General features: G+C 42.4%; 84 protein-coding genes and 1 tRNA gene (1 of these 85 cut by a window edge). 17 read left to right on the plus strand and 68 right to left on the minus strand.

The features are described from left to right. Positions 1-53 precede the first annotated feature (53 nt). From AC6CHU_RS04445 to AC6CHU_RS04505, 13 genes are all read left to right on the plus strand, one after another. On the plus strand, positions 54-1,103 hold the full coding sequence (locus tag AC6CHU_RS04445; protein WP_498120241.1) for an N-acetylmuramoyl-L-alanine amidase: 1,050 nt from the start codon (positions 54-56) through the stop codon (positions 1,101-1,103). A gap of 123 nt (positions 1,104-1,226) precedes the next feature. Beyond that, entirely contained in the window at positions 1,227-2,477 is a 1,251-nt protein-coding gene (locus AC6CHU_RS04450; protein ID WP_498120242.1) for a hypothetical protein, read from the plus strand. A 13-nt stretch (positions 2,478-2,490) separates the two neighbouring features. Beyond that, positions 2,491-2,724 carry a hypothetical protein gene (locus AC6CHU_RS04455; RefSeq protein WP_498120244.1) on the plus strand — a complete coding sequence of 78 codons (234 nt, stop codon included), beginning with the start codon at positions 2,491-2,493 and terminating at the stop codon, positions 2,722-2,724. Beyond that, on the plus strand, positions 2,688-2,933 hold the full coding sequence (locus AC6CHU_RS04460) for a hypothetical protein (RefSeq protein ID WP_498120246.1): 246 nt from the start codon (positions 2,688-2,690) through the stop codon (positions 2,931-2,933). The genes AC6CHU_RS04455 and AC6CHU_RS04460 overlap by 37 nt, the downstream gene beginning before the upstream one ends. Further along, positions 2,930-3,379, plus strand: a complete 450-nt coding sequence (locus AC6CHU_RS04465) for a hypothetical protein (protein ID WP_498120248.1) — start codon at positions 2,930-2,932, stop codon at positions 3,377-3,379. Before AC6CHU_RS04460 ends, AC6CHU_RS04465 begins: the two co-directional genes overlap by 4 nt. Further along, entirely contained in the window at positions 3,348-3,935 is a 588-nt protein-coding gene (locus tag AC6CHU_RS04470; protein WP_498120250.1) for a guanylate kinase, read from the plus strand. The genes AC6CHU_RS04465 and AC6CHU_RS04470 overlap by 32 nt, the downstream gene beginning before the upstream one ends. Beyond that, positions 3,936-4,109 (plus strand): hypothetical protein, encoded by a 174-nt coding sequence (locus AC6CHU_RS04475; protein ID WP_498120252.1) that lies wholly within the window; start codon positions 3,936-3,938, stop codon positions 4,107-4,109. Continuing rightward, the gene (locus AC6CHU_RS04480; protein WP_498120254.1) at positions 4,096-4,332 is read left to right on the plus strand and encodes a hypothetical protein; all 237 of its coding nucleotides are present in this window, start codon (positions 4,096-4,098) and stop codon (positions 4,330-4,332) included. The genes AC6CHU_RS04475 and AC6CHU_RS04480 overlap by 14 nt, the downstream gene beginning before the upstream one ends. Before the next feature lie 447 nt (positions 4,333-4,779). Beyond that, entirely contained in the window at positions 4,780-5,334 is a 555-nt protein-coding gene (locus AC6CHU_RS04485; protein ID WP_498120257.1) for a helix-turn-helix domain-containing protein, read from the plus strand. Positions 5,335-5,897: 563 nt separating this feature from the next. Next, complete coding sequence (locus tag AC6CHU_RS04490; protein WP_498120655.1) at positions 5,898-6,278, plus strand: replication termination protein; 381 nt, start codon at positions 5,898-5,900, stop codon at positions 6,276-6,278. Between the two features lie 404 nt (positions 6,279-6,682). Then, positions 6,683-7,042: a hypothetical protein gene (locus tag AC6CHU_RS04495; RefSeq protein ID WP_498120259.1), complete on the plus strand. Its 360-nt coding sequence runs from the start codon at positions 6,683-6,685 to the stop codon at positions 7,040-7,042. Positions 7,043-7,162: 120 nt separating this feature from the next. Further along, positions 7,163-7,618, plus strand: a complete 456-nt coding sequence (locus AC6CHU_RS04500) for a hypothetical protein (RefSeq protein WP_498120261.1) — start codon at positions 7,163-7,165, stop codon at positions 7,616-7,618. Continuing rightward, the gene (locus tag AC6CHU_RS04505) at positions 7,615-8,340 is read left to right on the plus strand and encodes a hypothetical protein (RefSeq protein ID WP_498120263.1); all 726 of its coding nucleotides are present in this window, start codon (positions 7,615-7,617) and stop codon (positions 8,338-8,340) included. Before AC6CHU_RS04500 ends, AC6CHU_RS04505 begins: the two co-directional genes overlap by 4 nt. A 56-nt stretch (positions 8,341-8,396) precedes the next feature. Here AC6CHU_RS04505 and AC6CHU_RS04510 read toward each other — a convergent pair whose 3' ends face one another. Further along, entirely contained in the window at positions 8,397-8,522 is a 126-nt protein-coding gene (locus AC6CHU_RS04510) for a hypothetical protein (protein WP_498120265.1), read from the minus strand. A gap of 353 nt (positions 8,523-8,875) precedes the next feature. Here AC6CHU_RS04510 and AC6CHU_RS04515 point away from each other — a divergent pair, with 353 nt between their 5' ends. The 4 genes from AC6CHU_RS04515 to AC6CHU_RS04530 all read left to right on the plus strand — a co-directional run bounded on the left by AC6CHU_RS04515 (position 8,876) and on the right by AC6CHU_RS04530 (position 10,888). Further along, entirely contained in the window at positions 8,876-9,070 is a 195-nt protein-coding gene (locus AC6CHU_RS04515; RefSeq protein WP_498120267.1) for a carbon storage regulator, read from the plus strand. 17 nt (positions 9,071-9,087) lie between these two features. After that, entirely contained in the window at positions 9,088-9,912 is an 825-nt protein-coding gene (locus tag AC6CHU_RS04520) for a flagellin N-terminal helical domain-containing protein (RefSeq protein ID WP_498120269.1), read from the plus strand. Between the two features lie 175 nt (positions 9,913-10,087). After that, the gene (locus AC6CHU_RS04525; protein WP_498120271.1) at positions 10,088-10,408 is read left to right on the plus strand and encodes a hypothetical protein; all 321 of its coding nucleotides are present in this window, start codon (positions 10,088-10,090) and stop codon (positions 10,406-10,408) included. A gap of 108 nt (positions 10,409-10,516) precedes the next feature. Further along, a complete protein-coding gene (locus AC6CHU_RS04530; protein WP_498120273.1) occupies positions 10,517-10,888 on the plus strand; it encodes an rRNA methyltransferase in 372 nt (123 codons plus the stop codon). Positions 10,889-11,019: 131 nt separating this feature from the next. On the opposite strand, the gene AC6CHU_RS04535 is transcribed toward AC6CHU_RS04530, so the two are convergent. The 67 genes from AC6CHU_RS04535 to AC6CHU_RS04865 form a co-directional block, all read right to left on the minus strand. Further along, on the minus strand, positions 11,020-11,238 hold the full coding sequence (locus AC6CHU_RS04535; RefSeq protein WP_498120275.1) for a helix-turn-helix domain-containing protein: 219 nt from the start codon (positions 11,236-11,238) through the stop codon (positions 11,020-11,022). 11 nt (positions 11,239-11,249) lie between these two features. Further along, positions 11,250-11,477 (minus strand): AbrB/MazE/SpoVT family DNA-binding domain-containing protein, encoded by a 228-nt coding sequence (locus AC6CHU_RS04540; RefSeq protein WP_498120277.1) that lies wholly within the window; start codon positions 11,475-11,477, stop codon positions 11,250-11,252. 72 nt (positions 11,478-11,549) lie between these two features. Continuing rightward, entirely contained in the window at positions 11,550-12,131 is a 582-nt protein-coding gene (locus AC6CHU_RS04545) for a hypothetical protein (RefSeq protein WP_498120279.1), read from the minus strand. A gap of 23 nt (positions 12,132-12,154) precedes the next feature. Further along, positions 12,155-12,760, minus strand: a complete 606-nt coding sequence (locus tag AC6CHU_RS04550) for a SipW-dependent-type signal peptide-containing protein (protein ID WP_498120282.1) — start codon at positions 12,758-12,760, stop codon at positions 12,155-12,157. Between the two features lie 62 nt (positions 12,761-12,822). Further along, on the minus strand, positions 12,823-13,356 hold the full coding sequence (locus AC6CHU_RS04555) for a TasA family protein (protein ID WP_498120284.1): 534 nt from the start codon (positions 13,354-13,356) through the stop codon (positions 12,823-12,825). Positions 13,357-13,470: 114 nt separating this feature from the next. Next, complete coding sequence (locus AC6CHU_RS04560) at positions 13,471-14,007, minus strand: signal peptidase I (RefSeq protein WP_498120286.1); 537 nt, start codon at positions 14,005-14,007, stop codon at positions 13,471-13,473. Positions 14,008-14,184: 177 nt separating this feature from the next. After that, on the minus strand, positions 14,185-14,565 hold the full coding sequence (locus AC6CHU_RS04565; protein WP_498120288.1) for a L5-gp82 domain-containing phage-derived protein: 381 nt from the start codon (positions 14,563-14,565) through the stop codon (positions 14,185-14,187). 54 nt (positions 14,566-14,619) lie between these two features. Further along, positions 14,620-15,498, minus strand: a complete 879-nt coding sequence (locus tag AC6CHU_RS04570) for a hypothetical protein (protein WP_498120290.1) — start codon at positions 15,496-15,498, stop codon at positions 14,620-14,622. Positions 15,499-15,584: 86 nt separating this feature from the next. Further along, a complete protein-coding gene (locus AC6CHU_RS04575) occupies positions 15,585-16,715 on the minus strand; it encodes a DNA sulfur modification protein DndB (RefSeq protein WP_498120292.1) in 1,131 nt (376 codons plus the stop codon). Between the two features lie 58 nt (positions 16,716-16,773). After that, positions 16,774-17,031: an AbrB/MazE/SpoVT family DNA-binding domain-containing protein gene (locus AC6CHU_RS04580; protein WP_498120294.1), complete on the minus strand. Its 258-nt coding sequence runs from the start codon at positions 17,029-17,031 to the stop codon at positions 16,774-16,776. A gap of 119 nt (positions 17,032-17,150) precedes the next feature. Beyond that, positions 17,151-17,939, minus strand: a complete 789-nt coding sequence (locus tag AC6CHU_RS04585) for an STAS domain-containing protein (RefSeq protein ID WP_498120296.1) — start codon at positions 17,937-17,939, stop codon at positions 17,151-17,153. Positions 17,940-18,086: 147 nt separating this feature from the next. Further along, positions 18,087-18,506, minus strand: coding sequence for a hypothetical protein (locus AC6CHU_RS04590; RefSeq protein WP_498120298.1), 420 nt, complete (start codon positions 18,504-18,506; stop codon positions 18,087-18,089). Between the two features lie 199 nt (positions 18,507-18,705). Beyond that, on the minus strand, positions 18,706-18,804 hold the full coding sequence (locus AC6CHU_RS04595; protein WP_498120300.1) for a putative holin-like toxin: 99 nt from the start codon (positions 18,802-18,804) through the stop codon (positions 18,706-18,708). Between the two features lie 95 nt (positions 18,805-18,899). Then, positions 18,900-19,181, minus strand: a complete 282-nt coding sequence (locus AC6CHU_RS04600; protein WP_498120302.1) for a hypothetical protein — start codon at positions 19,179-19,181, stop codon at positions 18,900-18,902. Beyond that, positions 19,181-19,327, minus strand: a complete 147-nt coding sequence (locus AC6CHU_RS04605; protein WP_498120304.1) for a hypothetical protein — start codon at positions 19,325-19,327, stop codon at positions 19,181-19,183. The genes AC6CHU_RS04600 and AC6CHU_RS04605 overlap by 1 nt, the downstream gene beginning before the upstream one ends. 13 nt (positions 19,328-19,340) lie before the next feature. Next, entirely contained in the window at positions 19,341-19,568 is a 228-nt protein-coding gene (locus AC6CHU_RS04610; RefSeq protein WP_498120306.1) for a hypothetical protein, read from the minus strand. 21 nt (positions 19,569-19,589) lie between these two features. Then, positions 19,590-19,850 carry a hypothetical protein gene (locus AC6CHU_RS04615; RefSeq protein WP_498120308.1) on the minus strand — a complete coding sequence of 87 codons (261 nt, stop codon included), beginning with the start codon at positions 19,848-19,850 and terminating at the stop codon, positions 19,590-19,592. Between the two features lie 25 nt (positions 19,851-19,875). Beyond that, positions 19,876-20,073 (minus strand): hypothetical protein, encoded by a 198-nt coding sequence (locus tag AC6CHU_RS04620; RefSeq protein WP_498120310.1) that lies wholly within the window; start codon positions 20,071-20,073, stop codon positions 19,876-19,878. A gap of 39 nt (positions 20,074-20,112) precedes the next feature. Continuing rightward, positions 20,113-20,382 carry a DUF1653 domain-containing protein gene (locus tag AC6CHU_RS04625; protein ID WP_498120312.1) on the minus strand — a complete coding sequence of 90 codons (270 nt, stop codon included), beginning with the start codon at positions 20,380-20,382 and terminating at the stop codon, positions 20,113-20,115. Positions 20,383-20,421: 39 nt separating this feature from the next. Further along, complete coding sequence (locus AC6CHU_RS04630) at positions 20,422-20,556, minus strand: hypothetical protein (protein WP_498120314.1); 135 nt, start codon at positions 20,554-20,556, stop codon at positions 20,422-20,424. Positions 20,557-20,603: 47 nt separating this feature from the next. Beyond that, positions 20,604-20,969, minus strand: coding sequence for a hypothetical protein (locus AC6CHU_RS04635; RefSeq protein WP_498120316.1), 366 nt, complete (start codon positions 20,967-20,969; stop codon positions 20,604-20,606). A 31-nt stretch (positions 20,970-21,000) separates the two neighbouring features. After that, the gene (locus AC6CHU_RS04640; RefSeq protein WP_498120318.1) at positions 21,001-21,321 is read right to left on the minus strand and encodes a hypothetical protein; all 321 of its coding nucleotides are present in this window, start codon (positions 21,319-21,321) and stop codon (positions 21,001-21,003) included. Further along, a complete protein-coding gene (locus tag AC6CHU_RS04645) occupies positions 21,318-21,563 on the minus strand; it encodes a hypothetical protein (protein ID WP_498120320.1) in 246 nt (81 codons plus the stop codon). The genes AC6CHU_RS04640 and AC6CHU_RS04645 overlap by 4 nt, the downstream gene beginning before the upstream one ends. Next, positions 21,560-21,835 (minus strand): hypothetical protein, encoded by a 276-nt coding sequence (locus AC6CHU_RS04650; protein ID WP_498120322.1) that lies wholly within the window; start codon positions 21,833-21,835, stop codon positions 21,560-21,562. The genes AC6CHU_RS04645 and AC6CHU_RS04650 overlap by 4 nt, the downstream gene beginning before the upstream one ends. Before the next feature lie 41 nt (positions 21,836-21,876). After that, complete coding sequence (locus tag AC6CHU_RS04655; RefSeq protein WP_498120324.1) at positions 21,877-22,119, minus strand: hypothetical protein; 243 nt, start codon at positions 22,117-22,119, stop codon at positions 21,877-21,879. 131 nt (positions 22,120-22,250) lie between these two features. Beyond that, positions 22,251-22,481, minus strand: coding sequence for a hypothetical protein (locus AC6CHU_RS04660; protein ID WP_498120326.1), 231 nt, complete (start codon positions 22,479-22,481; stop codon positions 22,251-22,253). Beyond that, a complete protein-coding gene (locus AC6CHU_RS04665) occupies positions 22,478-22,909 on the minus strand; it encodes a hypothetical protein (RefSeq protein ID WP_498120328.1) in 432 nt (143 codons plus the stop codon). Before AC6CHU_RS04665 ends, AC6CHU_RS04660 begins: the two co-directional genes overlap by 4 nt. Positions 22,910-22,931: 22 nt before the next feature. Then, the gene (dnaN, locus tag AC6CHU_RS04670; protein ID WP_498120330.1) at positions 22,932-24,269 is read right to left on the minus strand and encodes a DNA polymerase III subunit beta; all 1,338 of its coding nucleotides are present in this window, start codon (positions 24,267-24,269) and stop codon (positions 22,932-22,934) included. Positions 24,270-24,375: 106 nt separating this feature from the next. Next, positions 24,376-24,624, minus strand: coding sequence for a hypothetical protein (locus AC6CHU_RS04675; protein ID WP_498120332.1), 249 nt, complete (start codon positions 24,622-24,624; stop codon positions 24,376-24,378). Further along, entirely contained in the window at positions 24,621-24,986 is a 366-nt protein-coding gene (locus AC6CHU_RS04680) for a hypothetical protein (RefSeq protein ID WP_498120334.1), read from the minus strand. The genes AC6CHU_RS04675 and AC6CHU_RS04680 overlap by 4 nt, the downstream gene beginning before the upstream one ends. 28 nt (positions 24,987-25,014) lie before the next feature. Continuing rightward, on the minus strand, positions 25,015-25,194 hold the full coding sequence (locus AC6CHU_RS04685) for a hypothetical protein (RefSeq protein WP_498120336.1): 180 nt from the start codon (positions 25,192-25,194) through the stop codon (positions 25,015-25,017). Positions 25,195-25,222: 28 nt separating this feature from the next. After that, positions 25,223-28,768 (minus strand): DEAD/DEAH box helicase, encoded by a 3,546-nt coding sequence (locus tag AC6CHU_RS04690; protein ID WP_498120338.1) that lies wholly within the window; start codon positions 28,766-28,768, stop codon positions 25,223-25,225. Between the two features lie 32 nt (positions 28,769-28,800). Next, complete coding sequence (locus AC6CHU_RS04695) at positions 28,801-30,195, minus strand: hypothetical protein (RefSeq protein ID WP_498120340.1); 1,395 nt, start codon at positions 30,193-30,195, stop codon at positions 28,801-28,803. A gap of 14 nt (positions 30,196-30,209) precedes the next feature. Next, positions 30,210-30,626: a hypothetical protein gene (locus tag AC6CHU_RS04700; protein ID WP_498120342.1), complete on the minus strand. Its 417-nt coding sequence runs from the start codon at positions 30,624-30,626 to the stop codon at positions 30,210-30,212. Between the two features lie 99 nt (positions 30,627-30,725). Beyond that, positions 30,726-31,211, minus strand: a complete 486-nt coding sequence (locus tag AC6CHU_RS04705) for a hypothetical protein (protein WP_498120344.1) — start codon at positions 31,209-31,211, stop codon at positions 30,726-30,728. Positions 31,212-31,295: 84 nt separating this feature from the next. Then, the gene (locus tag AC6CHU_RS04710; RefSeq protein ID WP_498120346.1) at positions 31,296-31,502 is read right to left on the minus strand and encodes a hypothetical protein; all 207 of its coding nucleotides are present in this window, start codon (positions 31,500-31,502) and stop codon (positions 31,296-31,298) included. A 3-nt stretch (positions 31,503-31,505) separates the two neighbouring features. Then, positions 31,506-31,670, minus strand: coding sequence for a hypothetical protein (locus tag AC6CHU_RS04715; RefSeq protein ID WP_498120348.1), 165 nt, complete (start codon positions 31,668-31,670; stop codon positions 31,506-31,508). A 1-nt stretch (position 31,671) separates the two neighbouring features. Continuing rightward, the gene (locus AC6CHU_RS04720) at positions 31,672-32,397 is read right to left on the minus strand and encodes a hypothetical protein (RefSeq protein WP_498120350.1); all 726 of its coding nucleotides are present in this window, start codon (positions 32,395-32,397) and stop codon (positions 31,672-31,674) included. A 2-nt stretch (positions 32,398-32,399) separates the two neighbouring features. Then, the gene (locus tag AC6CHU_RS04725) at positions 32,400-32,714 is read right to left on the minus strand and encodes a hypothetical protein (protein WP_498120352.1); all 315 of its coding nucleotides are present in this window, start codon (positions 32,712-32,714) and stop codon (positions 32,400-32,402) included. Next, positions 32,714-32,908, minus strand: coding sequence for a hypothetical protein (locus tag AC6CHU_RS04730; protein ID WP_498120354.1), 195 nt, complete (start codon positions 32,906-32,908; stop codon positions 32,714-32,716). Before AC6CHU_RS04730 ends, AC6CHU_RS04725 begins: the two co-directional genes overlap by 1 nt. Then, entirely contained in the window at positions 32,901-33,122 is a 222-nt protein-coding gene (locus AC6CHU_RS04735) for a hypothetical protein (protein WP_498120356.1), read from the minus strand. The genes AC6CHU_RS04730 and AC6CHU_RS04735 overlap by 8 nt, the downstream gene beginning before the upstream one ends. After that, a complete protein-coding gene (locus AC6CHU_RS04740) occupies positions 33,122-34,492 on the minus strand; it encodes a toprim domain-containing protein (RefSeq protein WP_498120358.1) in 1,371 nt (456 codons plus the stop codon). Before AC6CHU_RS04740 ends, AC6CHU_RS04735 begins: the two co-directional genes overlap by 1 nt. Next, the gene (locus tag AC6CHU_RS04745) at positions 34,473-34,709 is read right to left on the minus strand and encodes a hypothetical protein (protein ID WP_498120360.1); all 237 of its coding nucleotides are present in this window, start codon (positions 34,707-34,709) and stop codon (positions 34,473-34,475) included. The genes AC6CHU_RS04740 and AC6CHU_RS04745 overlap by 20 nt, the downstream gene beginning before the upstream one ends. 55 nt (positions 34,710-34,764) lie before the next feature. Continuing rightward, positions 34,765-35,442 carry a hypothetical protein gene (locus tag AC6CHU_RS04750; RefSeq protein ID WP_498120362.1) on the minus strand — a complete coding sequence of 226 codons (678 nt, stop codon included), beginning with the start codon at positions 35,440-35,442 and terminating at the stop codon, positions 34,765-34,767. A 47-nt stretch (positions 35,443-35,489) separates the two neighbouring features. Further along, positions 35,490-36,476, minus strand: a complete 987-nt coding sequence (locus tag AC6CHU_RS04755; RefSeq protein WP_498120364.1) for a winged helix-turn-helix domain-containing protein — start codon at positions 36,474-36,476, stop codon at positions 35,490-35,492. Positions 36,477-36,581: 105 nt separating this feature from the next. After that, complete coding sequence (locus AC6CHU_RS04760) at positions 36,582-38,585, minus strand: ATP-dependent helicase (RefSeq protein WP_498120366.1); 2,004 nt, start codon at positions 38,583-38,585, stop codon at positions 36,582-36,584. A gap of 31 nt (positions 38,586-38,616) precedes the next feature. Further along, entirely contained in the window at positions 38,617-39,360 is a 744-nt protein-coding gene (locus tag AC6CHU_RS04765; RefSeq protein ID WP_498120368.1) for a hypothetical protein, read from the minus strand. A gap of 94 nt (positions 39,361-39,454) precedes the next feature. After that, a complete protein-coding gene (locus AC6CHU_RS04770) occupies positions 39,455-39,649 on the minus strand; it encodes a hypothetical protein (RefSeq protein ID WP_498120370.1) in 195 nt (64 codons plus the stop codon). A gap of 40 nt (positions 39,650-39,689) precedes the next feature. Next, positions 39,690-41,345, minus strand: a complete 1,656-nt coding sequence (locus tag AC6CHU_RS04775) for an FAD-dependent thymidylate synthase (protein ID WP_498120372.1) — start codon at positions 41,343-41,345, stop codon at positions 39,690-39,692. Between the two features lie 281 nt (positions 41,346-41,626). Beyond that, the gene (locus AC6CHU_RS04780) at positions 41,627-42,229 is read right to left on the minus strand and encodes a hypothetical protein (RefSeq protein ID WP_498120374.1); all 603 of its coding nucleotides are present in this window, start codon (positions 42,227-42,229) and stop codon (positions 41,627-41,629) included. A gap of 23 nt (positions 42,230-42,252) precedes the next feature. Further along, positions 42,253-42,371 (minus strand) — tRNA-OTHER (locus AC6CHU_RS04785). Between the two features lie 393 nt (positions 42,372-42,764). Continuing rightward, the gene (locus AC6CHU_RS04790; RefSeq protein WP_498120376.1) at positions 42,765-43,307 is read right to left on the minus strand and encodes a DUF4352 domain-containing protein; all 543 of its coding nucleotides are present in this window, start codon (positions 43,305-43,307) and stop codon (positions 42,765-42,767) included. A gap of 31 nt (positions 43,308-43,338) precedes the next feature. Beyond that, positions 43,339-43,551: a DUF2997 domain-containing protein gene (locus AC6CHU_RS04795; RefSeq protein WP_498120378.1), complete on the minus strand. Its 213-nt coding sequence runs from the start codon at positions 43,549-43,551 to the stop codon at positions 43,339-43,341. Beyond that, the gene (locus tag AC6CHU_RS04800; protein WP_498120380.1) at positions 43,551-43,775 is read right to left on the minus strand and encodes a hypothetical protein; all 225 of its coding nucleotides are present in this window, start codon (positions 43,773-43,775) and stop codon (positions 43,551-43,553) included. Before AC6CHU_RS04800 ends, AC6CHU_RS04795 begins: the two co-directional genes overlap by 1 nt. A 61-nt stretch (positions 43,776-43,836) precedes the next feature. After that, positions 43,837-44,097, minus strand: a complete 261-nt coding sequence (locus AC6CHU_RS04805) for a hypothetical protein (protein ID WP_498120382.1) — start codon at positions 44,095-44,097, stop codon at positions 43,837-43,839. Beyond that, complete coding sequence (locus tag AC6CHU_RS04810) at positions 44,098-44,481, minus strand: DUF1257 domain-containing protein (RefSeq protein WP_498120384.1); 384 nt, start codon at positions 44,479-44,481, stop codon at positions 44,098-44,100. 53 nt (positions 44,482-44,534) lie between these two features. Beyond that, positions 44,535-44,924, minus strand: coding sequence for a hypothetical protein (locus tag AC6CHU_RS04815; protein ID WP_498120386.1), 390 nt, complete (start codon positions 44,922-44,924; stop codon positions 44,535-44,537). Between the two features lie 16 nt (positions 44,925-44,940). Then, entirely contained in the window at positions 44,941-45,750 is an 810-nt protein-coding gene (locus AC6CHU_RS04820; RefSeq protein ID WP_498120388.1) for an AAA family ATPase, read from the minus strand. 246 nt (positions 45,751-45,996) lie between these two features. Beyond that, entirely contained in the window at positions 45,997-46,998 is a 1,002-nt protein-coding gene (locus AC6CHU_RS04825; RefSeq protein WP_498120390.1) for a hypothetical protein, read from the minus strand. A 50-nt stretch (positions 46,999-47,048) separates the two neighbouring features. Next, a complete protein-coding gene (locus AC6CHU_RS04830) occupies positions 47,049-47,903 on the minus strand; it encodes a Ycf46 family AAA ATPase (protein ID WP_498120392.1) in 855 nt (284 codons plus the stop codon). A gap of 62 nt (positions 47,904-47,965) precedes the next feature. Then, positions 47,966-49,045 carry a hypothetical protein gene (locus AC6CHU_RS04835; protein ID WP_498120394.1) on the minus strand — a complete coding sequence of 360 codons (1,080 nt, stop codon included), beginning with the start codon at positions 49,043-49,045 and terminating at the stop codon, positions 47,966-47,968. 1 nt (position 49,046) lies between these two features. Further along, positions 49,047-49,952 carry a 4Fe-4S single cluster domain-containing protein gene (locus tag AC6CHU_RS04840; RefSeq protein WP_498120396.1) on the minus strand — a complete coding sequence of 302 codons (906 nt, stop codon included), beginning with the start codon at positions 49,950-49,952 and terminating at the stop codon, positions 49,047-49,049. A gap of 30 nt (positions 49,953-49,982) precedes the next feature. Continuing rightward, entirely contained in the window at positions 49,983-50,672 is a 690-nt protein-coding gene (locus tag AC6CHU_RS04845) for a hypothetical protein (RefSeq protein ID WP_498120398.1), read from the minus strand. A gap of 167 nt (positions 50,673-50,839) precedes the next feature. Further along, on the minus strand, positions 50,840-51,442 hold the full coding sequence (locus AC6CHU_RS04850; RefSeq protein WP_498120400.1) for a helix-turn-helix domain-containing protein: 603 nt from the start codon (positions 51,440-51,442) through the stop codon (positions 50,840-50,842). After that, positions 51,408-51,596, minus strand: a complete 189-nt coding sequence (locus AC6CHU_RS04855) for a hypothetical protein (RefSeq protein ID WP_498120402.1) — start codon at positions 51,594-51,596, stop codon at positions 51,408-51,410. Before AC6CHU_RS04855 ends, AC6CHU_RS04850 begins: the two co-directional genes overlap by 35 nt. 1 nt (position 51,597) lies before the next feature. Next, a complete protein-coding gene (locus AC6CHU_RS04860) occupies positions 51,598-51,990 on the minus strand; it encodes a hypothetical protein (protein WP_498120404.1) in 393 nt (130 codons plus the stop codon). Between the two features lie 12 nt (positions 51,991-52,002). Next, on the minus strand, positions 52,003-52,047 hold the final stretch of the coding sequence (locus AC6CHU_RS04865) for a hypothetical protein (protein WP_498120406.1). The gene runs 423 nt beyond the window's last position; 45 of the gene's 468 nt are visible here — the last part of the coding sequence; the start codon falls outside the window, past its right edge — the gene reads right to left on this strand; the stop codon is at positions 52,003-52,005.

Below are 52,047 nucleotides of genomic sequence, written 5' to 3' on the forward strand. Positions count from 1 at the left end.
CTCATGATCGTGTCCATGATCTTACTAAGACAACCACCAAAGGAGTGAATCAAATGGGATTCAAAATGAAGTATGACATCAAGAAGCAGTATCTGACTTCTGGAAGTAAGCGCCGATCTGGCATCAAGATGCCTGAAGTGGGCTTCAATGTTGCCCATGACACGGGAAACCCTGGCAGCACAGCTGCAGGAAATGTAGGTTACTATGAGCGTTCACGCAATGATATGAGTGCATCTGCTCACATTTTTGTTGATGACAAAGAAATTATCGAATGCATTCCATTCTTAACTGGAACACCGGAAAAGGCTTGGCATGTTATCTACAACGTAACGACTGACAACAGAATGTATGGCGACGATGCCAATGATATCGCAGGAGGCGTAGAGCTTTGCTGGGGCAAAGGCATCAACTCAGAAGAAGCTTACAAGCGTTATATCTGGGTACTGGCGTATGCTTGCTACAAATTCAAGCTTGATCCGGCTAAAGCCGTTGTTGGCCATGAGATTCTTGATCCAGGCAGAAAGATTGATCCTGGCAATGGCTTAAAGTACATGGGCAAAACGTATGCTCAAATGCTGAAAGATATTGTTGCGGAATATAACGACTGCCTGGGCAAAACTGTATCTGCAGCTGCACCGGCAGTATATGGATCTACGCACACTATCCAATCCGGCGACACCTTCTGGGGCATCGCTCAACGAAGCAATGGCGCATTCACAGTTCAAGATTTAATCTCTTGGAATCCTACTGTGAACCCTGCAGCATTGAAAGTCGGCATGAAGATTAACATCAAGAAGCCTGCTGCTAAATCAGAATCAGCTAAAGCACCAGCCAAAGCTCCGGCTAAGAAAGTTTCACTTCCAAATGTCGTTCTTCGTTCAGGCGACTCCGGAAAGAATGTCCTGGCTTACCAGGAAGCTCTCTGCAAAGTGTACTTCTATCCTGAAAAGGGTGCGAAGAATCACGGCTGCGATGGTCATTATGGACCGAAAACAAAGAATGCTGTCATGCGTTTCCAATTAATGTACCTGGGCGCTGATGAAGCAGACGGCATCATTGGCAAGAAAACAAAGGCAGCACTAGAGAAACTGCTAAACAAATAAGCAGTAGAGGTGAAAGAGATGGCGATGACAACTCAAGACATTCGGATACCGCTTCCCCGTAAGCCACGGGGAGGCAAAAAAGGAAAATAACCCACCCACCTATAACAACAAAGAGGTGGAAAGATGGCTTACGTCAACTGGAAGAAGAATGAAAAGGCCCTGCAAGAGATTATTGATCTACGCAATCAGGGGCAAACCTTTGCTTATATTTCCGAAGTCATGGACAAGAAATACAATCTTCAGGTATCCGACAACTCGGTTCGCCACATTTTTAACTTGCATTATCGGGATGCACAGAAAGAAGAGAAGCCATCCCTGCAGAAGACAGTCGCCCAAGCGATGGATGAGGATCTCATGAACTACAAGACCTCTACTGAAATTTGTGGTGACGGCACACATAAAAGTGATAAGCTGCTTCGCATGTCCGAAGAAGAGAAAAAGGATCCCAACTTCCTACTGCGTGCTCATGGCTATGATCCGGAAGAGTGGGAACTGAAGAACAGCAAGAGTAACATCTGGAACGTGTATTCCAAACAGGATGGTGTTTCCACCCTATACTCCAGCAAGATCACGGCAGCACCTAAAACCAATGGGTTCTCGATGGACAAGCTCCTGGAAGAAATCCGGAAGGTAGCGGCTGTCTATATCAAACGAGAACACAAAGAGCTATCCAAAAAGTGGCTCCTTGAAATACCTTTCTTCGATTCTCACTTCGGCATATCGGATGCTGAGTATTACAAGCGAACGCAGGATGACACGATGGACCGCATCCAATCCAGGGACTGGGAAGAGATCTTATTTATCATCGGACAGGATATGTTCCATAACGATAACTTCAGAGGGCAGACAGCCAACGGGACACAAATTGAAACCGTGGATACACCAAAAGCCTGGAGAGATGCCAAGAACTTCTACTATCCATTGATTGAAGAAGCCTTGGAGAAATCGAACAACGTGAAGATTGTATTCTCCAAAGGAAATCATGATGAGTCGATGGCGTGGGGATTTGTGCAGCTGCTGATGGAACGCTACCCGCAAGTGGAGTTTGATGACAGCTTTGAAGAAAGAAAGATTCACACCTTCGGCAAGGTCTTCATCGGCATCACACACGGAGACAAAGCCCGCAGGAATCTTCACAACCTGTTTCAGGTCGAGTTCCCCAAAGAGTGGGCAAATGCTCTTACGAGGGAGATCCACATCGGACACCTTCATGTGGAAGATGCAAAAGACTGGTTCGGCATGATGGTGCGCACACTGGCCACGAGAAACAAAACAGACAAGTGGCACAAAGACAATGGCTTTGTAGGAGCTCACAAGCGATTCATGCTGTTTGAATACAACGAAGAAGAACTGAAGAGCATTCACTACGTGTAAAGAGGGATAAGAGATGAAATTTGAGATGAAATTGGACTTAGCATGGATTCTCCGCAAGGTGCGCTTAGCGTTCCTTGTGGGAGTGTTCTATGCCTTCTATGAATTTTTAGCACCGATATTCGCCTTCATGTGGATTTCGTATTTCATATTGAATGATTTAAGCGACATTGAAGTGGCACAGGAACAAGACAAAGAGGAGAGAGTAAACGCATGGAAAAATATCTCAACCAAACGCAAGGGCTTCTAGGACTCATTCAAGCAACCATTTCGAAAGAGGAATTGGAGCGAAGTGCAGAAGCAGGCACGGAAATGTATGAAGCCATCAAGGAAATCACGGCTAAATACAACCTGAATGTGCAGGAAATGATGAACGCCACGTTAGGGATTCATCAAACCATTTTAGAAATTGCCATGGAGCAGCTGGACAAAAAGAAAGAGGAGATGGGGATCGAATGAACCGTTCGGAAATGTTAGCCAGTTATTTAGAAGTATTAGAGGATATCAACGATTCAACACGCCTGGCACTTGAAACACTCAACAAGAATGCTGAAACGACACGCATGATTATTGATGAGCTAATCAATGGCAGCGTTGATTATCCAGAGTATGCGAAGCCTGACCTGTCTATATTGAAAACGCTAAAGGAAACAGACGAGACAACCTACATAAACGATGGAGATGACCTGGAGGACGTGACGGACAAGATTGTGAAGCAGATTATGGAGACCGGGCAGGATCAGGAAGGCATATACGGCCTGAGTGTTGTGTTGGATCCAACCAAGCATGACCCAGAAGAAGTCATGGAGCTGGTTAAAAAGAAACTGGATCAGGCCCATGAAAAGGAAGAAGAGAAAAAGGAGGAGTTTCCAGATGACTTTGACTTCGACAACCCTCTTGCATAAAAAAGTGTTTTGCATCGTAGGTCCTTCAGGCGCAGGCAAGAGTGTACTGACAAAAGCCATTCCTATTCCAAAGGTCGTGTCTTATCGGACACGTCCCATCCGTGAAGAGGAAATCGACGGGGAAGATGGCCACTTCATCAGCGTGAAAACATTCCACCAAATGAAAGAGAAAGGCCTATGGATTGCTGAAACAGAATACACGCCAGGGGTTTTCTATGGCATCACTCAGGGTGAGATCCTGGAGCTTGAAGAGAAGCCGATGTTATATGTCATTGACTGGCCAGGTGTCGAAAGACTGAAAGAAGCCTTCGACAAGATCCCAGGCTATCACTCCAGTGAAATTGTCACCATCTTTGTTCATACACCAAGAGAAGACCTGGAAGCTCGCATGATCCGAAGGGGCACCAGCAAGGAAGTCATCCGTGCCCGCCTGGACCGTGCAGATCGTGACTATGCCGCAAGCAGCCGCTGTGATTATGTTGTCAAAAATGAGAACGGATTATTTGATGCAGCTGCAGCTGAAATCATGCAGATCATCTTAAAGGAGAGTTTCTAAATGTATCAGATCCAGGTAGACCCTGACACCATGGAATTCTCCATCATAAAGGATGGTCATGTGCTCCCGGTGAGCGGATGCAAAAACATTGAATGGGCTTTGGAGACCGCAGTAGCGGTCATAAATAGAACGGAATCTGAAATCAAAAGGAGAGAGAAAAATGGAATTGCTTAGGAAGTTAATCGTACAAGCACAGAATGCCATCCTGCTAAATGTGCTGATCTTCATCTTAATCGCAGGAATTGAAATCTTCACCTTTGGAGCATTCACGACAGCAGCCAAGATGTTTGTTGGCGGGGCCGTCTTCCTGGTGATCGTCCTCATCATCAGTGAAGCCATGGAACGAGAAATCGACCAGCACGAGCAGACCCTCGCAGATTCAGAAGAAGAGAAATGAAAAAAACCTCTCACGTAAAAGTGGGAGGTTTTTTGTCCAGAAAATATTATATTAGGTTGTAAGTCGATAATAACAGATTCCTTGTCTCATAGCAATCTCAAAATAGCAATTTAACAAAATTCTTCACACTCTGACAAATTTATGCTACTATAAGGGCAAGTCCAGAAAATGCTCAAGGGTGACTGCCTTGCCGACAGGGGAGGTCTATACCTTTTTGAGGGTTTTTTGGTCGTACATAAAAATGTGCGGCTTTTTTGTTCATTGAGAATTAAATAAACATAGACAAGAAAAAAGACAAGGCGGCAACCTTGTCAATGGGAACCCGGCCTAATAGAGATACCTAAAGAGATATGTTAAGCCAGGGAGATTAAGATGTAAATAGAAATAACATCTCTATTATATACCGGGTCCCTTCTCTTGTCAAAAGGAAGGGGAATATTAGTTGTAATGAAGCAAAAACCAAAATTCAATATTGACGATCCGAGGTTCGTATTTGAAGTGCAGCTACCTAATGGAAGCAAAAGAAAAATAGATAGAGAAGAGCTATATACGCTTTCATTAAATCCTACAAATAGTGTGCCAGGGTTAAAAGGAGAATATACAGGCATAGGAAATTATGTAGGAACATTTTGGACACACTTTATGGGTCCTACTGCATTTGCCATCTATTTTCAATTAGAGAAAATGGCGTTTGGAGATAAGGACCATTCCTTTCCATCAGTAAAGTATCTCGCCATGTTGACTGGGTGTTCTGAACGGACCATCCAAAGGAACATAAAGAAACTAGTGGAATTGAATTTTGTTGTGGTAGTAGAAGTGAAAGATGCGATTACAAATGACCAAATGAATAATTTGTACCTGCTTTCAACGACAACTCCATTCTTATCCAAAGAACAATATGAGCAGCTACCAGACAGACTTAAGGCAGAGCATGATAAATACATGGATAAGATTAAATTCAAAGTAATGACTACTGGTCAGGAGTTCCCTGAATACAAGTAAATGAGAAAGCAGTCACGTTAAGTGGCTGTTTTTTTATTTGATAGATTTATCCTCAAAAATCTGTAGATATGTGGATAAGTACGGGTGTCATTTTGACATCCATTCAATGGGGTGCCATTTTGACACCGGGTTAAATAGGGGGTGTCATTTTGTCAGGGGCTAGATGTAGGGGTGTCATTTTGACGGAGGGCTATATAGCGGGTGTCATTTTGACACCCCTAGATATAGGGGGCGTCATTTTGTCAGAGGTGTCATTTTGTCAGGCGATACCAGTGTCATTTTGACGGGGGTGGGGGATGTCATTTTGACGGACAAAGCACTATAATCTTTTAAGCACTTCAATCTTTTAATAAGTTTTAATTATATTATGCTATCTCCAAACCCCAATAGAATAGTAACTTTATAGTTAATTTCACATTGTGCTAATAACAAAAACCCCTTAAACCGCTAAAAGCAGGCAGTAAAATTAACACTTGTTCGCTATGTATGGAGTGGGGGAGAGGGGTAAAGAGTATTTGTTATTAGCACAGTATGTTATACTCACACCAAGGGAGGTGGCGACGATAGTCGAGAAAAAATCGAGAAATAGTACAGGCTTTTTGATCAAGCAGCGTGCGTTCTTAAAACTCTATATCATCACCAGCATCGAGAAGAAAGGAAAATGGTATGGGCTGCAGCTCCACCAGGACTTAAGAGATGAATTTAAACCTCATGGGTTCCGGCCGGAGCATTCGGAAGTGTACCGGGCACTGCATGAGCTTGAGGATGAAGAGCAGATCATTAAGAAGAGTAAGGAAAAGGTAGAGGGTGCCAAAAGAAAAGAAGTGGTCGTTTACACGATTGTGGATCACGAAGCAGCAAAAGCCTATAAGAAGCTCGTGAAGGCAGACCTGGATCGGTGTCAGGATCTAATTCGGAAAGCCTTAAAGGATAACTACTCATGAGCGAGAACCTCATGTGCACCTACTGTGGCAAATGGTTTCATTATAAGGAAATGACGCCGATGTGGGAAAAGGGCCATAAGCAGGTGTGCACGTATTGTGATCGCTGCCTGCCAATGGTCAAGGGAGATTTGCGAACGCTGCCCTGGCATGAAGTGTATCATTTCGGAGTGAAGGGATCGTATAAAAAATAAAAAATAAAACTTCCATGAGAACTAGTGTTCGGTTATAATGAGAACAACCTAGTTCTTTTGGGAGTTTTTATTTTACAAGAATGTGACAATATTATGTCCTTTATTACAAAAACGGGAAAAAAGTATGATTGGTAAAAATTTCCCGTATTGAAAAGAGGAGCTTATTTAATTATCATAGGGTTTTGGAATACTTAAAGAAAAAGAGGGGTCATTATGTATCAAGATGTAAATGTAATGAAATCAATCGGAGCACCTATCATTGAGGCTTATTCTCTTTTTGCCATCCAGGAGCATTTTTACAAAGTGAAAATGCAGCAGATCAATGAGGAAGCAAAAACAGAAAAGGAAATTCTTGCGATTAATGAAAACTATGAAGATATTCTGTATTTTTTTGAAGTGCTTTATGAAAGAGATTACAATGAAGCTAGTTATTTTCTTTCCATTATGAGCGACCAATCCAAAGAAATCGCATATAAGTATCTGGATAAGTTTCACGTCAGCCTGACTCAAGCATCCGCCAAAGAAATGGAACACAACTTTGTCCTATTTAAGTCTATTATGTATGCAGTTTAACCCTGGCCGGTGACTGCATACATATATCTTAATCTATTTCTCCTTATGGGTGAAGGCAATAAAATGCGCAGAAAAAATCGTTGACAGATAAAAGATTCCATGTCAAAAGGGGAATTACAATTGAAAGACCATTCAATAAGATATATGACTGTTGTAAAAATCAATATAGATCAATCACATTCATTGGATTGTATCGATCTATATGAAGTTGATTACATTGAATCAGATAAAAAACGTCGAATCATCTTTCATATAGGGGAAGACGTGTATTATCAGATCATCACTAAATCCGACTTTGAGCAGTATCTTTCAAGTGAAGGATTTGATCCTCTTGATAAGCCAAATCTGGTGAACCTAAGGAAAGTAAGAAAGTTCGATAAAGAATATGGGAAGGTCTACTTTGAAGAGTATCCTACCCCTTCAAGTAAGTATGCTACTGTAGCAAGAATCAAATATAAATTCATTGCCAGTCTTCTTGATAAGGTAGTTGCACACAACAATGACATAACTACCGAAATCAAAGCAGACAAAAAAGGATTGAAAAACACATTAAAGGGGCTAATCGGATCTCAATGACAGAATACTCCATACCTGCATTACTTACCTTAACCATCTTTGGAACATTAGAAGTATTTGCTTCACTAACATTGGCTTTCACGTTATTTAGAATTAATTGCAGATCCTATCTGAAGGAACTTATCATGTTAGCTGCATTGTCATCTGTGATTTCCACATTCCTTTTGGACATTGTATATGCGCCTTTTGTTTTGAATGAGCTAGTCACCTTGATAGTTGTGATGCTTTGTCACATCAAATGGTTGCACTTATCCATAGGGTATTCATTTCTATTAACACTGGCCGGATATTTACTAAAAGAGCTTGCCGTTATCGCCATGAGTTATCTTAGTCTTTACGCTGGATTTGTGCCTTCACTTCAAAGCATTATGTATGAAGTGCCTTCCACCATTACGGTTCAGTTTTTAACCTTCGCCACTACGGTTCCGATATCCTTGTATTTATATCATCAAGGTGTTGGATTTGTTTTCCTTACAGAGAGGGTAGATTTTCGAACAGAATATAAGCGTCTCAATCAAGTGATTTTGTCATCTATTGCTTTAAGCCTAATCGCTCTGGAAATTCTATTTTACTATTATTTTGTTAGGGAGGATGTGGCCTTCACAGCCATTGCAGTGGGGATCTTGGTTTACATTACTGCCATGTGGAGTATTTATTTAAGGTCCAATCGAGAGATGAAGGAACAGGTGAATCAAATAAATGTGAATGACTTGTTCAAGTGAACAGTGATGGAGCTGCTCACTTGAACAAGTCAGGGGAAAGGGGAGTCGGAGGAAATCTAATCCTCTTCTCTTGCCAGGTGGCTGAACATCAGCTGTAGACGGTTGCGCACAAGAATTACTACGTACACTCGCCCCTGGAAAACGACTTCCACCCGTTCATGCTGTTCCCAATCGATTCTCAAACCGAACATCTCCTTTTTGACATACGAACGTATGTTTGCTATACTTTAATTATAAGTCATCGCCCTCAATAGGGCCAATGATACACATCTCCCTTTTGAAATCTCCTACTATTGAAACGGTAGGGGATCTTTTTTTCTTCGCTTCCCTGTTTTCCTCCTAAGTAATTTACAGATGAATTCCAAAATAGGAAATCTCTTAATATGAGTGCTGTACATCCTATATACCCAATTATTTGGATACCAAATCCAGAACCATAGTCGTGTTCTTTTTGTCGAATATTTTTTTAAAAAACTATTAAACAATGAAAATTACTGTCGATATAGACAATAGAACGTCAAGGAGGATGAGAACTATGGGATTAGTAGTAGGCAGGAAGCCAGGGGAGAAACTCGTCATTGTGGACCCGACTGGCCAGGAAGTTACAGTGGAAGTCGTCTTAACAGATGGAGGATCTCTCCGATTAAAAATTGATGCTCCCAAAAGCTTCAAGCTGATCAGGGGCGAATTATATCATGGCCATAAGGATGTGGCCACCCAAAATACATAACACGGAGGTAACAAAAAATGAGAATCAATCATAACATCGCAGCACTTAACACGTTCCGCCAATTGAACAGTGCGAATGAATCACAGGCAAAATCAATGGAAAAACTATCATCAGGTCTTCGTATCAACCGAGCAGGGGATGATGCTGCAGGCTTAGCAATCTCTGAAAAAATGCGTGGACAGATTCGTGGTTTGGATCAAGCGTCCCGCAACGCTCAAGATGGGATCTCTTTGATTCAGACTGCAGAAGGCGCTTTGAACGAAACTCATGATATTCTTCAGCGTATGCGTGAGCTTGCAGTTCAGTCATCTAACGACACGAACACTGCTGAAGATCAAGGAAACCTTGATGATGAATTCCAACAGTTAAAAAGCGAGATTGACCGTATCGCTTCTGAGACACAGTTCAACAAAAAGAATATCTTAGCATCTGATCAGTCCTTAGATATTCAAGTTGGAGCTAATGCTGATGAGAAGATCACGATTGAATGGAAAGCTCAAACAACTGCCACTTTAGGTGAAGATGTTGTTGATATTTCAGCGTTAGATTTAACGGACAAAGCTAATTCTCAAACAGCAATCACTACAATTGAAGCAGGTATTGCTTCTGTTTCCAAATCTCGTTCTAAAATGGGTGCTTTCCAGAATCGTCTTGAGCACACCATCAACAATCTTGGAACATCAGCAGAAAACTTAACTGCAGCAGAATCACGCATTCGTGACGTTAATATGGCATCAGAAATAATGGAGCAGACTAAGAACTCAATCCTTGCTCAAGCTTCTCAAGCAATGCTTGCACAAGCGAACCAGCAGCCTCAGGGAGTTCTTCAACTTCTTCGTTAATTAATGTTTACTGTACACCGATAGGTGGTAAGGATAAAATAGGCATCACCCTATCCGGGTGCAATAGACAAGGAAGAAGGACACTGTAGACGGCAGTGTCCTTTTTTCTTGTCTGTTTATTGATAAAAGGAGTTGGAAATAATGATAACTATACTTGAAGGAGAGTGTTATTCTATTGAAGAACAGTAATAAATTCGCATTCCGAAAAGATTTTCGAAATTCTCCAGAGGAAACACCTGTGTATATTACAACAGATCAAATAGATACAATGTGCAAAAATATACGAATCAAAGTAAAAAAACAACTTCCATTCAAAAGAGTGCAAGTTTTTATGACTGAGCAAAAGGAAGGTCCCGCCATTCATCTTGAAGTGCAAGGTTTTCCAAACCATATAGGTCTACCAGTAGCAGTTTTATTAGCTCAACAAATACAGGGAAGGGAGCCTGCTGATATATTAATACACACATTAAAAGATTTTAACTCTAAAAGATCCTAAGATAAGGGAGGAGTAATTTCTTAATTCCCTTATTTTCTAGTCCTTCTTCTTTTGGATTGTATCTGTATAGGGGAAAAGATTAAAATAAAGATAAGGAGAGGTGATAAAATGTGGAAGAATGTAAAAGGAAGACTAATTCCTGTAACGGATGAATCGAGGGTGAAGTTTCGCACCAGCATTAGTCAATCGCTGCTATCACAGCTGTCGGAAGTCGCAGAGAGACATGATACCCATGTGAATTACCTGCTTGAAAACGGTATGCAAAAACTGTTGCAGCATCAGACTATTACATATGAAAAGAAATCAAGGCCAAAAGATCGTGTACAGTACAAAACCACGTATGATAAAGAGCTTCTGGAAAATATAAAAGACTTCGCAAAAGAGCACAAGTTATTCATCAATGATGTCATTGAATACAGTGCTTCTTTTATTGATCCTGATGAAGTGAGGGGAGCCGATTACAGAAGCCGTATCCTTTAATAAATTCCATTTTATTCCAACGCCCCGGACATAATCTATGTTATAGGAAGTTAAATTGTATAAAAAATTCTGTCTCATTAGAACTAGTAATCTTGTAATAGTGAGACAGAATAAAAATTTTCATATGAAATTTAAATCGCATTTTCATTAGATTTGTTTGGATTCAATTCATCCAGGCTTACTTCTAATATGTTGGCGAGCTTGACGACGGTCTGAAATGTCGGGCTCTTCACCTTGCCGCTGATAATCTCAGACAAATTGCCTTTTGACATTCCAGCTCTTTCGGCAAGCTCTGATAGTGTCATCTGACGCTTTTTCCTATAATGGTCTATATTTTCACCAAGGTCCATATAAAACCTCTCTATCTGTTTTGTAGGTATTTTTCCACAATACTGATCACTTTCTGCTCAAACTCCTGATCTGGGTCGTTTGTTGTTGACTTCGGATGCCGTCTGATGATGATCTGATCTTCTTTCATCTCAACATACACGGAGTCTCCTTCAGCTGCATCGATCTGCTTTAGCATATCCGAAGGCAGTATAACACCCAGTGAATTTCCTATTTTTCGAATCTTGCGCTCAACCTCCATGTCCCCGCTCCTTATAAAAGAAATAGAGTGGAGATGAACTCCTTACTCTATTAGCAATTATACAGGGAAACATTATTCTTGTGAATCTGTTGCCGCTTCATCAGGCTTAGAGTCTGTTGGCTCTTCGGCCTTTTCAGTTGTTTGTGTCAGCTGTTCTTTGACTTTGGATGCTTCTTCAGCAGGTGCTTCAGTTTCTTTGGCTTCCTCTGCCTGTTCAGGCTTCTCTGACTCAGCTGGTGGCTCTTGCTGTTCTGTTTCCTTTACAACCGGTGCAGCTTCTTCAGGCTCTTGCTGCTCTACAGGTGCTTCGGATTGTTCAGCTGGCTCACTTTCTGGTTCAGTGGTCTCAGCAGGAGTGGTTTCCTCTGACTGAGTTTCCACTTTTGGCTTTGGCTTACCGGGTGGAACTTCTTTATCTTTATCCTTGTCTTTATCTTTATCTTTGTTAGGATTCGGACACTTTGTTTTGTCACGGTTGTTATTTTCTTCATCATCGTGATTACGGTTGTCATGTGGTGTGCATTGGACTTCTTCGGTTTGTATATCCATCAAGTTGACCGAGGTGCTTGCTGTGAAATCACCATATGTTCCATTAGAACCAAGATCCATGCAGACAAAACCAAGGATGATGACGGATAAGTAATATTTCTTCATCGACAACACTCCATAGGATTTAACTAGTCACGCTGTGTAGCATGAACGTTCATATCAAACTTTAAGTATTTGCCCATAATCTCATTAGTAGCATCACGGCTCATTTTGATATCTACATAAAACGGAGTTTGATATAAATTTTGATTGAGGGATGCATCATAAGGCACGAGGTTTAAGGTTTTGGTCATATTTTGCTGACCGGCAAGCAATTCCGCCATTGTGCCTTGGAATACAGGCTGGCCACCAGGCAATCCACTTCGGACCGTAACTTGCAGCCATTCGGTAAATTTAGTTTGGGTAGCAGCATCCATGTTACTTTCTACTGCGGTAGCTGATAAAGATTTCAAAGTAACAGGCAATGAGCCTGTGTTTTTGATTATCATGGATTTCTGTTCAGACTGTTTACCAGGCTGCCAGTAACCATCCTTCCAATCTTCAGGAAAGCCTTCTCCTGTGTTAGTAAAGAACATTGGATCCGGATATGCCTGGTTTACTTCAATGATCACAGTGCCTGTTTGCACTTGGTTATCCTTAAATTCTGCTGTAGATGTGAAGTCTGAAAAAGTCCCTGTTGTTAAGGCTCCAGCAGCAATGCCAATGGCTAATATTGATCCTGCTATCTTCTTCATAGTTCCTCCTAATGGTAAAAGAACAGGACGACCTGGATCATCCTGTTCTTCAAATGTCCTTATTATTGATAAGCTTTAGCTGAAACTGTTACGCCAACGTTTACTTTTAACCCTTGATAAGTATCATCAGCAGCTCTTAAAAGTTTTACTGTTACAGGCAATTCAAGTTTCTCTCCATCACCTAAAGTAAGATCTTGAGCTGCTAGATAATTTTCAATTGCTGGCTTAAGCTGTGCCAGAGTAACAGTATTACCATCTAACACAAACTGGAAGTTATTATAAGCACCCAGATTAGTAATTGGGTTATCATTTTTATCTTTAAGTGATACAGTTACAGTAGCTCTAATATTCTTTGCATCTAATGAGCCAGTGTTTTTCACTTCAAAAGTTCTAGATTCCTCAAAGCCAGGTGCAACATTTGTTGCATTGAATGCTTGACCAGTTGCTTCTAGACTAAGAGTACCAGCTTCAATCTTGTTGTCATTAACTGATGCGCTTGAAGTGAAATCAGAGAACGTACCTGCTCCCCAGCCTGCTCCTACAACTACTGCTCCTGCTAACATAGTCCCCATTAACGCCTTTTTCATTTTCATCATAGTAAATTCTCTCCCTTTTTTTGTTTGTTTTTTTGTTTGCCAACCTTGCCTAATATGAGATATTTCCTGGACTCCTTCTTATGTAGCAACTCACCTCCTTAAAGTAATCAATGATTATTTGCTTACATCGCCTGGGTAAGGCCTGTTGCTTCTATTGGTCTTCTTGAATCGATTGCCGAATAGCTCTCCGAAGACAAGCAGGATCGCCGGCAGGACGATGAGTAAGAAGATCCCTACTTTTCCTCTGGCAAACTCCAGAAACAAGCCCGCCTTTGGAATGTGAAAAGCATATCCCCCTATAACTTCACTCTGTGAAATAAGGGTGTCGTCTTCTGTGTTATTGGCATCCCCTTTGGTTTGATAAAGTGTCTGTCCATTTTCTTTCACGATTCCGATCACTCGGTGCGTTATGTATTTCTCTTCCTGTCTGAACGTGATAATGTCTTCCACTTTTATCTCATCTACATCAGGCATCTTATCGATTACCAAATCACCAGGCTCAAGTACCGGCCTCATGCTGCCGGTCAATACAGTCATGATCTTGTAACCAAAGAACGTTGGCACTTGATCAGGATTCTTAAACGTCTGATACGACATCAACAGGGATGTGAGAAACAGCGTGGCTAAAAGAATCAGGAATATGTTGCCCAACCATTTGATTGTGACTTTTAACATCTTTGGCTCCCTTCTCGATTTAGCAGGAACATTTGGAATATTTATGTAGTTCCTTACTACGAACTTTATGTTATAACAAAGTTATAACTCTTGTAAACTACTTTCCGTAACTTTTTTCCTATTCGACAAAACATTTCAAAAAAATGCAACTTTTTACTCAGCGTAACAAACCTTGTCTATACAGTAGACCAGAGGTGACTTTATGACGTGTGAACCGTCATCAACCACTGTGAATAATGCGGTTTGATAAGGATTATAGTAGACTTTATCCATGTGCTGAATGTCATGGCTTTCATCCGCCTGGATAAAATCTCCTTCGACGAAGGCATGAACCCTCTTGCGTCGCTCCTCCACCGTTTTCCTTCTGCCGCTCTCTGATACCTTAAACACACATTTAGAAATCAACACATTGCTGGCATATGCCACCACGAGTCCAGTTTTCTTATCTTTGATGGAATAGCCACCCTGGTGCAGATTGTAGTACACATGCACCCGCTGGCCTGGCTCCAGTTGTCTGTCCTTTACGATTTGCACAGGGATCTCCTCCAAAAGAAAAAGGCAGCCTTTGCTTGGAAGACTGCCAACTTTTTATTCGATTGATTCAGCAAGCATACCAGGAAGAGCAATCTCCCATCCTGCTTGCGAGGTATAACTAAATTCTCCATAAATGGTTCCATAGACTGTTATAACATCTTCTTCCACGAAATCGGTTAATCCAATGTATTCAACGAAAACAATATCATTGAAATCATAGCCATAACTAGATTTCGTGACAGCCAGACGAATTTGCGTAATGTTATCACCTTCCATGATCTGAATGATCTCTCCAGTGTATTTCACATATTCTCCTGCATAGCGATCCGGATTCTTCTTCAGCTTGGCATACTCAATCGGCTGTGCATTGGCTTTCTTGGCTGCAGCTTCTTCCTTGGCTTTCCTCTCTGCCTCTTCTTTGGCTTTCTTCTCCGCTTCTGCCTTAGCTTTGGCTTCTGCTTCAGCCTTTGCTTTCTTTTCAGCCTCTTCCTTTGCCTTGCGTTCTGCTTCCTCTTTCTTCTTCTTAGCAGCTGCTTCTTCTTTGGCTTTCTTCTCAGCTGCCGCTTTCGCTTTCTCCTCTTCATTCGCCTTCTTCTCGGCTTCTTCCTTAGCTTTCTTCTCTGCTTTTTCCTTCTCTTTCTGTTCAGCTTTTGCCTTTTCCTTCGCTTCTCGGTCCGCTTTCTCTTCTGGTGTTTCCTCTTTCTTCACTTCTTCTTTTGGCTTGCTGGATTCTGTTGAAGCTACTTCCGTGTCAGGGCTAAACACACCGAACAAGATAAACCCAGCAATCATCGCAACAAGTGAAACGCCTGAACATTTCAAAAAGGTTTTAACCTTTCCCGTTTTATACGCTAGAGATAGTAAAGCCGCTAAAGCAAATCCTATGATTCCTATTAATCCTAGTAATACAATAATAAGTCCTAAGTTAGCCATCATGATTTCCTCCTGGTTATATGTTTTTTATGTGAGCACAAAAAAAGAGTCCTGCATAAGCAAGACTCTCCACTTTCTGTTTTGGATTAGGTTGTTGCTTGATCAATCAGTGCATCATACACAGACTTAGCTGCACCGTGTCCCCCGCCATTAAAGACAATATTGCCTTTCTTTAGGCCAGGGGATGCACCGTACTTGCTCCAGAAATCCGTTGTCATCGTCCAGTCCATATCGCCAATAATCTTAAAGATCTCATCATCTGATAGACGAAGATCCAAGTAATTTCTGGCATGATTGATAAACCGTGCAATGGATTTTAACGTGTATGATTTATCTGTGAGATACTTTCCTCTGACATTCAAGTCATTTGGAAGCGTGAAGAACAGGCGATCAAAAGTTTCGTTAATGTATTTCTTGAATTCCTTGTAATTCCCTTCATTCAGGAAGTCCCTGTCATGAGAGATTTCATCACCAAGAAGTTCCTTAATCATTTTATGAACGGTCGCTAAAAGAAGGGTATTCTTATTTGCTGATTGGATGCTGGTTTTGTCCATTTCCACTCCATAGTGGCGCAGGTATTTGTTTTCTTGAGCAAGCTCCCTTGCCATGCGGGCGTACAGATCCAGCTGATTCAAGCGGATGTTGGCATTCTTGCTGGGCCTTGCAGCAAGTGAATTCAAGTCATAAAAGAGCTGTTTTTCTTCCCTTTCTGTCAGGTTGGCAAAGATCGTGACAGGGATCACCATATCTTTAATGGTGTCAATCATGTCTTTGATCCGGGCTGTACGCATTTTATCTTTGCTCTTGACGAACTCCTTTTCTAAATACTCCAGTGTTTGATTGATGGCTGTGAAGCGATGTTGCCCATCATTAATGGAAAGCTTGCTTCGCTCCGTATCAATCGCAATTCGATGGGTCGTTTGATCATAGAATATCGTGCTGCGACTAGTGGCTGTGATAGCGGGAATAAACCTCATGTTCATGTGCCCAGTGGATTCCAGCCCGCTGATAATATACCTTTTAATGGACCCTACCTTTTTCATATTCAGTGCTCGCTGCACCTTAGGAAACACATGCATAAATCGTTCCAGGTCTTTGAATTTAATTACAGAAGAGTATACTTCCCTTCCAAATTGCATCCCCTGGATGGCGGATAGTTGTGCCATGGTGCTTACTTCCATGTCAGTCTGTTTTGATTCGAGTACTCGTAATGTCATGCGCAGCTATCTCCTTAGATTCTTAGTTTAGTGTAATGTATGACCGGGTATGTCCTGGTTAGGATGTTTTAGCGTGAAGTTCCTCTAAGCAGTTCGTGCAAACATTCTTGCCCTTAAAGTCCACAAGATCTTCGTTCTCTTCACAGAATGAGCATTTGACCAAGTTGCCTTCATACTTGCGAAGGACAATTTTTTCTTTATCAACAAAGATCTCCAATGGATCTTTCGGTTCAATCTCAAGTGTCTTTCTTAATTCCATAGGTAAGACAATTCGTCCTAACTCGTCTACTTTGCGTACAATTCCTGTTGATTTCATGTGTACTTCCTCCAATTTTATGTATAATCTATTCGCCTTTACCCAATCTTTTACAGATTAAAACATATTTTCTCAGTGATTTTGCAAAAAAAATACAACCGCCCAAAGCGGCTGCACTTTTATGGTCTCTTTCTTAACACCAGTCCACGCTTTTCCCATACATACAGCATGGCCTGCTTGAATGAAGGAAAGATCTTCAATCCTAAATTTGACATCGGCAAAGAGCTTATCTCTTTAACCACTGAAGCACGTATGCCAGAAACGATTTGTTCAACGCCTAAAAGAGCCAAGGAAATTTTAAAGTCCTGAATCTCCTTCATGACTGACGGATCAGACATGCTCGTATAGCCGCTGAAGTCAAAAATAATGGTATTTGCCTCTTTCTTTTCACAAGCATCTAGGATTCTGTCTTTCATGATTTGAAATCGCTCGGAATCGATGTAGCCCACTACTGGAATTAAGAGGCATCCATCAACAGACGTCTCGATGATGGTCGTGTATAAATCGTGGAGTTTCGACTGATCTCTGCGAAGTTCCGTTTCGTAATTCGTTACATCCTTCCATGTCAGGACGTATCCCTTTCGCTCTCCATTCTCTTCAAAAACGTCGAGCACGATGCTTGCTGTGTACTTGTCAAACAGAGAAATCGTCGTTTGATATGGCCAAGATGTATAATGCCGCATCAAGGCACGGATCTTGTCATTCTGCATTTGAGGATGAAAGGCATCCATCTTTTTTCCGATGAACCCATTCTTATTGTTGATTCTCGTGTAAGGACTAATTTCTTGTATCAGATCATCTGCATAATCATTGATGAACCTGATGGTAAAATCATGGTCGGTGACAAAGATATTCTCACCAATTGAATTTAAAATATGTTCCGTTTCGGGTGACTGAAAAAAACTCATGTTGCCCATAACCCCGCCTTTCAAGAATCTCTATTTTTAAAAAAACTCCTCCCTTGGCATTTTTTACCCCATAATGAACAGCAAAAAACACCTATTATTAATTTAATGTAACATATTTTAAAAAATCTAAAAGTGTCATCGGTCACACTAGAACAAAGTGAGCTGTCCTTCCTTCTCGAAGGGAGCAACATCTGGTTCAAGTAAGCGCTCCGTTACAATTATAGGCTCTTTGAATAGTTTATCAATGGGCATTACAAGAAGAGATTTAGTCGATATGTCATCATACTTTTTGACTATCCCCTTAATTCGCCTTCCGTACTTTATCACAACTTTTTGGCCAATGTCAAACTGAAAAGGGATGCTTTTTTGCAGCTCTCGTTTAATGGATACCAAAGTATTTCGGTAAGAATAGTTGATATCACTATCTCCACTCATCTGCTTGCGATCAATTTTCTGGATTTCCTTGGATAATTTTTGGCAGAAACTTCTTTTCTCTTCCACAGATTTTTCTTGCCAATGCTCTATGGTCTGATTGACTTTTTGAGTATCTTCTATTGCGTTAGTCATCTTAATTCCTCCATGTGCTTCCGTTTACTTTACATTTTAAACGGGTATGCATATAATAAAGATATACAGCAGAGATTAAAAAAAAGGGACACCAGCTCGCAACTGGCATCCCTAACATACAGCCACACTGCATAGAAAGTGCAGCGACCTAATGGCAAGAAGATAACTCTCCACCGTTGGTCACGGGGTTATGGGAGGGTTATTTCTTTTTGTTTTGAGAAATAACTACGGCGATCACTGATACGATTAGACTTGAAAAAGTTATCATCAGAGTCATTGCTTCGTATAAGGATACCATCAGCGTCACCCCCTCTCTCAAGGGAATGGTCACTGCCCCACCCACGTATGCGACTGTACATCTTTATGATAGCATACGTTGCGGAAAGTTACCTATTAAAAACCATCAAATAGGTCTCCTTGCACATTTTCTTCAAACGTCATAGGGGCCGGTTGGCTCTTTTCCCCAGCGACAATCTCCTTCAAACTGATTCGAAAGACCGTCTGTCCATGGTTATGATCTTCCAGCTGATCCAAGTCCGCTTCCGATATCTCTACTTGAATCGGATACTCATGATGCACAAATAAGCTCGGTTCATCGATATAGACGATGACAGCATCGCCTGTGAAGAAGTCGCTCTTCACAGGGATGCTGTCACCTACTTTAGGCAGTTCCATTACTCAATTTCCCTAAATACCGGAGAGTACCCGTCATCCACAAGAGCCTGCAGCTGCGTGTTGCGCTCCTCTTCGGTTTCGTGATACGTTGATTTTTCATTTCCCATTTCATCTAGCCAGATAACTTTCCATTGATCTTTTGCCATAAATACATCCTCCTTAGACATCTTTGATTTCGTAGCTGAACTCTTTCTCATCATAGCCTGGCAGGCCTTTGAGCGAGACACCATTTTCTTCAAGGAATCGGCATCCACGGTCAATTGTTTCTTTGAATGTAATGGGCTCCCCTTCCTTGTATAAGTAAGGGACAGCGATACAAATCTGAAATCCTTTAAAGTAGAGATAGAGTAGGCTGTGACGGCTGTGAGCAATTTGCTTCTCATTCAAGATAGACACTCCTTTCTTTTCTTAATAATAGACATTCCAGAAGCGGTTTAGTTCGGGCCTGTCAAGCATCGGATTGTCCCGGTAAATAAAGCCATGTTTGACTGAATAGGTCTTGTAAAGTCCATCTTCTTTAATCGCAAAGGATGGCTCTGCCAGGTGGCAGCTGCTCTCAGGAATATAAACGGCTGCCACTTTCAGATCTGGATCGTATTCTTTTATGAGCTGCAGAAGCTCTTGTGTCTTGATATCTTGATGATGAAGTTCCAGAAGGTCTTGTTGCATACTAAATGCCCTCTCTTTCTTTGGCTTATTGGTCAGGTTGGTTTATTTTGAGTGCATAAATGCCGAGCAGTAAAATGCCTGTTGCACCGTAAGTAAGTACTGAGATAACATCCAACTCACCTTTAGCCAATCGGATAATATCATCCGTAATCGTTAGGGTAACTAGAATGAAAATGGTTCTAACTACTGCTTTTCTCTTCAGAAACTCATTCAGATTTTTCATCTTCTTCACCTTTATAGACTGTTTTCACTTTAATCCTATCTACATGGCATTTCCACAAATCTTAAATCTAAAGACGTAACCTTCTGGAGTTTCCTTGATGCCCATAAACATTTCCTTTGGTCTTACCCATAGATCTCCTGTTTTCAAGCTGCGGTAAATCACCATCGGATCACCTGTTTCACTATGCATGGCAATATCTTCGACGATATACAAGCCACCTTTAAAATGACGATAAATCTGTTTAGCTATGACTTGTCTTTTTTGATTTATACTTTCAATTAATTCTTTGCTGTCTGTAAATTGCGTCAATCTAATTCAACCCCTTAATGTATTTCAAATTCGGATTGTTCATTTTGGTTTATATGTTACTGTTCCTTTATTGCATATAGGACATTGGAAAGAAGCATCAACCATATCCTTTGGAATCCACGTTTCCTCAACAATTTTATTGCAATTACTGCATTTTTTATCAACCTGTATCATGCCTTTCACTCCTTCGCAGTATATGTCTACCGCACAGTATCATCGTACTACGACATAATATCTTTCTTTAAATCTTCTCTAAACCGAATGTCTCTTTGATTCGCTTTTCGTATTAATGACAACGCTTTTTCTCCACTATCGTACCTATTCAAACAGATTTGAATTGAAACATCTTCAAGTGCTTCTAAAAGATAATCAATTCTCTTTTGCATATTCGCTTGGATAATATTAAAAAGAATGTCTTTCTCTGCGTGTTTTTCTGCCATATCGTCAGCTTGTAGTTCAAGTCCTTCAACCATTTCAACCTTTTCCAGTATCGACAACAAAAAATCAATTTCAATTTTTGTTTCTCTCATCTTGTGCTGTTCTTTATTGTTTTGGATTATCTTTTTAAACTCTAATATCTCGGACATACAAATTCGCTCCTTTACTGCACATTTTATGTCAACTGTACTCCACTTCACCCAGGAAGTAATCATGCGTGTGCTGAGGAATCCAATCTTTGCGGTGTGTGGTCTCACAGAACTCCTTGAACTTTTCAATCAGGAAGTTTTCATCTATCGTGTATTTCTCCTTGTGATAAGGAGTCATCATCGCCACCTGTATTTGAATGGCCGATGCCACCGGAATAATGATCATACCCGCACGATAGCCGGACTGAAGATCCTTCTCGAACTCCTTAACTTTAATGTGCTTCGCTTCATCATCCAGGAAGATGATGTTGGTTGCATCCTTGATCGCTTTGAATTGAACAGTGTAACTCATACAGCTACTGCCTCCTTTGGTCTTGAGTAAATCACGACATCTCCATTGTCATATACATAACCGAGCCCCATTGGCCGCTCTCGGATCACATCCAGGTCTTTCGGGTAGTTGCAAGTGTTAAAAGACTTCTTGACGTGCTGCATATAGTAAGCAATAAGTGCTTCTTTCGGGCTTAATGTGTATTCAGCCAGATCGTGAAATTCTCCATCGGCGTCCAGCATTCTGATTATTGATACGGTCATTGGTTATTCATCCTTTCGTATGTACCTGAAGAAGGAGAAAAACTAAAGGAGCTGCCATCCTTCATTAGGTAGGTGTCAGTTGGTTCATGCCATTTTAATGCCGACTCATCGCAAGCTTGGCAAAGACTGAAACAGGGATTCACGCCTTCGCCGCATAAGTCGCATTTTGTCTCAGAGACTAACCCAGAGCCTGAACATTCATCACATTTTTCATCATCTATTTCGCCTGTGCCATCGCATTCCAGACATGATACCAATTCTACTTCTTCCATGCATTTTCTCCTCCTTAAAAAATGCGATTCCACATTGAGAATTAAGAATACTGTGCGAGTGTCTTCTGAAGCACATGGTCAACAGCATCTTCCCAGCTTTCAAAGTCTATAGATTCACCCGTTGCATCTGATGTTATTTTATGAATCAAGTTAAGGTCGTGTTGGAATGTGTGCTGCTTCCATTTGAATTCAGTAAGCGAAACAGTCCCAGTCTCCTCCATTTGTTCGATCCATTCCAAAATTTCCTCTTTCTCTTCCTGTAAAACCGATTCCAAAGTAGACATATATATGTACCTCCGTTTATTGTTTTTTATAAAAAATGTCACACAATGACAAGCAGCGACCGGCGGGCTCATCATTCTATGACATTTTTTCTGTGGTCCCTGTAGAGATTCAAGCTCCCATGATGTGATGTTTATAGGGAGCGTTGAACGATATTGTTAGCAAGAAACTCAGTGGCGATTGGGTTCTGCTGCTGGCGTAGCCATCTGACGTATGCGACATTATCCATGCCGTATGCGCCGGAGCGTTTGCTGAAAGGCACTTCTTTTTCGAACTGGTGCCACAGGCGCACATGATCTTCTGGATGCGCCTGGGCAAAAGTATTGGTGATAAAGATGGCCTTTGATGTTACTTCTGTACTCATGCTGCTGTCACCTCAAATAAATTTAGTTGGTTGGCATCTGGTGTTGACCACATCGTAATCAGCTTCTGGTTATGGATGTGATATTCTTTGCCATCGTACATGTACACACCATCCGGAAGAGGCACATGGTCAAACTGTTCTTTGGATCCGATCTGGCTTGAAATCCACTCGTCGCCATCGACATCGATAAAGTACTGACCTAACAGCTCAACTTTCTGGAACGACGTGACAATCTGCTTTTCCACTCTGATTTCCAGATTGTATTGGCAGTTGCATTTCGGGCAGTTGTACTGCTGCTCTTCAGTAAGATCCGTTTCGAATAGGCTGCTCTCCCATAAGCGGTCAGACAGGTTCGTTTCAAGACGTGCCGGGAATGACTCACCACACACGCATGTGATGTTGTCATTTTGATAATGATATTTAGGCATGTTTACATCTCCTTGTAAGCTTTTAGTCTAATTCATCAAAGTCAGACTCAAATGGGTTGAACTCAAGATCTGATACACCTTTGAAGTTTTCAATCTCAACCGGTGCATTGTAATCAATCTGAGCACTTCTGACTGGAACGAACAGCTCCAGGCAATCTTCTCTGCCGTTGTGCAGGTTCGCCTTGAATGGCTGCATGCCAATGGGCTTGTCCGGACGGGCAGGAAGGAAAGAGAACAGTAAATTGTCATCGGAACTGTATCGTGACAGGGCATCCTGCAGGTAGCGGACATTCACGCCTGTGACAATATCATTGCCGCTTCCACTGGTAATCGCCAGGTCTGCTTCAAAAGCACCGACTTCGGCTTCTCGAGTATTCACACGAAGCTGCTTATCTTCTGTCTTGATGCGCATGATGATCGGCTGGTTCGGATTGTAAACCGTTGATCCTTCAAGAAGGTTCTTCAGCATGCCTGCATTGACCACCACCTGTGTAGCAGCCTGGTCGTTCCCGAAAATCAGGGCATCTGTATTTGGATACGTCCCTTCAAGAACTCGGGCATAGACTTTCACATTCTCGATGTCATACACAATCTGATTCTCATAGAAATACACAGACACTTCGGTTTCGGCAGCATCCAGGTGTTTCTTGGCTTCCGATAAAACCGTACCTGGAACCGTGCAAGCGACTTCTGGAAGTGTTTCTTCCACTTCATAAACAAACTGGGCTAATCGGTGAGCATCAGTAGCTACACACTTTAGCTGAGTGCCTAGAAGATGGTGATGAACACCCGTTAAGACAGGACGTGTTTCCTTTGTGGACACAGCGTACATGGTGCGGTCATACATCATACTAAGAACCTGAGGATGCATATCCAATTTAATGCCGCCTTCCAGGTCAGGTGTGCGTGGGAATTCCTCCCCGCCTACGGCATGCAACTCGAACTTGGAACGTCCGGATTTAATGGTAGCCACTTTGTTTGTCATCTTGATTTCCGTGTTCTTATGACTGAGCTTCTTCACGATCTGAATGAACTTGTCACCCGGGAAGCAAACGGCACCAGAACGGCCGGCACGAATCTGGAAGTTGGTTTTATCCGGATTCTGTCTGACTACAGCTTCTGTCATGTAGTCATTGTTGATTCCACGGAAGATCAGTTTATCTTCTTGAACTTCCATATAAATCATTAAGTAAATCTCTTGAACTGCTTTTTTGGCGATGGAGCGTTCCACTTTTCCGGCTGCTTTCTTCAGGATTTCAGTCTGAACAGCCAGGGTAAAGTTGGCCTGCAGCTCCTGCTCAATTTCTTCATCTATGGCATTAATGTCAACGTCTAAATCAATTAGCATGGTATCTGACATGATGGTGCCTCCCTTTTATTTTTTCAAGAAAACGCCCCGGATGGGGCATGTAATACATTTCAATAATAACAGAATAAGGGCGATTAAACAAGATGAAGCTGGAATATCAGGCAGGATTCACTAAATTCCTTCGTCTTTCTTCCAGCCACGCCTTGGCGCTATCTAATCCTCGCTTATCCGTCGGTTTTTCCCACCATTCATGCAAGTAACGATGAGCCTCAATATCATAGACCATCACTAAATGATGATAATGAACGAGAATTAAATGATTGCCGTTAATGGCAGCTTGCCACTTTTTCCTGAGCGGCTTCTCTTTTTTGAAAGCTCGAGTCAGGCACTCATCTATTTGCTTCATTGGGCTGCTTCCACTCCGAGCTCTTTCTTCAGATTGTATATTTCATTTCGCAGTGTATTAATCGTTTCATCTCTCTCACTAATCATATTCTTTTGCATGGCTCCTGCCTCATTCATTTCAGCCTTCTCACCTTGCAATGCATTTATTTGACCGTTCAAGATTTGAATCGTTGCCTCATCCTGTGTAATTCGTTCTCTGGCGAATTCTAAATCGGAAGCTGTCTTCTCTACAATGTCAGACATCTCGTTGAAGCGGCTTTCATGGAAGTCTGCTGCTTCTAACGCCTGCTTTAAGAGCTCCATATGCTGGATCGTTGTTTTGGCAATTTGTCTGATTATTTGTCTTTCTGGGAATGTTCTCATGTGTAAGTTCCTACTTTCTCTTTTTGTATTAGTCAAATTCTCTTGCGAAGGAGCTGGCGACTGCCAGGCCACCTTCCAATTTTTCAATATGAAGTCGATCTCCTTTTTTGGGTTTTCTCATAAGCTTTTGAGTATCTACTCTAAATTCTATATGGCAACCGACTCCAAACCACTGCTGTTCCTCTTTTCTTGTTAATTCAACAATCATGGTACTCTCCTTTCAAGAAGCTGACCTCTTATAATGCAAAGAGGTCCAGCTCCTGTTGTCCTTCTACAATCTGTTTCTTCTTGGATACGCCACGGTTGTAAGAAGCAGTATCCTCAATCGTATGCATAACCATCGTAAGCATTTCGGCCACTTCGTTGATCTGCCTTCTGGCCGCAACAGCTTCCTCACGAGTAAGTTCGCCATTTGCCTCCAGTTCATCGACTTTGGCAAGCTTGCCATCCCGAACCTGACACATCAATTCGTAATCCGGATTCATGACATAGCCTTCATAATCCTGGAACTCAACGGACTGCATCTCTTCAAACGACTGATTCTTACGGGCAAACATATCATGAACGGTTTCAAGTTCTTCCAGAACATCGTCGTTCATTAGCTGCTTCGCCAGTGCATTCATGCCGTCAGAGCTGTCAGCCATTGCACGCAATCCTTCTTCAGAGAACTTCCCTTGCATGGCCATTGCCGCATCGATCTTTCTGGCAATGTGTTGCAGGGCTTTCTCCTGAATGGTTTCACGATACACATAGGTGTATACCTTCACAGGCAGGGTCTGCTTCAGTCTCCAGGATCTTCTGGATGCCTGCATGAAATCATAGGTGCTGTAATCCAGCTGGAAGAAGTGGATGTTCGGAAAAGTAATCAGATCCAGACCCACCTTCACCAAACGTGGATTGGTGATCAGGATATCCCAGTCATGCTTCTCCATCATGCGGTGCAGCCAGGCTTCACGGTCACGGGAATTCTTTGGCATCTTGATGCCATCGTAGCTGCCGGAGCCGCTTCGAAGGATGCCCACATTGTATCCTCTTCGCTTCAGTTCATGATACAGGTACGTATCCATCTGATTCCAGGATTCTTTCCCTGTATATTTCACATACACCAGGCTCTTTCTAGGAGGCGATTGGATCTCATTTCCTTCCTTATCGATGATCGGTTCCGGGTTATATAGGTCTGCATCAATGTTTTGGATCAGTTCCTCAAGCTTCTTTGGTACAAACTCATTTGGGTCAAAGTTGTATGGCTGTCCTAAGACGTGCCGTTCCCCATTTGAATCATAGGTGGTAATCTGCTGCACATTGAAAGGAGCATCCGCATATTGATACATGGCATTCATGAACGTCGAGATGCTGGCCATTCCCTTCAGGGTGTCCGTCGCACGCATAGTGCTCATGATTTCCGTTGCAATCTCACGGTACGATGTGAAATGCTCTTCTTCCATCTCCACCAATACCGGAATCTCACGATACGGAGGCAATGCATAGCCCATGTCATTCAGTTCAAGAAACGCACAGTTGCCCATTAAATGCATCGGGAATAGATGAGGTGAGATACCAGGCTTTTGCGTGGAACTCTTCCGAATGCGTCCTTCAATCGCACGGGAACTGGTTTCACTAATCCCATAGCGCTGGTTGAAAGCTGCTTCATCCTTGTACGTTAATCCTTCACGAAGTAATCCTTTTGGATTCAAGCGTGCAAGCAGATAGAAGATGTCACGGGACATACCGCCCATTAGTGTTCCTGTAAGCAGGATCTGTTTTTCCGTGTGGTTCACAAGCTGTCCAAAGGCACGACCGGTTGAACTGTCACCGGATTTGTATTCATGCACCTCATCGGCAATCAAATACTTAAAGAATCCTCTTGGCAAGTGCTTGTTGATGTACCAGGCAGGTGAGACCTTACGAAGTCCGGAGATGGACTTCTCTTGTTCTGACTTGCTCTTCATCTTGAATGTATGGCTGGTGGTGTCAATCGTGATATCCTGAGATGTTTGCCACATGACATAGCCACATTCCTGTTCATACTTAGCCGGCACATAACGCCCTTGGTTCTTGTCAAAGCGCCATTCTTTAATTTGTTCCTTCGGCAGCTTCTCTGTTGACACATCGTTGGTACAAACCAGGTTCTCTTTCGTCTGGTTCTTGATCCAGTTTCGTGAAGTCTTATTGAACTTCTCGAAGAAATGCTCTCCTGCAGGCTCCGATACCCGGTTGCGTCTGACTGTTAAAGGTCCTCCGCACTGCGGGCAGTAGTAGCCTGTGTCGCCTGATCGATACACGACATCTGTCTGTCCGGATGCCATGTTCTCAAGTTCACGCTTTTGGAAGCGGATCTTGTTTTCTGGGTTCACCACTGGCTCAAAGGTGCTGACATATTCGCCATCTTCATTCTTGGTCATACGGCGAACGTGGCGAACATCATCTGCCTCGACATCTTCCGGAGAGTAGAACGTGATCTCTTCCCGGTGAGTTCTCCAGTCCTTGATTGGTTCTACAGGGAAGGTGAACTTCGGTGTTTCAGAGCTCATGATGTAGTATTCCCAGCACTCCGGCTTCTTGTATTTTACTTTTCCTTTGGCATCGATGTAGCTTGTCTGTTCCTGAATGGCTTTGACATCAGTCCAGTGATTGACCTGGAACGTTTTACTGTTTGGGATACGCTCTTCTATCTCCCTGGCCCACTTCTCCACCATGATGGCAGGAGATAAGACAATTACACGTTGCGGTTGAGGATTCGTTTCTGATTGTTGAAGAATAGCTTCTGTCATATATGGAGCTATCGCTCCTTGAACCGTCTTTCCAGTTCCCATTTCTCCTATTAGAAAGCAAAAATTCTCTTCTGCTATTGTTTTAGCTATACCCATAACTGTGTTTGCTTGTGGTGGATACAATCCGGTTAAGCCGTTTTCATTCGCATTTAAATTTACATCTAAGAAGGCAGGGTGATGTTTATCTTTGTCTGGATCAAAACGCAGCGCAATGTTTTCTTGAATCCGTGCGCCCAGTGGTCCGGCGAACTCGGATAAGTAATCATCAATCGAACGAAGACCATATAAAATGCCTTCTTCCGGTGTGCGTCCATCTTCCTCGATGGCAAAATCCAGTTCATACCCTTGAATCCCCTCTGTGATAATCTCTTCCAGATCTTCTTCTGTCACTCGAAGCATCCCTGCTTCCAGCTGATAATCCGATCCATAGCAGTGAACAATTAAAGGTTCATAAAACCCGCCATCAATTAGGGCATCCACAATGTAATCTTTCCATTCCGGCAGCATCGGTGTGTTGTAGCGGTCATCCAGGACATCATAAATCTGTGACTTATAGTCTCCATCCCATGCTAAGATCAGTTCCGCCAGGTCAGCTGGAAGCGGACGTGGATCATGGCCTTCACTCATGCGTCGTTTTTCTTCTGCCTGCCAGGCATTCCGTGCCTTAATATCAGGCTTGGCCATTTTGGCTACCATGAAGATCTGAGTCAAGTCATCGAGTTTCGAGACTTCCTCATCGTATAAACTTTTCCTGATGGAGAGTCCGTAAATACTCCTGCGGAAATGAGGGCTCTCATTGATTGGTCCCTCCGCACGGTATGCAGCTCCTGACTTCCCTTCCTGAAGAAGGTATGCAACATGCTTTGCTTTCGTATCCGTGGCAATGATATTAGCAACATATACTTCATTAGACGAATCTACAACTAACAGGTCACAAAAAGCCTGACCGTGGCCGCTAGAACGGTTATACATCTCGAGCTTATAGATTTCATCGAAACGGAATTGTGGCATCCTAATCACCTCTTTGATTTTCTTTGTATTTTTTACATGATCTTTCTGAATTCACCTTGAGCATTGAGAAGCTTAACACCGATATTGTAGAACTCTCTTTCTACAATCTTTGTTGTTCCGTCATCTTCCTCTTCTGTAAATTCTCTTATATCTTTGATGGCACTTCCTTTGACCAAATGCTGATCCGGTCCGGTGCCGATGTATCCGTTCAAGAATCCGCTCGTCAGAAGGAGCATAATATGCCCTTTATGAAGCGGAGTCGGGGTTACAGGGTTCTTGTTGATGAACACCTGTGAATATTTATCTCTGTACGTATTGATGACTTTTGATTTTCTCAGCGCCTGTAACGCTTCATTTGGTGTTATCGGGCCAACACGGAAAAGGTTGACTTCATCCGCTTCGCAGATTGGCACATCATAATAAGGGTCTGCCTTTAGTTCAAGAACCTCATACAAGGAATCCACACGCTGCTGGAACATTTGCTTTTCATACAGCTCCGGATTTTCTTCTTGCGTCACCGTGATCGGTGTAATCCGGCCAAAGGTGCGAAACGGTTTTTCTTTTGTGCGGGCAATGGCTTTACCCAGTTCATGATCTTCCCGGGTGGCTTTGCGTCTTTTCTTTGCGAAGATGATACACTTACGGTAGTCTTCGTACTCATCGTCTTCCAGTCGGATGATTTTGATATCTTCATACTGGTTGACGAGTTTAAAGGCAATATTGTCATCGATCAATTCTTTCGGTGTAATCATCATGAGAATGCCGCCTGGTCGCAGGTAAGTCGTTGCTCGTGACAGCAAGAAGTGATCCCATCGCATAGAGTACATCTTCTTCTGCTGTTCTTTCATAGCCATTCTCCAGGCTTTAATGCGTTTTTCTAATTCCGTCATGATTTTTTTCTGAATACGTTCCTGTCTTTTCTCTTCGGTTTCCTCCGGCTCTTCTTCCGTTTTCTCCGTGTTATCCGCATTCAGGGCACCGAAGTCAATCTGATCAGACAGCTGTCTCTTGATGCGCAGCCGTTCTTCTTCATCACGCATGACTTTGGATCGAACTTCCTCTTCAAAGTTGGGCATATTGAACGGATCGACTGTATCAAAAAGTTCAGTATGAATACGTGGATCGATTCGGGGATTAATCACCATCAACGAAAAGACATCATTCGTGATTTTGGCTTCCGAACGGTAATCGGCTTGAGATGTTTTGTGAAATCCATAATCACGCATCATGTAATCACAGTTGGATGAATATTCATCCACCCCATAGAGGAGCCTGCCGTCCGCTCCTGCAGTCAATTGATGAAGGAATTGTCCATCATTAGCTTTCCAGTCCAATGCAGTAAACGAATTACCTTCCGGAAACTTCAGATAACGCTTCAATAGCTTAGTGGAATAATTACTTAATGGCTCATTGATATAGATGGTCATGTCTATCGCTCCCTTTAATTGTATTGGATATATTCTTTTAGGTCATTGCGTACTTCTTCTAACACAGCTGCAGGCACACCTTCTTGAAGATAGCCCATCATACCAAGCTTCGGGCCGTGAAAGGTCTGATTGTCTTTCCATCTGCCGCTTGTCGTGCTGGCAATAGGTTCACACCGGGTGACAACGAATGGCGAAGGCTGACTGAGGATGAACGTTTCCTGCCCCTCCAAAATGCCGTTATATTCAAAGCGCACCATCGCTCGATACCAGGCGCCATTAGATTCAATACGTTTATTTAAAATGGTGAACTTGCGGTTCGTACGGGCATCAGAATACCATCCGTGTCGTTTCATATGATGAAAGCTGGCATTGCTGATATCTTGAGTTTCCACAGGGACTTGGTTAAACACATAGACTGACACTAGTTCCATAAATAATCTCCCTTTCTTGTAATGCCTTTCTATTGTACCATAAAGTTGGGGAAAATAAACAAAAAGATAGGGAAGATTCTGATCTTCCCCATCTTTTTGTCATCTCCCCATTATTTGGTTTTGAATATGCTCACGCAATTCCTGATGTGACTCAAATCCAATTGGACTGATGTCGAGGTCATAGAAGGCTACATCCATGATAATGTGAATGAGCTGCGATTTCGTGATGGAGCATCCTCCATTCATCTTGTTTTCCTTCGAGAATTCTGTCAGCCACTTCAGCATTTCTTTATCGAACACACCAAAGTTGCTCTGGTAGCTGCTGACACCATAATGCTCGACTGGCACATCGTGTCTTGCAATCTGCTTCACCGATGTTGGCATATCATCGAAGCCTGCAGGCGTGGCCATCATTTTAGCTTTCCTTGGAGGAGGAGTTGCTGCTGGCCGTGTCGCAGCTGGTGCCGGTGTTGCATTTGTCACCGTTGGTGCTGGCGTTAAGGTTGGTGCCGGTATTACTTCTTCTGTTGCAGCTGTTTCTCTATTAGCATGAGCCTGTCTCATGAAGTCTTTTGCGCTTGCCATAAATAAAACCCCCTATGTATTTCGGTAGGTTTAGTATAACCTATCCTGCACATAGAGGGCAAAGATTTTCATTGAAAATATTTTTTATGAAATTAAATCCTGTGCCTTGTTGAGCAAAGTTTCCATTTCCCAACCGCAAAGAGCCATTAAAACATGATTAATTAACTCCCTTTGTTTTTCATCTGCTTCATTCCATATCATCAGTAAGTTATGTCCCTTCTTTTCCCAAGATTCCTCATCAGAGTTGAATTCTTGATCAAATACGGCCATAAGCTGAATTTCTGTCTCCATTGATTAATCCTCCCTCGCCATTTTAAAAAGATGGTTGACTGCTCTCGCATCTTTCTCTGTCACTTCCAGAATATACTCTGTGCCTTCATGAACAAAAACAAACTCTGCGTTCTTATTCTCATTCAGCGTCATATCCATTAAGTATTCTTTTACTGTGACTCTTTTCATGTTAGGCTCCCCTTGGTGCACCCGGCACTAACGGTGGCGGAGCAGATGGAGCCGTCTGTTGCTGCTGAAACTGCTGCTGATAAGCACTCTGATTTCCTGCTGCATATAAGGCATCCAAAAGCTTTTGCAGTTCATCCGGAGACAGCTCATACAGCTGTTGGAATGGACGGACTGTTTGACTGACGACCTGGGATAGATACTGTGCATTATGACCCTGCTGCATGAGGATGCCATACTGCGCATTAATCTGATTCTCCAGCTGCACTCGATGCTGTTGTGCATCAATCATATGCTGGACCTTCTGCATTTCCTCTTGAGAAGCCGATCCAGAATGATAGCCCATGTTATCCAGGGCTCGCCCCACTGCAGACTCCTCTGCATTTTCAACCCAGGCATTCTTGTCTGCACCTTTGCCTCCTGCGATGGATAGTGAATATCCTGCTCCATCAGCCTTCGCCATCACGGCTACTGAAGCCAGCACCATACCGACATTCTGCGTATTCGTGCTCATAGCCACTTGAGCAAGTCTTTCATGAACAGCTGCGTCCAATTCAGCAAACGTCTTTTTGTCCTTCCAGATCAAGGCTCCCATCATGACGTAGTTTCCTGAATAATTCAAGTCAGACATTGGAAATGGAAGGATGAAAGCATCAGGGAAATCATTACGCAATCTAACTTTTCTTGATTTAACGTTTTCATACTTGTTTAAGTCAAAATTCTTATTCATATTTATTCCTCCTGAGATAAATCGCCGTTTTGGAACGCCAGCTTCACAACTTCTGCATGATAGGAGCGAATGCTTGCCATGTATTCATCATAGAGCGCAATATTACCAGCATATTTCTTAGATATTTCAGATTCTTTATTTTCGTCATATTGAGGAAGTTCTCGCACGTCAAACTCTTCTGTTGAATCCTCTTCGAAAGTGTAAAAATATTTGTTAGGATCATTTGCATTGTCACATTTGTATGTGTAATAAACGATAGCATTTTTTTCTAAATGAACAAGAATTGCTGCAGGTACATGTATTTCCTTGTAGGGCATTATTCTTCCTCCTCTAAAGAATCTCGGAAGAACATGAGTTGTTCTCCCTTTTTGAATCGCCTTGCATTTTCAAGCAATTCTACCTTAATCATGATGTTTTCAGGGATATCTTCTATGATTTTAACTTTCTTCCCTATAAGGGATGACTTAACACCCTGAATGGCTTTCACTCTATGCAATGTACTTTTACTCATCCTCTTCACCTAAACAGTCCATTATATTCTGGATTTCTTCTACATCGTCCTGTGATGGCAAATTGTAGACAACAGCTTTGTTTCCAAACATCATTGTGATTTCATCTTTTGATGCGCCTTCTGTGTCATAATCAATCACATAAACATCAAGTGGTTCTTCTGAGACAACATTTTGAACGATGCCCCCTTCCAACACAACAAAGATCTTCTTCATTAGACATGCACCTCTCTTTTTTTGTAATAAGCGACCTTATCTTTCAGTGCCTCGTAAGAAATCACAAATAACTCAGCATACTGTCTCGTAAGAATATCCAACTGAATCGGATCTTCTTCTGCAGCAAGCAGCTTCACTACTCGCTCCATACGCTCCCCCTGGATCTCGCCAATGCGAGAGTAATGGAATAGGATTTCTTCCTGATTTTCTTTATATACTTTTTCCACACGCCACTGGGTCAAAGTACGGAATCTTTTTGTAATGTATTTCGAAAATGAATCATCCAATAGAGGAAACGTTCTGGCCAATGAATCAGGATCATGTCCATCCGGCAGCGGGCATACCAATACATTCAGGTTATGCATCGCAAGCACCTGGGCATCCCGTTCCATGGCTTGAAGGCCGGCATCGTCTCCATCCCTCATGAGAATAACCTGTTTGGCTCCTGCACGCTTCAGCTGCATGACATGAGCTTGACTCAGGTTGGTCCCCATCGTGGCGACTGTATTCGATAATCCTTTCTTGTGCATCTGTTGCACATCTGAAAAGCCTTCCACGATATACACAGATTTCCACTGAGAGATATAGCTCTTCGCCTGGTAGATGCCATACAAGTAAAGGTTGCGGTCAAACTCCGGATAAGGATGATTCTGAATATATTCTTCTGGAACATATCCTTTCTTGAGCGGCCACCTATGATCAAACTTAGGGGTAATCCGTTTCCCTTCTGCCTTTTGCTTCTCATTCAGTGTCACCAGAACCGCACTATCAAAAGGCACACGCCCCGTGAAAGAGATAATGTCTCCGTTGTAATCATGAATGGGAAAGGTAATCTTGCCTTTGGTGTTGGCAAAATCCTGCTCGAGATCATCCCCGAATCCAAGTCCCCATGTGTGTATATCCAAGTCATCCGTACCACGGTTGAGCAGATATCTATAGGCATCCTTGTTCTTCAGGAGGTTCTCTTTGAATCGTTGTTGAGCGGCATTACATTTTTCAATCCACCATTGATGCTGGCTGATTTTATACTGCTGCTGCGGATCCAGAGAAGGCAATGCCACGTTCAAAAACTTGGCCAGCCATTCAATGGCTTCTCCTAAGTTGTAATTGTAGTACCCCATCACAAATCCATACACATCTGAAGAGGTTGCCCGGCTGTGCATCCTGCTTCCAGCTCCACATCCATTGCAGCTCCAGGTATTGGTGGATTGATTAATCATAAGGCTGGGATTGCTGTCTTCATGAAAAGGGCAATTCGCCACGTAATTGGCTCCAGAAGATAACACACTGCCTGTAATGGCATTAATTACTTCATGAACCGGTGCAGCTGATTTTAAATACTCTTTGAAGTCATCTGGATACTTTGGCACCTGTATTCCTCCCACTCCGTTGCTGGTTTTCAGACCTATCTTTTGCAAAGAGCTTTCGCTTGAACAGTTCAGCTTCTGCCCAGTTGTATAGTTGTAATGCCTTATCTGTAGGTGATTCTAAAACATCTCTATGTGCTAACTCGTAGAAGTGAAGTAAAGCTAAATCTTTCATAGCTGTAATTTGTTTTCTTGATTTTATATATGGGGTTCTTCTCATAAACATCCCCTTCCTTTCGCCAGAATGCCCTGGCAAGGGCACGCTTACACTGTCCCTACTTAATTGAAATGCCTTGCAGCTTCTTTGCTACATCGAGTAGTTCTTTCATGCTCTCCATGTATTCTTTAGCTTCTTTAAGTTCTTTCTTTAACTGTTCATTTTCCTTTGTGCTCTCTTCATAGTACATATTTAGAAGAGTGTTTTCTTCTTCAAGATTCTGTATGTACTTATAGGCAGTCTCAAGATATTGAATGACGTCTCCAAAGCTCTTGATTTCCATAGGATTGTGTTGGTCAATAGTGGAATGTGTTCGTTTGATTTGAGGCTCAGAGGCAACCCAATTAAAGTCAGGGAGCTCCATTTTCGGTTCGGTGATTTCTACTTCTTCCTTCGCCTGAGCTTCCGCAGCAGCAAGGCGTTCCATGATGCGCTCGTTGTCCTCATCCGGATATTTGCTCTTAATCCATTCGATGTGCTGCGTATCTACTTGTTTGCCAATGCTTCTGTCTTCTCGGGCTTTTCTTCCCTGGAACTGGGCAATTTCCATAGCGTTATAGTAGGCACCCGCTAAGTTGTTGTTCCAGTAGGCAGCCACTCCGGATCGTGTGCGTCCCAAACGGCTCTCTGCTTCATCATACGCTCTGCCGATGGAGTATCCCTGTCTAATATTGCGCAAAATGATCTCAGCCAATAGCATTTCTTGATCTTGCGTCCAGCTTGTTCCTCTTCCCATTTCATATCCCCCTAAAATCAATCAAGAGAGCATACGCTCTCCTGAGATCACTCTTCTAAATGTAATACATATTTAACTAAATCGCTGACTTCCTTGGACACTTTCTTCCGGAAGTCCTGTCTTCCCAGTGCCATTGCGTGGTTTGGAAGCTTTACATATTGGTCTACAGTATCAATGATCAGTTGGTGCATAAAACGCACCCGCTGTGGATCTACTTCGTATTTCTGAATGGTCTGGTCGGCTTGAGCTCGGGCTTGCTTAACCTCTTCTTCTGCTCTCTTCAGCTGTTCCTGCATCCGGTTGCGGTCATCAAGTAAACCTTGAATCAGCTCTTTGTTCTGCAGTGTGGACAGCTGCTCAGACAGATCCTTTAAATACACGATATTCTGCTGAATGGTTTCATTCATGACCGATAGAATTTCTTTATCTTCATGACTCAATAGCACGTTGGCATCATGAACCTTATTGGCATCGTTTAAGAATCGCTGGATCTTCTCATCCAATGTTAATTCTTTTACTTGCACAGGCTCTGCCGGTTTTGGTTGGACCGGTGTGTTAACCACGCTATCGGGTTGTGGTTGTGGCATGGGCTTCCTTTCATGAACGGGTGGCTGTTCTTCTTTTGTTTTTTCTTTATCATATTTCTCTTTAACAGGTTTTTCTTGAACCGGCTTGGCGGCTGACTTCTGTTTATGCTCCTGAAGAAATTGCTGGAATTTAGAAGCACTTTCTGGATTCTCGAACGGCTTATGCACTTTTGTCTTTGATGGTTCTTCTGACTTTGGTGCTTTAGCATCCACAGGAAGTCTGTAAATTTTTCGGTTGTAGCGTCCCCTCTTCGGTGAAACTGCCAGGTATCCCTCTGTCACAAGCTTCTTCAAGTGATAATCCATAGTCGGTGACTCTACACCAAAACGATCAGCTAATTCGGATGATGATATCTCGGCTTCTTTATCTGGCGATGATTCGATTAGTTGGGCAATTTCTCTATATATTTGATTGCGGTCCACTTTCTTAAATGGTAAAGCTGACATCTCCTCAACACTCTCCCTTTTTTTAAAACACAGCATCTTGCATATAAACACATTATACCCCAAAAAGGTAGGGAAAATGCAAGATGCTTGAAAAAATATAATAGATTACAAGGATAAAAGTGTCGTTTGAGTTATCTCAGCTGGAAGTTCTTCAAGAAAGCGTGATGGCTTATGGGTTCTTTGCTTGCCATCCTGCTGTGTCCGTTGTTCCGCCCATGTGATATAGAGCTCTCTTTCAGCACGGGTAATGCCGACATATGCCAAACGACGCTCTTCTTCCAGGTCTTTCTCAGCCTGGCTTCTCCAGGACGGGAACACCCCTTCATTCCATCCGTTCAAGAAAACAACCGGGAATTCCAGCCCTTTGGATCCATGCATGGTCATCATCTTGACCGAATCCGTTTTGGAACTGTCGGCTGAATCTGTCACCAGGGAAATTTCCTGAAGGAAATCTTCCAGTGTCTTGTCTGGATGTTCTGTTTCGTATTTATCGATCATGATCAGCAGCTCTTTCAAGTTGTCGATCTTTTCATCTGCTTTCTTATCTGCCTCAAAGTGCTTCCAAAGACCGGACTGATCCATCACATACCGGACAAAGGTCTGCAGCATCATGCCTCCTTGCTCCAGCTTCTTTTGGAAGTGATCCAGAAGGTCAAAGAACGCTGTCACCTTTCCGGCAGAGCGAGCATTCATGGTTGGAATGTCCTTTACATTTTTGAGTGCCCGGTAAACACTGACTTTATGAGTGTTCGCATATTCCTCGATCTTTTCTTGTGAGGTCTTACCAATACCCCTGGTTGGTTTATTAATGACTCGAAGTATTGCTGTATCGTCCTTGCGATTGAAGATGGCTCGGAGGTATGCAATGGTGTCCTTGATTTCTTCTCGATCATAGAACGAATGACCTCCTACAATGGTGTACGGGATAAACTGATTACGGAAGAAGTCCTCGATGATTCGAGACTGGGCATTCCCACGGTAAAGAATGGCAAAGTCATCATACTTGTATCCATCCTGGATGACCTTCTTCTTGATGGTGGCTGCGATGAAGGCAGCTTCCTGATATTCTGTCGCATTACCGACCACTTGAATCATATTGCCGGCCTGCTTGGACGTCATGAGGTTTTTCTCCATCTGGTTTTTATTGAAGCTCATGATATGATTGCCTGCATGAACAATGTTCCCTAAAGAACGGTAATTCTCCTGAAGCTTGATAATCGTCGCATTTGGAAAGTAATTCTGGAAGTTGAGAATGATGCTGATGTCACTTCCACGGAACCCATAAATGGCTTGATAATCATCCCCGACTACAAATAGATTGTAATGAGGTGCCGCCAGCAAAAGCAACAACTGAAACTGTGCGTAATTGGCATCCTGGAACTCATCCGACATCACGAAATGGAACTTCTCTTGCCAATAGTCCCGGGCTTCCGCATGGTCACGGAGCAGCAGGACGGTGTTCATGATTAAGTCACCAAAGTCCATCGCATTCATCATCTTGAGCTGTTCCTGGTAACGCATGTACACCTCTGCCATGACCTGCTCCATCACATCCTCTGAACAGTTATAAGCACAGTATTCTGGATCCCACAGATTGTTCTTGGCATTATCAATGTAATGCAATGCAAGACCCGCTTTGTATTTCTCTCCAATGTTCATGATTTTGTAGATCCGTTCCACAACCTGCAAAACATCGCCCGTGTCATAGATCACGAACTTGCATCGCTTGGATGTTTCATCCCTTTCGTATCCTAACAGGTGCCCATGTTTGCGGAGTATGCGTACACATAGGCTATGGAACGTGCCCATCCAGATATGTTTCATTGGTTCTTCCCCAACCACGTTCGCAAGACGCTCTTTCATCTCACGGGCCGCTTTGTTGGTGAAAGTGGCACAGAAAATGTTCTTTGCATCAATTCCCTGCCCCATCATGTTGGCAATCCGGGTAACAAGGGATTTGGTTTTGCCTGAACCGGCCCCGGCCAGGATAAGGACTGGTCCATAGATCGTGGACGCAGCCTCCCTCTGTGCAGGATTCAATTCATTCAGCATGTTGGCGATAGCCATTGGATTTAATGTATTGATAGGTATGGTTGGTGTCGTTGTCATGTCCCCTATCTCCTTTCACTTGTGCAATAAATTAACTAAAAGATGGTTCTGGCTCTTTCTCTGGGCGAACATCTTCAGAATCATAGGTTTTATCTAATGTAAGTTGAGTATTACTTTGAGCCAATGCCATTAAGTACACTTCAAAATCACTGATGTATCGTAAGGATTTAATATCAGGTGCACGATCATAGCTAATATCGTAATCTTCACCTTTGCGGCCGCCTGTGTATTTAGAAAGACGGATGGCAAAATTCATCTCTTCGTCATGCTCACACTCAAAGATCAATGTGGCATGTTTAAACGAACTCCAGCTTCTGCTTTCATCTTCTTCTACTTCCATTGTAACGTGTACCGTTTCATAAGATACTCCGTCATCATATTCCACTTCAAGACCGTCAGTCTCCACATTCTTTTCTACGTGTTTAATCCACTTCTCAAACAGCTCAGATGCTTTGATTTTCTCTTCTTTAGGAGTCATAAGTTCTTTAAAGTTCTCAAGCATCTTCTTGTTATCGACTGCTGTGTTTTGAAGAATCTCTACAAGCACACTATCTAGCTTCACGATGTACTCAGAATAGTCGTAGCCTTCGAGGTAAGGGACCAGCACAGATTTGAGCTGTTTTTCCACGATTTTCGTGACATCTCCATAGGAAGAGAACAAATTATCAAGAGCTTTCTTTAGTCCGATTTCAAATTGCTCACCAATAATCTTCTCAACGGATCCGTCCTCTAATTTTTGGGATATTACATCTTTAATGCTGTTTTCTAATGTCATGGTTAATTTCTCCTTTTGTTTAATTTTCACAAGCGTGCCCTGGCAAGGGCAAAGAAAAAGGCAGAACACGTAAGTGCCTGCCTTCATTCTCATCTTATGGAGCTACGACTTCATTCTTTGCTTCTTCAAAGCGTTTCTTGAAACCAGCTAACTCCTTGTTGCGGATGTTCATGTTTTCCGTCAGGTTCACGTTGCGAGCAGCGTTGTTCCATTCACGGATCATTGAAGCTGATTCATACTTCTTTAGAAGAGCATTGAATTCTTTCTCCATCTTTTCGATGTTTGCCATGTGCGTCACCTCCCTTCAAGAGAGGTGATTTATTTTCCGATTACAGTCTTCTCTTAGCCTGGCTGACCAGCAGCGGGTGTACTGCATGCATCTGCTTGTACAGTTCTTCAAATGTTTCACGAATGTCCCACTGTGCTTCCTCAGACGTACGAAGGTTAATCAGGTGATAAGCCTCCGTTAAGCTGAAGTCGGCATGGACTAATCGTTTATGGGCATTTAGAACAACATACTCAGCTTCTTTCTCGAAACCAAGCTCTACCAGTTTATTATACAACTCTTCTGCCTTTACAGCAATGTCTTTCAAGAGATGTGTTAAGCCTGCTTCTGCAATTCTTGGAGGAATCTTGATCCCGAATGCAGGAGATGGGCTTGAGAAGGTAAAATCGGTCTTCCGGTTGTGTCGAAGCAGCTGGTGCCAGTTGGCTTCAGAAACAAGGAAGTCCGCACTATATCGAATATGATTGAATTCAGGCGGTGCCATATCAAAATGTTTCATTTCAAAGAGCAGGTCTCGTACCAGCTGTTCCTTCTGTTCAAGTGTCATATTGAACTTCGCCGTAACCAATGCATTCGCATATGGAATATCGGAATACTTGACTGCAAGAGTGGCAATCAGGTGATTAATGACGGTCAGTTCCTCTGATACGGTGTGCAGCTGCACGTCCTGCCTCGGTGCCACTAACGTGTTCTTATTCTTGAAGAAAGACTTCATTCGCTTCTTAGAATTCACTTGATATTGAGAAGGTTCTGCATACTTCAAGAGAACAGGCAGCACTTTTGTGATCTCTGTACGAAGGTCTTGCGACAACTTACGTGATTCTACGTGATCGGAGTTTCCTAAGAAGGCAAGCGCATCACGCCAGGCACGTCCATTCGCTGTCATGCCCATTTGTGTGTGCATCGCAAGCGGCAGCACATAGCGGGCATCTTCGAATGCTAATTTCTCCATGGCACTGTATTGAGCAGCCAACTTCTTATCAATCTCTATTAATACTTCAATATTCGTATCATTTTCTTTCTGCTGCTTTTTTAATTCTTTGAACTCTCTTGATGCATGGTACTGAGATTTTAAATGTCCATATACCCCTCTAATCAATTCTTCAAAGACATCAAAAGTAACGTTGAAGAAATCTTCCACTGTTACTCGAACGACTTCACTATCTGATTCGATTGGGTTATGCCACTTGCCACGCTCTGGCTTCTGATAGCGCTGGCTGTATTCGGTGATGCTCAAGAAAGTATTCGCCAGTTCCAGCTCTGCCGACGCTAGTCGGGAGATCCCTTCGATGCCGACATGGGCTTGGCTATGCTCTGCAACGCTTGAATGGCCATAGCCAACTGTCCATTTTTCATGGAACTTCTTGGCCTTTTCGGAGAGTCCGTCAAATCCTTCTCCGGCAGGAGCTTGAATGTTGAAGTCCTTAATGGCCTGTTTAAGATGCTCCTTGAACGACTTAGGGCTTCTTGATACCCAGGCGAATAATGTTGCGATGAATTCTTCTGGGAGATTGGTGATGGCATAGATATCCCCCTCTACGTTAGACACAAATGGTGTCAGATCTATTTGCTGTTCGTTCGGCTGAACCCTTTGGCTACTTTCATGTGTGGATTCTGTTTTTTGTATTTTTGCATCCCGATCTTGCTTCCGAGTCCGGGTTTTTTTGGAGTCTGTTTTAGTTTCTTTGTCATTTGTCATGTAAATCCTCCTCTAAACTACTAGGCATGCGCCTCCATATGAAGCCGATGCAACACGGGGCTGAGGGGTGTTACACCTTCCTTTATAAGAAATTTCGGCTTCATATGGAGACGGGCAAGGATTCCCTCCCAAGAATGTTTTGCCCGCCCTGGCTTTGAGCGTGAAGATATGAAGGGATGACTCCCTGACAAACAGAGGGACCTATAACGAAAGGAGTCAGGGACATGACATAAAATTATCCCTCTGCTTGTCAGGAAGCAGGAGGCAAATCCTCCTGAACCTTATTTCAGTGCATGCGAATGGGAGTAAACAAATTCACTCACAGGCAGCTGTTTTCCTGCAACGAACCAGTTTTTAAATTTATCAGGCTGTATCCCTTGTGTTCCTGGAGTTGCTTTTTTAACCTGAAGGCTTGCCTGACAATGGTGGCAATCAACCGTTTCTACTCCTTCAGGAATGAAGTGTTTGCCGGTCTTTTCGCATTTTGTGCAGCGGTATCGACATTGGTAGCGGTTGGGCTTGCCATCCACACCCTTTTTAATGCCAGTCTTTACATGTTCTGGAGCATTATCAGGGACGTTATACACTTCATCCATAGATGTTGGGTTGCCTGTTATATTTACATGGTTATGTCCATTTTTAATAATAGGTGGTGCCACAGGCTCTTCTTTTACCGGTGGACTTGCTGACATTGCTTGACTTACTCTATTGGTGCCAATCGAATTATATCTCTTCGGCATTGGGAGCGCCTGTTCCGTTTGAAGTGGAGTTGAGAATCTGAAAAACCCTTCAAGTGCCTGGGTTATATGGGATTCATTTGCTTCTGAAATTTCTAATAGAGAAGATTGATCCTTTGTTAAAAGTTCTAATTTTAAGCTGCTCATTTGTATACCTCCAGTATGTAAGTGACAGCAGGCAGGATTTGAACCTGCGATTGAAGTTATTCACGTCATCACTCCATGGCGAATCTGTCTTATTACCTTCTCCCGTCCAATCGGGTGCGTTTGGCCACTTCGCTACTGCTGTCAAAATTCTTCCCTCACTGACATGTCTTTCTGGACGTTTTATAGGGTGTTTCACCAGCCAGATGCACAAGTGTTTTATAAGGTGTTGGGAAGATATTTGTTCTCATGACTTTTCTAGTGATCCAATTTACCGATTTCTGTTTTCCAGTCTGCAGCCCGTACTAACATACTCTCCAATGAATTAGACTCTATCGAGGAATTAGAGAACAACACCTGCCCTTTCCATCTTTCGTTGATAGGGTCGCTTTTAAAGGGCTAAAATCACCACTCCCTGGTCAGCAGGCAAAGCACCGTACAGCGAAAGGAGGACATGACAATCCATCTTCGCCTGCTGACCAGGAGAGGTGATGTTTCCGCATCACCAAGCCTGGGTTGTATTATGTGTATGTGTGTATTACTTTAAGTTGATATAGCCTGTTTCAGTTCCGAACACGCCTGTCTGCACTTGCAGCTTTGTGTCAGCCAAATCAGCAGGAACATCAAATACTACATTTCCAGTCAAAGAAACGCCCGGATTTACTTTTGTCAAAAAGAAGTCTGCATCTTCATTGGCATAAATGCCAGCAGAGCCATCGGATTCAAACGTTCTTTCACCGGATAATAATTTGAAGAAGCTACTATCCACAGTGATGGCTTCATCTTTCTCATTTTTAATCGTTACATTGGCAATTAAAAATTGAGATTGAGCTTTGACACCAAACTCTCCACCTACGCTATCAGCAGTTGATATTTCATTTACTGTAAAGTGGACATCTCCAACAATGATTTCTTCTCCAATGCCAGCAGTCTTCGGCTCTTTTGTTTCTTCTTTTTGGGCAGAAGATGATGGCTCCGTGCTAGATGGTTCAGAATCAGGAGATGCAATTGCTGTGATTACGATGATCAAAATGATAAAACCGATAAAACTTAAACATCCAAACTTAAAGAATTTTTTCATAGTAATTTTCCCTCTCCTTTTTTTATATCTATTAGTTACCTGTTAAATCGTTAAATACCGTTGTGCCGCCGCCATCATAGAATTCAGGCTTCTTGCCTTCATCTGCTTTCTTTGATCCTGCATTCGCAAGAGATACTTCAAGCTCCTGAGTGGCAACCACACAGCCTTCACCTACGCTGCCGATGACATCCATCTTGATTTCGCCGCCTGGCTTGACGGTAAACTTCACTGTTGTTTGCTCCATTATTCAACATCCCCTTCTATCAAATTCGGATTTAGTGCCATGCCATACTCAAGCTGGTACCCCTTCTGAATCAAATCATTTAATTCATTAGCTTGATCATTGGTCAAGAAGATAGCAAGACCAGACCCTGACTCAATATTGTGACCTTTATCTTTAAATACTTTAGATTCACCATTGCTATAATTTACTGCTTTTGATGCATAATAAGACAAATAATCTGCCAAGTTGAACATCTCCTTTTATGTGAATGACGTAACCTCGTGCGGCTAGTCCCAATGTAATGCATTACTTAGTCCGGAATTGAAGATTATTCTTCTTCAAGAAGTCATTCAAATGTCCGTGAAAGAGAGCTTCTGTAATCACATCTGAATGAAGACTTCGAGACATTCCCAATTTGGTCTTCGGATCCCATCCCCAATTATGCAAGTCACGGACATCAAAAGTGTTAAGGATTGTTGATTCTGAATCCGAAAGAGAATATAAAAACGGATTCTCTTCGGACACAGCATGCACTTTGATATTTTGAACGATAAATTCCACTTTCATTTAGGCGAATGATGTTGCCAGGATTTCGATTTCACCAGATGCATTGATTGAGATCTCATCTTCATTTACGTTCCAGCGGTTATCTTCACAAATATCAAGAACCTGGTATTTAGAATGAAGCTGAGAAATCTGGTTCGTGAATTGCTTTTCTGAATAAGGAACCTTATACCAGTCAGCCTGAAGACCCAGCTCACCGTTTTCACGAACCCATCCAAGTGGAAGCAGCTGGCCATCTTTTACGACTGCAAGCTCAGCCGCTCTCTTCTGACCGTACCAGTCCGTGATGGTCGTGTTCTCTTTATAACCAAGACCCATTTCCTGAAGGCCTTTCTTTACATACTCCATGTTAGATACGTTACAAGTGTAAACTGCAAAATGTGACATGCGTATTCTTCCTTTCGTCTGTGTGATTTTTGTATTAAAGAGGCATTCCTCGTTTAACCCTTTGGTTTTTGAAGATAACGGACAGCTATGCGCTTTAGAAGTTCAAATCTCTTATTCTGTGAGGCTTTCACCTGATTTAATACTTCCTCCGGCATATTCTCCGTCTCTTCCTTTGAATAATTCCTTTCAACAAGATAGCGCAGATTCTGGACCATCTTTTCAACATCCCTTGTTAGTGGCTCCTTAAAGGCATACTGGAACACTTCGAGATGACTAACATCCGAGATGAACTTGTTGAAGATCTTTTCAAAATCATCGAGTTCATCCTTTGCCAGGGATATGGCTCTCTGGAAGTTTTGCTGCTTGTTGTTTTGAACTTCGCCCTGGGAGGACGCCCTCAGCATCCCCAGGACTCTGGATTTTTCTATCTCCTTGTTGTACACGCCAACACCCCTTGTCTTAGATATCCAATTCCGGGAAGTCTACTACATGCAAGTCTGCTTTATGATTGGCTGCTCCGTGAATGATGTCATGCTCGTCACTGGACGCACACTTAGCAGAATGTCTTGCCCAGTTTCGTAGATCTGTTAATAATTCCGGATTTCTTTTGGATAACGGAACAATCTTTTGTGATTGCTCTGCAATATCTTCCTGCCTGATATAATGATCTTCACGCTGGCTCTTACGGTAAGCGGCATAAGCACGTCTTCCGGCTTCTGCCACAACCTGCTCGATTTCTGCACCGGTGAAGTCCTTCATTCCTGACGCAAGCGTCTTAATCTGGCTTTCTGTGAACTCATGATTATCTGTCTTGAACAAGTCACCCTGTGGAGCTGAAATCTCATATCCACGCTTGCGCAGGTGAATTTTTAAGATATCCTCACGTTCTTCTTGCGAAGGAAGAGAAACAAAGAAGATATCATCGAATCGGCCGGCACGAGTTAATTCGGCTGGAAGTTTTGTAATGTCATTCGCAGTGGCAATCACAAATACAGGAGCTTCTTTGTCAGATAGCCAGGTTAATAAGGATTGGATTACACGAGAGGTAGTCCCTCCGTCGCTGCGTGAACTCGATTCACTGCCTGCAAGAGCTTTTTCGAACTCGTCTACCCAAAGTACACATGGTGAAACTGCTTCTGCTAGTTTTAGAGCACGGTCAATATTCTTCTCACTCTGGCCGACTTTTGAGTCCATAATGTCTGACATGTTCATCTTTAATAACGGTAGATTAAAAAAGTGAGCTACAGATTTCGATACTAGGGATTTCAATTTGTTATCGTATAGTTTTTTATCTACACTTCAAGCCCATTACAGACTTGCTCGGCATATCTTTTCACCTTCAGCATTACCTGGTTAGGTGGTGCGGCCTCGTGGGAGCATTATTCCTGTTACCGGTCAGCTCCTATGCTCTGCCCCTGACTGTGCTTTGCACAGCCTTCGGTTCGGATTGCCCTTTCATATAGAGGGAGGGGTTCCCCGCTTAATTCCGCACTGATTATCTAATGCATTTCTGCACTAGACGGCAAAAATTGCTTGTATTTCTTGGTATTTTTCATATTTTCTTTCAAGAAGAATGGTTGCATCTTCGTACAAATAATTAAGTATGGATAATACTGACTTGTTTCCACCCTTTTCAATACTGAAAGCCTTAGTTTTCTTTTTGGACTGAACTTTTACACGAGTATATCCATCAATCTCTTGCTCAAAGAAATCCTGCAAGCCATCAAGAAACTCTAATGTTCCCAAGAAAGAAAGATGAGCTGAATAAGAAACTTTAGTCTTTCCTGGTCTAGTGTAAAGACCTATAGATCCATCACCATCTAAATATCCTCTAACAAAGTGACGTTTCAATTTCAAAGGAATCTTTTCGTCAGAAGGAAAATTGAGAGTTAAAGATTTGCGTGGTGAGCATCCTAAAGATTCTAAATCCAAAGCTAACTTTTTATTGAAAGCCTGATATCTAGCACGTTGAAAAGTTCTTTCTCCCAATGTAATTTCCTCAACAGTAATCGATTTGTCTGGAGATAAAACATCCCGAAACTTATTAATATGACCGATGTCTATAGAGTTCAATGAAAGCTCAACGACATTACGATCCAGCGTCTCGACTGATCCATCTGCACATAGGAATCCAAGCCAATAAGCCTTTTCTTCTGTGTCGATAGCTGCGAAGAAGCTTTCGTTATAGGAATATGTTTTAGGAGATACAAAAAGTTTCTTTTCTTTCAATACTTTTGATACCAATTTAGGGTCCGTAATCAGTTCATTAGCGATAGCCTTTATAGTCATATCGCCTAAAAATAGTTCGCAAATTTGTTCCTTGAATTGTTCTGTATACTTAGATGGTCGAATTTTACTTGTATCAATGCCTTCCATCTTAAATCTAGCAGACAAAACTTTGCGATCAACTCCATACTTTTTTTGTAACTTAGTTAAAGATGTACCATTTAAATATTCTTCTTTAAGGACCTCATAATTAGATATATTTTGAAGTCTCGGCGGTAGAGTAACCATCATGGTATTTCCTCCATTACTATATTCTACCTATATGATACCAATGAAATGTATTACAAGCAAGCAATACCTGTCCCTGGAAATCCTGCTACAACTACACCACGAATCGGGTCAACATTATATCGTCTGGCCTCATGGTCAAATGCATAATAAGCATCGTTAAACCAGTCTTTTAAGATATCCAATCCACCAACATTGCTCATGTCTCCAAGCTTAGTGACATATTCAAGCAAGCCTGTCTTTTTGATGACCTGTTCTTTCTCTGCTACAATCTCGGCCAGATCAATTCGCTTATTCTTAGCAACCGATTTCTTCAGGACATTCACGATTTCAGATTTTGTCATCCCTACCAATGCGTTGATAATACCAACACGTTCACGTCCTTCTGGAACTGGGAGATCCTTTGACTTCAAGAATGATTCCATTCCGACCAGCTGCTCCTCTACCTGTTCACGAGTAGGAAGCTCATAGGAAACCATCGTGATAAGCTTCTCAAGCTCCATTGGAATGTTAACTTGGGGTGATACCAATAATAATGGCTTATATACATTGTCTGTTTCTTCCAGGATGTCACGCATGCGGCGTTTTGCTTGGAAGTTTGTCCAGATATCATGGAAGTCTTTAATGATAAACACAGCGGTCTTTTCATATTTCTGAATAAAATCAAGCATCTTGACAGGATCATAGATTTTTCCGGCTTGATGAAGCTCACCTGTGATTAAGTCTTTTACTCCTGATGTAATGGACCACGTATAGGCTTCCATGCTCTTCGCCTCGATGACTGCCTTCAGATCTTCCTGGAAACGCTCCTCCTCAAAAGTGTTCACCAGGATGGCTCTGCGGCGTGAATTCATCAATGTAGAGATTTCTTCAATACCGGATAATTTAGTGGGTGCAGCTGTTGTCATGTCATGTCCTCCTCGACAATAGGGTTTATTTTTCCGATTAAATCCCACGGGAGTGGGAGATTTTAAAAGATATCAATATCAGCAAACTGATTAACAAGCTTCTCTTGTTTCTGTTTCTGTTTGCTCTCTTCAAGAATAGATAATCTGCTGTTCTTGAACTCCTCCATGCGAACACTGTAAAGCGGGTGGCTTGAATCAATGTCAGCAATGAAAGATTTGTAGTTGTTAGCCTCTACGGCCGTTTGATATAAGACATGTGTGTCATCAAATGCTTCTGTCACTAAGCTAAAATTACTCATGTGAAGAACCTCTTCACCATTAATTTCAAGATCAGACTTGCTGATAACAGAGTAGATGGTTCCGTGTTCGATTGAGTAGAAGGTCATTTCGAACCGATCTTTTTCTGAAAGGTCTTCCATCGTTCTTCCAGAAAGCAAGATGCCATTAAACGTGATATTCCGTTTATTTCGGTCATAAAGATAACTGAAGCTTTCAAAAGTGCCAACATCCTGGTTGGTCTTCGTATCCCGAATAATGCCAATTCCTTGAGTAAGGTCATATTCATGTCCTAATCGAGCAAGGTGTTTTTGGTGTGAGCGATTCTCATCCACGAACTTTGTCACTAAGCGATTGATGATAGCATTAAACTCTTCTACCGCTTCCAAACGCTGATCCTTCGCTTCATTGATCGCCTTGAAAAGCATCTCTTCAAAAGCACTTAGAGACACAATTTCTCCATGCTTTCCGAATACTTCATTTTGAGAAATTACATATACTTCATTTGTATCTTGATTTCCTTCAAGCGTGATATCCACTTTGATTTTATTATTAGAAGCCATGTCTTCTACATATTCTGGATCTACTACAATTTTGCTGACAAGTGAAATATCTACGTAATCCTGTTCACCTGTTTTAGGATTTAACACCGGCATCCTAAGTCCCTCCCATATGTCCTTCATATAATCTATTGTTGTTTTTGGTTTAATCTTTTCATTGAAAATACTTTCCAGGGCAAAAGCCATATTGTTTTCGTCATATGGCTCAAAATCTACGTCCTTTAAGTACTTTTCTGCATACTGATAAATGGGGTCATTCTTGTCTTGTTTTGCGAATTTCCCCCATGAGCTGGAAGAGGTATACATATCATAGCCCTCCCAGCTTCTCAAGCTCCTTCTTGCGATCACTATATCTTTGAGCGCAAGTGTTATTACAGAAGAGCTTACTTTTATCTATGTCATGTCCGCAGCAGCGGCATTGATTGCCTTCTAAACGCTTCTTGTTGTATTCATCTGCATAGAGGTAACGCATTTCATCATCCTTAACTGTTTCTGGACCGAAGATCACTCGTTGGTTGGCAGATCCGATAAACCATCCTTCATGCATGTATTGCTCAGTTGTGAGTCTCTTGTCCTGCTGATAGTCTCCATCGACAATGATATCAATGTATTTCATGAGCTCTTTCACGTCTTCCGGAGTCAAAAGTGTAAACTGAACCCTCTCTTCATCCAAATGTTCCAAAGTAGTGGCATAGTCATATAAATGACGTCCCATGGCCTTTTCGTATTTAGAAGTCCATGTGAACTTCAAACCATATTTCATTAAGGTATCTAGCTTATATGCCGTATACATGACAAAATGAAAAGACGGATCAATTTCTTTTAGCTGCTTCGCTACTTCAGCAAGAGCTTTTGCTTGAAGAATCGGCTCTCCACCACAGAATGTTACTTGTCGGTTCCAAGCTGTATCTCTGCATATTTCAACGACTTCTTCTATGTCCATTTCTCGGTACTGACCAGCAAACGTCCAAGTAGATTCGTTGAAGCATCCTTGACAAGGAGCTATGACACCACGAATGCATCCCTTGGTGAAGAACTCCAAACGCTTGCCGGGTCCTGCTGTTTCAGTATCCCGATTGACACCCATAAAACGCAATTTGTGGGTCATAAAATATTCTCCTTTCAGGTATGTAATGCATTTCATAAATAGAGTATATAGGAAAACATAGGGAAAAACAATAGGAAAGCCACGAATATTTGAGAAATTTCTCATTCGTGGCTGGAATTGCTAGAATCTATGGCATTACTTCATGGTAATCGCTAATTTTTGCTCCTCAGGGACGTATTGCATAAACTCTGGAAGTTTGCCGAAATATCCTTCAGCCAGTTCACGTTCCACTTCGAGTTTGATTTCCCCTTCACGCTTTTTGGTGATTTTGCCTTTTTCTTCTTTCTCCGCTGCGATCCTGGCTTCTGCCTTCTCTTCTACCATGTCATTAAACTGCTTAACGTAGGAATTCTGCAGCAAGGAAACATCCAGGTCAGCAGGCTTTTGGAAGGACTCCAAAACTCCATGATGCTTTAAGAAAGCAATCGCATCGTCTTTCTTTTCCGGATTTAGCTTCACTTTTGGAGCAGATCTTCTTAGTGTGGCTGTACCTACATCAAGTGATAATTTCTTTCCGCCGTTTTGATTCTTGATATACCCTTCAATAAACTCATTGATGCTTTGGATCTCTTTTTGCTTGGCCTGGATCTTTTCATCCCAGTCTGCCATGATGGCTGCTTTCAAGTGCGTTAAGCGATCTTGCTCCCGCTCGATGTACTTTCTGGCCAGCAGCATCTTGCGGATCTTCACTTCATCCGTCACGGTTGGCTTATAGCCTTTATCCGCCTGGAAGCTCTCCATCATCTGTGCCATTAAACCTTCTACATCAATGCCTTTTGCCTCTTCTTCAAATGCTTCGTATATTTTTGGATTGGTTGCTGTCATTGTATATTCCTCCCTTATTTCATAAGAACGCCCCGGGAGGGGCATTAATTATATATACCCATATCCCCTTTTGTCACTTCTCTGATTGATTCAGAGTCGCAATAGTCACAGGAATTGGTTTCATCACCGTGCATGGCATCACACTCATTGCAAATATAAACCATGTGTTAAGCTCCTTTCGATTCTTTCATCTTGCGAATTTTCGTCAAACGACGTTGAGTCCCGGATTCAGGCCGTCCGAGCCGACGTGCAATCTCACGATAATTGACACCGCCCTTGTACCACCACCAGGCTAACTCATCTTCTTCTTTCGTCCAATTAGTAGGGCGCTTCCTTCCGATTGCAATGGCTTTGCGGACTTCATCTGCCAGCCAATCGGGTTCAGGAAGTAAAACTCCTTGAACTACATGAGCAAAAGGAATTCGCTCCTTGTTCTGCTCTGCCCACTTCCACATCTCAGAGGAATCGATATAATAACGATGATAGTCCTCATCCTTGTGTAGACGTTTAGCTGGAAAATCCCGACGATGTATCCAGTCAATGATGGTTTTGTGATCGACTCCTAAAACAGGTGCTATTTCTCTAGGAGAATAAAGACCTGCTGCGGAGTAAGGATCGCAGTGGCCCGTCAGATCCTTGTGCTTCTGCTTGATCGCTTCCATTGTCTTTCCCAGCTTGGCGCACAAAAATGGCAAGGTCACATTCCCATAGGCATCAAGGAGATATTGTTCTTGTTCATACGTCCAAGTTTTTCCCTGATTTCTCGGCATCTAACATCTGCTCCTTTAACTGTAGCTCTCGCTCTTTTAAGTCATTGGACCGTTTTAACTCTTTTGCAATGTCCTTCATGGCCTTCATCGTTTCCGGCACCTGGTGTTCAAAAAAGATCTGACCTAATCGGGTTTGATAAAACTGAGGACCCATTTTATCGACCTCCTGCAGCTGCCAGTTCCTGTACAGCTCCTTTTACAAGTGAGGAGTCTATTCTTACCCCGGTACCTGTGATTGGGTTCGTAGCCATAATTTTATTCGCATTAATCATGTATTTGAATTTGTAGATCACCGGCTCCTGTTTATTGTTAAGGATATATAATAATTCCCCTTCCCGCAACGTATGAGGATCAAACTCCACAGCCTCTGCTTCTTTCACAACTGTCGTGAACATTTCAACAGGAATATCATAGGCAACGCCTCTTCGTTTGCCGATAAACTTAGACTGCTTCATTCGCACAAATTCATATTCATGGCCATTCGTACACAAAACGGTATCGCCTATCTTGCATCGTTTCAACTTGCTTTTCTTTTCTGCAGTCGTCACGCTATCATCTCCCTATTCTTCATTCTGCAGGCGCAAGAGCCTGTTTTCTTCAAGCAA

It is taken from the genome of Cytobacillus sp. GQ23, from assembly GCF_059758675.1.

Coding starts and splice junctions, on each gene's coding strand:
- AC6CHU_RS04695 (WP_498120340.1), bottom strand. CDS start 30,195: ATGACCATCTATATCAATGAGCCATTAAGTAATTATTCCACTAAGCTA.
- AC6CHU_RS04710 (WP_498120346.1), bottom strand. CDS start 31,502: ATGGAGACAGAAATTCAGCTTATGGCCGTATTTGATCAAGAATTCAAC.
- AC6CHU_RS04575 (WP_498120292.1), bottom strand. CDS start 16,715: ATGACATTACGAGTACTCGAATCAAAACAGACTGACATGGAAGTAAGC.
- AC6CHU_RS04645 (WP_498120320.1), bottom strand. CDS start 21,563: ATGACCGTATCAATAATCAGAATGCTGGACGCCGATGGAGAATTTCAC.
- AC6CHU_RS04760 (WP_498120366.1), bottom strand. CDS start 38,585: ATGACAACGACACCAACCATACCTATCAATACATTAAATCCAATGGCT.
- AC6CHU_RS04570 (WP_498120290.1), bottom strand. CDS start 15,498: ATGGCTAACTTAGGACTTATTATTGTATTACTAGGATTAATAGGAATC.
- AC6CHU_RS04665 (WP_498120328.1), bottom strand. CDS start 22,909: ATGCCTAAATATCATTATCAAAATGACAACATCACATGCGTGTGTGGT.
- AC6CHU_RS04540 (WP_498120277.1), bottom strand. CDS start 11,477: ATGGAGGTTGAGCGCAAGATTCGAAAAATAGGAAATTCACTGGGTGTT.
- AC6CHU_RS04630 (WP_498120314.1), bottom strand. CDS start 20,556: ATGATACAGGTTGATAAAAAATGCAGTAATTGCAATAAAATTGTTGAG.
- AC6CHU_RS04470 (WP_498120250.1), top strand. CDS start 3,348: ATGACTTTGACTTCGACAACCCTCTTGCATAAAAAAGTGTTTTGCATC.
- AC6CHU_RS04730 (WP_498120354.1), bottom strand. CDS start 32,908: ATGAGTAAAAGTACATTGCATAGAGTGAAAGCCATTCAGGGTGTTAAG.
- AC6CHU_RS04660 (WP_498120326.1), bottom strand. CDS start 22,481: ATGAGTACAGAAGTAACATCAAAGGCCATCTTTATCACCAATACTTTT.
- AC6CHU_RS04805 (WP_498120382.1), bottom strand. CDS start 44,097: ATGAAAGTGGAATTTATCGTTCAAAATATCAAAGTGCATGCTGTGTCC.
- AC6CHU_RS04845 (WP_498120398.1), bottom strand. CDS start 50,672: ATGACAGCAACCAATCCAAAAATATACGAAGCATTTGAAGAAGAGGCA.
- AC6CHU_RS04445 (WP_498120241.1), top strand. CDS start 54: ATGGGATTCAAAATGAAGTATGACATCAAGAAGCAGTATCTGACTTCT.
- AC6CHU_RS04790 (WP_498120376.1), bottom strand. CDS start 43,307: ATGAAAAAATTCTTTAAGTTTGGATGTTTAAGTTTTATCGGTTTTATC.
- AC6CHU_RS04705 (WP_498120344.1), bottom strand. CDS start 31,211: ATGGCAAGCGCAAAAGACTTCATGAGACAGGCTCATGCTAATAGAGAA.
- AC6CHU_RS04620 (WP_498120310.1), bottom strand. CDS start 20,073: ATGAAAAATCTGAATGAGTTTCTGAAGAGAAAAGCAGTAGTTAGAACC.
- AC6CHU_RS04655 (WP_498120324.1), bottom strand. CDS start 22,119: ATGTCTACTTTGGAATCGGTTTTACAGGAAGAGAAAGAGGAAATTTTG.
- AC6CHU_RS04795 (WP_498120378.1), bottom strand. CDS start 43,551: ATGGAGCAAACAACAGTGAAGTTTACCGTCAAGCCAGGCGGCGAAATC.
- AC6CHU_RS04515 (WP_498120267.1), top strand. CDS start 8,876: ATGGGATTAGTAGTAGGCAGGAAGCCAGGGGAGAAACTCGTCATTGTG.
- AC6CHU_RS04465 (WP_498120248.1), top strand. CDS start 2,930: ATGAACCGTTCGGAAATGTTAGCCAGTTATTTAGAAGTATTAGAGGAT.
- AC6CHU_RS04750 (WP_498120362.1), bottom strand. CDS start 35,442: ATGGGAAGAGGAACAAGCTGGACGCAAGATCAAGAAATGCTATTGGCT.
- AC6CHU_RS04520 (WP_498120269.1), top strand. CDS start 9,088: ATGAGAATCAATCATAACATCGCAGCACTTAACACGTTCCGCCAATTG.
- AC6CHU_RS04450 (WP_498120242.1), top strand. CDS start 1,227: ATGGCTTACGTCAACTGGAAGAAGAATGAAAAGGCCCTGCAAGAGATT.
- AC6CHU_RS04460 (WP_498120246.1), top strand. CDS start 2,688: ATGGAAAAATATCTCAACCAAACGCAAGGGCTTCTAGGACTCATTCAA.
- AC6CHU_RS04770 (WP_498120370.1), bottom strand. CDS start 39,649: ATGGCAAACATCGAAAAGATGGAGAAAGAATTCAATGCTCTTCTAAAG.
- AC6CHU_RS04640 (WP_498120318.1), bottom strand. CDS start 21,321: ATGAGTTACACTGTTCAATTCAAAGCGATCAAGGATGCAACCAACATC.
- AC6CHU_RS04745 (WP_498120360.1), bottom strand. CDS start 34,709: ATGAGAAGAACCCCATATATAAAATCAAGAAAACAAATTACAGCTATG.
- AC6CHU_RS04780 (WP_498120374.1), bottom strand. CDS start 42,229: ATGAGCAGCTTAAAATTAGAACTTTTAACAAAGGATCAATCTTCTCTA.
- AC6CHU_RS04580 (WP_498120294.1), bottom strand. CDS start 17,031: ATGAAATCAACAGGAATTGTACGCAAAGTAGACGAGTTAGGACGAATT.
- AC6CHU_RS04505 (WP_498120263.1), top strand. CDS start 7,615: ATGACAGAATACTCCATACCTGCATTACTTACCTTAACCATCTTTGGA.
- AC6CHU_RS04595 (WP_498120300.1), bottom strand. CDS start 18,804: ATGGTATCCTTATACGAAGCAATGACTCTGATGATAACTTTTTCAAGT.
- AC6CHU_RS04545 (WP_498120279.1), bottom strand. CDS start 12,131: ATGAAGAAATATTACTTATCCGTCATCATCCTTGGTTTTGTCTGCATG.
- dnaN (WP_498120330.1), bottom strand. CDS start 24,269: ATGTCAGATACCATGCTAATTGATTTAGACGTTGACATTAATGCCATA.
- AC6CHU_RS04855 (WP_498120402.1), bottom strand. CDS start 51,596: ATGGGTCCTCAGTTTTATCAAACCCGATTAGGTCAGATCTTTTTTGAA.
- AC6CHU_RS04495 (WP_498120259.1), top strand. CDS start 6,683: ATGTATCAAGATGTAAATGTAATGAAATCAATCGGAGCACCTATCATT.
- AC6CHU_RS04835 (WP_498120394.1), bottom strand. CDS start 49,045: ATGTATACCTCTTCCAGCTCATGGGGGAAATTCGCAAAACAAGACAAG.
- AC6CHU_RS04700 (WP_498120342.1), bottom strand. CDS start 30,626: ATGGAACTAGTGTCAGTCTATGTGTTTAACCAAGTCCCTGTGGAAACT.
- AC6CHU_RS04825 (WP_498120390.1), bottom strand. CDS start 46,998: ATGATGGTTACTCTACCGCCGAGACTTCAAAATATATCTAATTATGAG.
- AC6CHU_RS04475 (WP_498120252.1), top strand. CDS start 3,936: ATGTATCAGATCCAGGTAGACCCTGACACCATGGAATTCTCCATCATA.
- AC6CHU_RS04850 (WP_498120400.1), bottom strand. CDS start 51,442: ATGCCGAGAAATCAGGGAAAAACTTGGACGTATGAACAAGAACAATAT.
- AC6CHU_RS04485 (WP_498120257.1), top strand. CDS start 4,780: ATGAAGCAAAAACCAAAATTCAATATTGACGATCCGAGGTTCGTATTT.
- AC6CHU_RS04810 (WP_498120384.1), bottom strand. CDS start 44,481: ATGTCACATTTTGCAGTTTACACTTGTAACGTATCTAACATGGAGTAT.
- AC6CHU_RS04690 (WP_498120338.1), bottom strand. CDS start 28,768: ATGCCACAATTCCGTTTCGATGAAATCTATAAGCTCGAGATGTATAAC.
- AC6CHU_RS04455 (WP_498120244.1), top strand. CDS start 2,491: ATGAAATTTGAGATGAAATTGGACTTAGCATGGATTCTCCGCAAGGTG.
- AC6CHU_RS04590 (WP_498120298.1), bottom strand. CDS start 18,506: ATGACTAACGCAATAGAAGATACTCAAAAAGTCAATCAGACCATAGAG.
- AC6CHU_RS04725 (WP_498120352.1), bottom strand. CDS start 32,714: ATGCCCTACAAGGAAATACATGTACCTGCAGCAATTCTTGTTCATTTA.
- AC6CHU_RS04685 (WP_498120336.1), bottom strand. CDS start 25,194: ATGATTGTTGAATTAACAAGAAAAGAGGAACAGCAGTGGTTTGGAGTC.
- AC6CHU_RS04840 (WP_498120396.1), bottom strand. CDS start 49,952: ATGAGAAATTTCTCAAATATTCGTGGCTTTCCTATTGTTTTTCCCTAT.
- AC6CHU_RS04775 (WP_498120372.1), bottom strand. CDS start 41,345: ATGACAAATGACAAAGAAACTAAAACAGACTCCAAAAAAACCCGGACT.
- AC6CHU_RS04530 (WP_498120273.1), top strand. CDS start 10,517: ATGTGGAAGAATGTAAAAGGAAGACTAATTCCTGTAACGGATGAATCG.
- AC6CHU_RS04550 (WP_498120282.1), bottom strand. CDS start 12,760: ATGAAGAAGATAGCAGGATCAATATTAGCCATTGGCATTGCTGCTGGA.
- AC6CHU_RS04735 (WP_498120356.1), bottom strand. CDS start 33,122: ATGAAGAAGATCTTTGTTGTGTTGGAAGGGGGCATCGTTCAAAATGTT.
- AC6CHU_RS04635 (WP_498120316.1), bottom strand. CDS start 20,969: ATGTCCGAGATATTAGAGTTTAAAAAGATAATCCAAAACAATAAAGAA.
- AC6CHU_RS04830 (WP_498120392.1), bottom strand. CDS start 47,903: ATGACAACAGCTGCACCCACTAAATTATCCGGTATTGAAGAAATCTCT.
- AC6CHU_RS04650 (WP_498120322.1), bottom strand. CDS start 21,835: ATGGAAGAAGTAGAATTGGTATCATGTCTGGAATGCGATGGCACAGGC.
- AC6CHU_RS04600 (WP_498120302.1), bottom strand. CDS start 19,181: ATGGAACTGCCTAAAGTAGGTGACAGCATCCCTGTGAAGAGCGACTTC.
- AC6CHU_RS04765 (WP_498120368.1), bottom strand. CDS start 39,360: ATGACATTAGAAAACAGCATTAAAGATGTAATATCCCAAAAATTAGAG.
- AC6CHU_RS04720 (WP_498120350.1), bottom strand. CDS start 32,397: ATGAATAAGAATTTTGACTTAAACAAGTATGAAAACGTTAAATCAAGA.
- AC6CHU_RS04715 (WP_498120348.1), bottom strand. CDS start 31,670: ATGAAAAGAGTCACAGTAAAAGAATACTTAATGGATATGACGCTGAAT.
- AC6CHU_RS04675 (WP_498120332.1), bottom strand. CDS start 24,624: ATGAAGCAAATAGATGAGTGCCTGACTCGAGCTTTCAAAAAAGAGAAG.
- AC6CHU_RS04480 (WP_498120254.1), top strand. CDS start 4,096: ATGGAATTGCTTAGGAAGTTAATCGTACAAGCACAGAATGCCATCCTG.
- AC6CHU_RS04615 (WP_498120308.1), bottom strand. CDS start 19,850: ATGCAACAAGACCTTCTGGAACTTCATCATCAAGATATCAAGACACAA.
- AC6CHU_RS04535 (WP_498120275.1), bottom strand. CDS start 11,238: ATGGACCTTGGTGAAAATATAGACCATTATAGGAAAAAGCGTCAGATG.
- AC6CHU_RS04605 (WP_498120304.1), bottom strand. CDS start 19,327: ATGGCAAAAGATCAATGGAAAGTTATCTGGCTAGATGAAATGGGAAAT.
- AC6CHU_RS04680 (WP_498120334.1), bottom strand. CDS start 24,986: ATGAGAACATTCCCAGAAAGACAAATAATCAGACAAATTGCCAAAACA.
- AC6CHU_RS04755 (WP_498120364.1), bottom strand. CDS start 36,476: ATGTCAGCTTTACCATTTAAGAAAGTGGACCGCAATCAAATATATAGA.
- AC6CHU_RS04555 (WP_498120284.1), bottom strand. CDS start 13,356: ATGATGAAAATGAAAAAGGCGTTAATGGGGACTATGTTAGCAGGAGCA.
- AC6CHU_RS04585 (WP_498120296.1), bottom strand. CDS start 17,939: ATGAGTTTTTTTCAGTCACCCGAAACGGAACATATTTTAAATTCAATT.